60 protein-coding genes and 1 pseudogene (1 of these 61 running past the window's edge) are annotated in these 57,146 nt (G+C 48.0%); 46 read left to right on the forward strand and 15 right to left on the reverse strand.

Annotation, left to right across the window (positions count from 1 at the left end; genetic code table 11):
• Positions 1-459: 459 nt before the first annotated feature.
• Positions 460-984, forward strand: a complete 525-nt coding sequence (locus tag ABLU80_RS19575; RefSeq protein ID WP_253909534.1) for an antirestriction protein — start codon at positions 460-462, stop codon at positions 982-984.
• A 488-nt stretch (positions 985-1,472) separates the two neighbouring features.
• Here ABLU80_RS19575 and ABLU80_RS19580 read toward each other — a convergent pair whose 3' ends face one another.
• Positions 1,473-1,958: a transglycosylase SLT domain-containing protein gene (locus ABLU80_RS19580; RefSeq protein WP_171825512.1), complete on the reverse strand. Its 486-nt coding sequence runs from the start codon at positions 1,956-1,958 to the stop codon at positions 1,473-1,475.
• Positions 1,959-2,380: 422 nt separating this feature from the next.
• On the opposite strand from ABLU80_RS19580, the gene traM reads away from it, so the two are divergent.
• The 36 genes from traM (at position 2,381) to ABLU80_RS19760 (ending at position 38,105) form a co-directional block, all read left to right on the forward strand.
• On the forward strand, positions 2,381-2,767 hold the full coding sequence (gene traM / locus ABLU80_RS19585; protein WP_228303425.1) for a conjugal transfer relaxosome DNA-binding protein TraM: 387 nt from the start codon (positions 2,381-2,383) through the stop codon (positions 2,765-2,767).
• Between the two features lie 220 nt (positions 2,768-2,987).
• Positions 2,988-3,680 (forward strand): helix-turn-helix domain-containing protein, encoded by a 693-nt coding sequence (locus ABLU80_RS19590; RefSeq protein ID WP_348850348.1) that lies wholly within the window; start codon positions 2,988-2,990, stop codon positions 3,678-3,680.
• A gap of 132 nt (positions 3,681-3,812) precedes the next feature.
• Entirely contained in the window at positions 3,813-4,016 is a 204-nt protein-coding gene (locus ABLU80_RS19595) for a TraY domain-containing protein (RefSeq protein WP_171825533.1), read from the forward strand.
• A gap of 71 nt (positions 4,017-4,087) precedes the next feature.
• Entirely contained in the window at positions 4,088-4,456 is a 369-nt protein-coding gene (gene traA / locus ABLU80_RS19600; RefSeq protein ID WP_348850349.1) for a type IV conjugative transfer system pilin TraA, read from the forward strand.
• 13 nt (positions 4,457-4,469) lie between these two features.
• Positions 4,470-4,775, forward strand: a complete 306-nt coding sequence (gene traL / locus ABLU80_RS19605; RefSeq protein ID WP_024191986.1) for a type IV conjugative transfer system protein TraL — start codon at positions 4,470-4,472, stop codon at positions 4,773-4,775.
• Between the two features lie 18 nt (positions 4,776-4,793).
• The gene (gene traE, locus ABLU80_RS19610) at positions 4,794-5,360 is read left to right on the forward strand and encodes a type IV conjugative transfer system protein TraE (RefSeq protein WP_348850351.1); all 567 of its coding nucleotides are present in this window, start codon (positions 4,794-4,796) and stop codon (positions 5,358-5,360) included.
• The gene (gene traK, locus ABLU80_RS19615; protein WP_001568101.1) at positions 5,347-6,087 is read left to right on the forward strand and encodes a type-F conjugative transfer system secretin TraK; all 741 of its coding nucleotides are present in this window, start codon (positions 5,347-5,349) and stop codon (positions 6,085-6,087) included. The genes traE and traK overlap by 14 nt, the downstream gene beginning before the upstream one ends.
• Positions 6,087-7,499: an F-type conjugal transfer pilus assembly protein TraB gene (traB, locus tag ABLU80_RS19620; protein WP_348850352.1), complete on the forward strand. Its 1,413-nt coding sequence runs from the start codon at positions 6,087-6,089 to the stop codon at positions 7,497-7,499. Before traK ends, traB begins: the two co-directional genes overlap by 1 nt.
• A gap of 246 nt (positions 7,500-7,745) precedes the next feature.
• Positions 7,746-8,315 carry a type IV conjugative transfer system lipoprotein TraV gene (traV, locus tag ABLU80_RS19625; protein WP_348850354.1) on the forward strand — a complete coding sequence of 190 codons (570 nt, stop codon included), beginning with the start codon at positions 7,746-7,748 and terminating at the stop codon, positions 8,313-8,315.
• A 155-nt stretch (positions 8,316-8,470) separates the two neighbouring features.
• Positions 8,471-8,842, forward strand: coding sequence for a hypothetical protein (locus ABLU80_RS19630; RefSeq protein WP_348850355.1), 372 nt, complete (start codon positions 8,471-8,473; stop codon positions 8,840-8,842).
• 4 nt (positions 8,843-8,846) lie between these two features.
• On the forward strand, positions 8,847-9,239 hold the full coding sequence (locus tag ABLU80_RS19635) for a hypothetical protein (protein WP_348850356.1): 393 nt from the start codon (positions 8,847-8,849) through the stop codon (positions 9,237-9,239).
• A complete protein-coding gene (locus tag ABLU80_RS19640; protein WP_348850358.1) occupies positions 9,236-9,535 on the forward strand; it encodes a hypothetical protein in 300 nt (99 codons plus the stop codon). Before ABLU80_RS19635 ends, ABLU80_RS19640 begins: the two co-directional genes overlap by 4 nt.
• A gap of 193 nt (positions 9,536-9,728) precedes the next feature.
• Entirely contained in the window at positions 9,729-12,368 is a 2,640-nt protein-coding gene (gene traC, locus ABLU80_RS19645; RefSeq protein ID WP_348850359.1) for a type IV secretion system protein TraC, read from the forward strand.
• Complete coding sequence (gene trbI, locus ABLU80_RS19650; RefSeq protein ID WP_348850360.1) at positions 12,368-12,745, forward strand: type-F conjugative transfer system protein TrbI; 378 nt, start codon at positions 12,368-12,370, stop codon at positions 12,743-12,745. The genes traC and trbI overlap by 1 nt, the downstream gene beginning before the upstream one ends.
• Positions 12,742-13,371 (forward strand): type-F conjugative transfer system protein TraW, encoded by a 630-nt coding sequence (gene traW / locus ABLU80_RS19655; protein ID WP_348850361.1) that lies wholly within the window; start codon positions 12,742-12,744, stop codon positions 13,369-13,371. The genes trbI and traW overlap by 4 nt, the downstream gene beginning before the upstream one ends.
• 19 nt (positions 13,372-13,390) lie before the next feature.
• The gene (gene traU / locus ABLU80_RS19660) at positions 13,391-14,374 is read left to right on the forward strand and encodes a conjugal transfer pilus assembly protein TraU (protein ID WP_348850400.1); all 984 of its coding nucleotides are present in this window, start codon (positions 13,391-13,393) and stop codon (positions 14,372-14,374) included.
• A 12-nt stretch (positions 14,375-14,386) separates the two neighbouring features.
• Positions 14,387-15,013: a type-F conjugative transfer system pilin assembly protein TrbC gene (trbC, locus tag ABLU80_RS19665; protein ID WP_058675681.1), complete on the forward strand. Its 627-nt coding sequence runs from the start codon at positions 14,387-14,389 to the stop codon at positions 15,011-15,013.
• Complete coding sequence (gene traN / locus ABLU80_RS19670; protein ID WP_348850362.1) at positions 15,010-16,902, forward strand: type-F conjugative transfer system mating-pair stabilization protein TraN; 1,893 nt, start codon at positions 15,010-15,012, stop codon at positions 16,900-16,902. The genes trbC and traN overlap by 4 nt, the downstream gene beginning before the upstream one ends.
• A gap of 13 nt (positions 16,903-16,915) precedes the next feature.
• Entirely contained in the window at positions 16,916-17,176 is a 261-nt protein-coding gene (gene trbE / locus ABLU80_RS19675; protein WP_058675679.1) for a conjugal transfer protein TrbE, read from the forward strand.
• A complete protein-coding gene (locus ABLU80_RS19680; RefSeq protein WP_058675678.1) occupies positions 17,173-17,505 on the forward strand; it encodes a hypothetical protein in 333 nt (110 codons plus the stop codon). Before trbE ends, ABLU80_RS19680 begins: the two co-directional genes overlap by 4 nt.
• A gap of 15 nt (positions 17,506-17,520) precedes the next feature.
• A complete protein-coding gene (gene traF / locus ABLU80_RS19685; protein ID WP_279925703.1) occupies positions 17,521-18,270 on the forward strand; it encodes a type-F conjugative transfer system pilin assembly protein TraF in 750 nt (249 codons plus the stop codon).
• Between the two features lie 10 nt (positions 18,271-18,280).
• Positions 18,281-18,514: a type-F conjugative transfer system pilin chaperone TraQ gene (gene traQ / locus ABLU80_RS19690; protein ID WP_001568081.1), complete on the forward strand. Its 234-nt coding sequence runs from the start codon at positions 18,281-18,283 to the stop codon at positions 18,512-18,514.
• 19 nt (positions 18,515-18,533) lie between these two features.
• Positions 18,534-19,070 (forward strand): type-F conjugative transfer system pilin assembly thiol-disulfide isomerase TrbB, encoded by a 537-nt coding sequence (trbB, locus tag ABLU80_RS19695; protein WP_348850401.1) that lies wholly within the window; start codon positions 18,534-18,536, stop codon positions 19,068-19,070.
• On the forward strand, positions 19,057-20,427 hold the full coding sequence (traH, locus tag ABLU80_RS19700) for a conjugal transfer pilus assembly protein TraH (protein WP_046883978.1): 1,371 nt from the start codon (positions 19,057-19,059) through the stop codon (positions 20,425-20,427). The genes trbB and traH overlap by 14 nt, the downstream gene beginning before the upstream one ends.
• A complete protein-coding gene (gene traG / locus ABLU80_RS19705) occupies positions 20,427-23,249 on the forward strand; it encodes a conjugal transfer mating-pair stabilization protein TraG (protein WP_348850363.1) in 2,823 nt (940 codons plus the stop codon). Before traH ends, traG begins: the two co-directional genes overlap by 1 nt.
• A 15-nt stretch (positions 23,250-23,264) precedes the next feature.
• A complete protein-coding gene (locus ABLU80_RS19710) occupies positions 23,265-23,855 on the forward strand; it encodes a hypothetical protein (protein WP_348850364.1) in 591 nt (196 codons plus the stop codon).
• Positions 23,856-23,989: 134 nt separating this feature from the next.
• Positions 23,990-24,721: a conjugal transfer complement resistance protein TraT gene (traT, locus tag ABLU80_RS19715; protein WP_125992696.1), complete on the forward strand. Its 732-nt coding sequence runs from the start codon at positions 23,990-23,992 to the stop codon at positions 24,719-24,721.
• Between the two features lie 184 nt (positions 24,722-24,905).
• Positions 24,906-27,113: a type IV conjugative transfer system coupling protein TraD gene (gene traD / locus ABLU80_RS19720; RefSeq protein ID WP_348850365.1), complete on the forward strand. Its 2,208-nt coding sequence runs from the start codon at positions 24,906-24,908 to the stop codon at positions 27,111-27,113.
• A complete protein-coding gene (gene traI, locus ABLU80_RS19725) occupies positions 27,113-32,368 on the forward strand; it encodes a conjugative transfer relaxase/helicase TraI (protein ID WP_348850366.1) in 5,256 nt (1,751 codons plus the stop codon). Before traD ends, traI begins: the two co-directional genes overlap by 1 nt.
• 80 nt (positions 32,369-32,448) lie before the next feature.
• On the forward strand, positions 32,449-33,171 hold the full coding sequence (traX, locus tag ABLU80_RS19730) for a type-F conjugative transfer system pilin acetylase TraX (RefSeq protein ID WP_058675670.1): 723 nt from the start codon (positions 32,449-32,451) through the stop codon (positions 33,169-33,171).
• A gap of 98 nt (positions 33,172-33,269) precedes the next feature.
• A complete protein-coding gene (locus tag ABLU80_RS19735; protein WP_063421387.1) occupies positions 33,270-33,854 on the forward strand; it encodes a fertility inhibition protein FinO in 585 nt (194 codons plus the stop codon).
• Positions 33,855-33,972: 118 nt separating this feature from the next.
• The gene (locus ABLU80_RS19740) at positions 33,973-34,761 is read left to right on the forward strand and encodes a DsbA family protein (RefSeq protein ID WP_058675668.1); all 789 of its coding nucleotides are present in this window, start codon (positions 33,973-33,975) and stop codon (positions 34,759-34,761) included.
• 3 nt (positions 34,762-34,764) lie between these two features.
• Positions 34,765-35,301, forward strand: coding sequence for a phospholipase D family protein (locus ABLU80_RS19745; protein WP_348850368.1), 537 nt, complete (start codon positions 34,765-34,767; stop codon positions 35,299-35,301).
• A 205-nt stretch (positions 35,302-35,506) separates the two neighbouring features.
• Positions 35,507-36,355 (forward strand): plasmid replication initiator RepA, encoded by an 849-nt coding sequence (gene repA, locus ABLU80_RS19750; RefSeq protein WP_348850369.1) that lies wholly within the window; start codon positions 35,507-35,509, stop codon positions 36,353-36,355.
• Positions 36,356-36,532: 177 nt separating this feature from the next.
• Positions 36,533-36,850 carry a helix-turn-helix transcriptional regulator gene (locus tag ABLU80_RS19755; RefSeq protein ID WP_348850402.1) on the forward strand — a complete coding sequence of 106 codons (318 nt, stop codon included), beginning with the start codon at positions 36,533-36,535 and terminating at the stop codon, positions 36,848-36,850.
• A complete protein-coding gene (locus tag ABLU80_RS19760; protein WP_348850370.1) occupies positions 36,843-38,105 on the forward strand; it encodes a type II toxin-antitoxin system HipA family toxin in 1,263 nt (420 codons plus the stop codon). The genes ABLU80_RS19755 and ABLU80_RS19760 overlap by 8 nt, the downstream gene beginning before the upstream one ends.
• 1,090 nt (positions 38,106-39,195) lie before the next feature.
• Here ABLU80_RS19760 and ABLU80_RS19765 read toward each other — a convergent pair.
• Positions 39,196-39,270, reverse strand: a pseudogene (locus ABLU80_RS19765) (twin-arginine translocase TatA/TatE family subunit); the annotation flags it as partial.
• Between the two features lie 320 nt (positions 39,271-39,590).
• Between ABLU80_RS19765 and ABLU80_RS19770 the strand changes: the two are divergent.
• On the forward strand, positions 39,591-41,009 hold the full coding sequence (locus ABLU80_RS19770; RefSeq protein ID WP_004186909.1) for an efflux transporter outer membrane subunit: 1,419 nt from the start codon (positions 39,591-39,593) through the stop codon (positions 41,007-41,009).
• A 28-nt stretch (positions 41,010-41,037) separates the two neighbouring features.
• Entirely contained in the window at positions 41,038-41,928 is an 891-nt protein-coding gene (locus tag ABLU80_RS19775) for a GNAT family N-acetyltransferase (RefSeq protein ID WP_032431325.1), read from the forward strand.
• 263 nt (positions 41,929-42,191) lie between these two features.
• On the opposite strand, the gene ABLU80_RS19780 is transcribed toward ABLU80_RS19775, so the two are convergent.
• Positions 42,192-43,379, reverse strand: a complete 1,188-nt coding sequence (locus ABLU80_RS19780; protein WP_023320118.1) for an ATP-binding protein — start codon at positions 43,377-43,379, stop codon at positions 42,192-42,194.
• Positions 43,376-44,062, reverse strand: coding sequence for a response regulator (locus ABLU80_RS19785; protein ID WP_348850371.1), 687 nt, complete (start codon positions 44,060-44,062; stop codon positions 43,376-43,378). The genes ABLU80_RS19780 and ABLU80_RS19785 overlap by 4 nt, the downstream gene beginning before the upstream one ends.
• 104 nt (positions 44,063-44,166) lie before the next feature.
• Here ABLU80_RS19785 and ABLU80_RS19790 point away from each other — a divergent pair, with 104 nt between their 5' ends.
• The 3 genes from ABLU80_RS19790 (at position 44,167) to ABLU80_RS19800 (ending at position 46,827) form a co-directional block, all read left to right on the forward strand.
• Positions 44,167-44,943 (forward strand): MipA/OmpV family protein, encoded by a 777-nt coding sequence (locus tag ABLU80_RS19790; protein WP_004186919.1) that lies wholly within the window; start codon positions 44,167-44,169, stop codon positions 44,941-44,943.
• A 181-nt stretch (positions 44,944-45,124) separates the two neighbouring features.
• Positions 45,125-46,027: an ATP-grasp fold amidoligase family protein gene (locus tag ABLU80_RS19795; protein WP_023320120.1), complete on the forward strand. Its 903-nt coding sequence runs from the start codon at positions 45,125-45,127 to the stop codon at positions 46,025-46,027.
• A 128-nt stretch (positions 46,028-46,155) separates the two neighbouring features.
• The gene (locus ABLU80_RS19800; protein ID WP_023320121.1) at positions 46,156-46,827 is read left to right on the forward strand and encodes an SOS response-associated peptidase; all 672 of its coding nucleotides are present in this window, start codon (positions 46,156-46,158) and stop codon (positions 46,825-46,827) included.
• Between the two features lie 494 nt (positions 46,828-47,321).
• Here ABLU80_RS19800 and ABLU80_RS19805 read toward each other — a convergent pair whose 3' ends face one another.
• The 6 genes from ABLU80_RS19805 to ABLU80_RS19830 form a co-directional block, all read right to left on the reverse strand.
• Positions 47,322-47,576, reverse strand: a complete 255-nt coding sequence (locus tag ABLU80_RS19805; RefSeq protein ID WP_348850372.1) for a hypothetical protein — start codon at positions 47,574-47,576, stop codon at positions 47,322-47,324.
• Positions 47,577-47,639: 63 nt separating this feature from the next.
• A complete protein-coding gene (locus ABLU80_RS19810; RefSeq protein ID WP_062913614.1) occupies positions 47,640-47,870 on the reverse strand; it encodes a hypothetical protein in 231 nt (76 codons plus the stop codon).
• A gap of 13 nt (positions 47,871-47,883) precedes the next feature.
• Positions 47,884-48,087: an HHA domain-containing protein gene (locus tag ABLU80_RS19815; protein WP_012540085.1), complete on the reverse strand. Its 204-nt coding sequence runs from the start codon at positions 48,085-48,087 to the stop codon at positions 47,884-47,886.
• Positions 48,088-48,136: 49 nt separating this feature from the next.
• Entirely contained in the window at positions 48,137-48,631 is a 495-nt protein-coding gene (locus ABLU80_RS19820) for a DNA-binding protein (protein ID WP_087661550.1), read from the reverse strand.
• 30 nt (positions 48,632-48,661) lie between these two features.
• The gene (locus ABLU80_RS19825) at positions 48,662-49,228 is read right to left on the reverse strand and encodes a hypothetical protein (protein WP_087661549.1); all 567 of its coding nucleotides are present in this window, start codon (positions 49,226-49,228) and stop codon (positions 48,662-48,664) included.
• Positions 49,225-49,488 carry a hypothetical protein gene (locus ABLU80_RS19830; protein WP_087661548.1) on the reverse strand — a complete coding sequence of 88 codons (264 nt, stop codon included), beginning with the start codon at positions 49,486-49,488 and terminating at the stop codon, positions 49,225-49,227. Before ABLU80_RS19830 ends, ABLU80_RS19825 begins: the two co-directional genes overlap by 4 nt.
• A 329-nt stretch (positions 49,489-49,817) precedes the next feature.
• On the opposite strand from ABLU80_RS19830, the gene ABLU80_RS19835 reads away from it, so the two are divergent.
• The 3 genes from ABLU80_RS19835 to ABLU80_RS19845 are packed head-to-tail and all read left to right on the forward strand — an operon-like array spanning position 49,818 to position 52,371.
• A complete protein-coding gene (locus ABLU80_RS19835; protein WP_325907458.1) occupies positions 49,818-50,921 on the forward strand; it encodes a nucleotide-binding protein in 1,104 nt (367 codons plus the stop codon).
• Positions 50,922-50,950: 29 nt separating this feature from the next.
• A complete protein-coding gene (locus ABLU80_RS19840; RefSeq protein WP_087661546.1) occupies positions 50,951-52,081 on the forward strand; it encodes a DUF4238 domain-containing protein in 1,131 nt (376 codons plus the stop codon).
• Entirely contained in the window at positions 52,081-52,371 is a 291-nt protein-coding gene (locus ABLU80_RS19845) for a hypothetical protein (RefSeq protein ID WP_001535717.1), read from the forward strand. The genes ABLU80_RS19840 and ABLU80_RS19845 overlap by 1 nt, the downstream gene beginning before the upstream one ends.
• Here the strand turns inward: ABLU80_RS19845 and ABLU80_RS19850 are convergent.
• Positions 52,368-52,565 carry a hypothetical protein gene (locus ABLU80_RS19850; RefSeq protein ID WP_000215656.1) on the reverse strand — a complete coding sequence of 66 codons (198 nt, stop codon included), beginning with the start codon at positions 52,563-52,565 and terminating at the stop codon, positions 52,368-52,370. The two genes, ABLU80_RS19845 and ABLU80_RS19850, sit on opposite strands and share 4 nt — an antisense overlap.
• Before the next feature lie 401 nt (positions 52,566-52,966).
• Here ABLU80_RS19850 and ABLU80_RS19855 point away from each other — a divergent pair, with 401 nt between their 5' ends.
• A complete protein-coding gene (locus ABLU80_RS19855) occupies positions 52,967-53,437 on the forward strand; it encodes a GNAT family N-acetyltransferase (RefSeq protein ID WP_113373160.1) in 471 nt (156 codons plus the stop codon).
• 255 nt (positions 53,438-53,692) lie between these two features.
• Here the strand turns inward: ABLU80_RS19855 and ABLU80_RS19860 are convergent, their stop codons facing one another.
• The 4 genes from ABLU80_RS19860 to ABLU80_RS19875 all read right to left on the reverse strand — a co-directional run.
• On the reverse strand, positions 53,693-54,283 hold the full coding sequence (locus ABLU80_RS19860; protein ID WP_348850373.1) for a GrpB family protein: 591 nt from the start codon (positions 54,281-54,283) through the stop codon (positions 53,693-53,695).
• Positions 54,284-54,397: 114 nt separating this feature from the next.
• On the reverse strand, positions 54,398-55,000 hold the full coding sequence (locus tag ABLU80_RS19865) for a site-specific integrase (RefSeq protein ID WP_113373162.1): 603 nt from the start codon (positions 54,998-55,000) through the stop codon (positions 54,398-54,400).
• 73 nt (positions 55,001-55,073) lie between these two features.
• On the reverse strand, positions 55,074-55,628 hold the full coding sequence (locus ABLU80_RS19870; protein WP_162750132.1) for a GNAT family N-acetyltransferase: 555 nt from the start codon (positions 55,626-55,628) through the stop codon (positions 55,074-55,076).
• Between the two features lie 729 nt (positions 55,629-56,357).
• Positions 56,358-57,146, reverse strand: the 3' portion of a protein-coding gene (locus tag ABLU80_RS19875) for a hypothetical protein (RefSeq protein WP_348850374.1). It continues 459 nt past the right edge of the window; 789 of the gene's 1,248 nt are visible here — the last part of the coding sequence; its start codon lies off the right edge, out of view — the gene reads right to left on this strand; it ends in the stop codon at positions 56,358-56,360.

Below are 57,146 nucleotides of genomic sequence, written 5' to 3' on the forward strand. Positions count from 1 at the left end.
CGGCGGAGGGCTGGTCGTAGCACCGCCGTGTCGTCATCCAAGGGGTAAATAAACTTCGCCAAAACTTTTTGCAAAGAGCTGCAAAAACTTTTGGCTCCGCCCCTTTCCTTCCTCCGTACGTCGTTGCTCCTTTGCTTTTTGCCGCCAGGGAACTCACCGAATGATGGTCCACAACCAGATAAGAGGAATAACAGGATGAACACACAGAACGTCAACGTCAAAACCACCACCAGAGAATCTTCCGAACGATGGGTTAAAACCCTGCTGGAGAGGCTGGAGGCTATGCAGAAAAAAGCCAGAGGAGTGCTGTTTGATTTTCAGCGCAAGCCGGATAAAGCAGTATTATATACGGCAACCTGCCGGCTGAATGCAGAACTGATCCGTATGATCACGGGCGTTCCTGCTGTCGATATTATTCAGCAGTGTGTCGATGAGCTGAATGATTTTCTGTCGGTGATGATGCAATTATCCGGGCATGACGCGGTTAATAAGTCTGCCGTCGAACCGGAAAGACCGGACGTTCGCCAGCGAATTACACATGCCGGAAAGCGTCTTCGTTTTATTCCGTCATTTTTCTTTACGCCATGCGCCGATAATATGGCGGCTGACTGGTTACGCCAGCATTCTGATTATGATGGAGGTTACTGGGATTACTGGATTATTCCACAGGGGACAGGCGGGAATGTGGCACCGAACAGCATCAGATTCACGACAACTGATACCGGGTATATCGCACCAGAAGGTGAGCAATGTTACAACATGATTATTCCTGGTAATTATTTTGAGGCTGAAGTCAGTGCAGATGCGGCAGGTATTATTGCCACGCTGATGATACTGAACAGATTAGCCTGGCAGACGTCAGAAATGGGGAAGCAATATGAAAGTATCTGTCAGCGTCTTATTGCCAGACAGGATGCACTGAAAGATTATGTCAGCATTATTAAACATCCGGAGGCGCATCTTATCTGGCGGGCGATTGACTGAAAAAGGCTGCGCCACTCCGTTGGCGCATTTATTTTACATAACTGATATTTCTGCCTGAGACACTATTGTTTAGCGCAGCAAATAATCATGAGCGGGAGAGGTAAACTCGTTCAGGTTTTTTATCGTGAGTGGTTTACTCAGCACAATTTTGCCGGGAGGGTAACGATATAAACTGCCGAACTAAATATTCCCCCCCCCTGTCTTCCACATTTTTGATATCCATTTCAATTGCGGAGGATTTCCTCCCTGAATTGAAATCGCTTTTGCCAGAGGATCTGTTGTCTGGTTTTTCAGTGAATACGTTCATGATGCTCTGCCGATTTTCTACGGTCCTGATAATATTGACAGACACTTGAAGGAGACGACAGTGAAGCCATACACTCATTCAGATAGTTCAGGAACGCAGATGTCTCGTTTTTGTATCTACTGTGCCGCGGGTAAAAATTTGTATTGTGTTTTAAAATAAAAACTACAGCAGTGCTAATAAATTATTTCATAGCTGTTTGCTGCCCTTGCTTTTGCTGACTCCTGCTCGCTTTTATTGCTGAGTAGTAATGGTGGATCCTTTTTGCATACTCATAGCGCCTGGTTGCCTGACGAGGTGTCTTTCTGAACCCGGCATTGTAAGCCCCCACTGCTACCCATGAAACACCCCACTTATTGAACGCCTGCGCAAGATAATAAGCTCCGGTATAGATATTCATACATGCATCTGTAAGAAGGTGATCGGGTTTAATTCCATACCGCGACAGTTCGTTGAAATGTTGTGAATCAATTTGCATAAGACCAGACCCATAACCTGAGACAGGATTGCGGCCGATCGCGTCAATTTTAAAATGAGACTCCTGCCAGGAAATTGCGCGTAGTAAATCAGGATCAATTCTGTAATCCCTTCCAGCCATGTCAAAACAGTCTGAAGCAGAAGTAATACCTGAAAATAATAAAAGTGTGATCGCCAGCGCTATTCCCTTCATGGTTTCCCTCCGAGGCCAATTACCGGAAATACGTTAACCCATCCCAGGCCCATACTCAACTAATATGCACTCCTCACCACAAAAATCACCACACCCCACGCAAAATTAAAATTTTGCAGATTGCTCTTTAATTTCAGTTTGTTATGGTTAGTTATATTATGCAGTGTTATATATTGTTATATATATGCAAGTCGTCAAAGACTTTTCGACAAGTTTTGCATGAGTCATATAAAACCCGCCTACAACTCGTATTTTAAAAATCAGTGAGTTAACCAGACTTAAGTCGGGACTTAAGTTATATGGTGAGTCGCATGGAAAATTGCGTGTACTCCAGACTTAATTTTAGAGTTGTTTTAATTTGATGTTCACGATATTGTTGTGGCGAATATTGTTCTTGTCACTATATTATGAAAGGAGTTTATATGGCTAGGGTTCAGGCATATCCCAGTGATGAGGTAGTCGATCAAATCAATGCCATTGTTGAAAAGCGAAGAGCTGAGGGGGCGAAGGAAAAAGATATTAGTTTTTCCAGTGTGGCCACAATGCTCCTTGAACTTGGTCTCAGGGTTTATGAAGCCCAGATGGAACGGAAGGAGTCCGGATTTAACCAGACGGAGTTCAATAAAGTATTGCTTGAGAATGTCATGAAGACTCAGTTTACTATTTCGAAAGTACTGGCGATTGATTCTCTCAGCCCACATGTAAATGGCGATGAGCGTTTTGATTTCAAGTCAATGGTTATGAATATTCGAGACGATGCCAGAGAAGTCGTGGAAAGATTTTTCCCTTCACAGGATGAAGAGGAATGAGATTTTTCCAGTCTAGGCGGAAATTAATAAAGTTTAGTGTTTGTACCTGTATTAAGTTAATAAAAAAGAATAATGATCTGGGTGCAGGAAGTGACACGGAGAGTCCGGAGTTATAGAATGGAATTAGTGTAGTAATTAAAATTTGTTGAAGCGTTAGCGCCCGGGGCTGGTACCCCCAGACGCCAACTATCCATAGTGTCCTTTAGCTGAGGAGGCACCTATGTGTGCGAAGGATCGTAGTAAAAATACGGTTGCCAGTCAAACTGATTCCATTCATTCTTTAGGTGAAATGCTTAATATTTCATCGTCTTTGGCTTTTATTCGTAATTCCCGAGGTGAGTTAATTCACACCAGTCCACTTTTTAACAAAGTTTTCTTAACATGTACGGATGTTGACTCATGGTTTTCCTCCCTACCACTTGAAACTGGCATGGAGTTGGTACAGTCAGAGATTAATGTTTTATCAGAACGTTCTGCTTGCATTGTTAGAGATGTTCGCATCAATAGCTTCGTATGGGATGTTTTTATAGAAAGCTTATTAGTTAATAATGAGTTCTACAGCAAATGGGTCTTTGTCAGAGAAACCCATGATGTTGGGTTTATTTCTAATCCATATGCGAACATGGGCCATAAAATTGAAAAATATATATACACTTTGTCTTCCAAGAAGGATGATAAATGGAAAATACTAAATTTGTATGCCATAGGTTTAACACACTCAAAAATTTCTGCTATCACAGGCGTTTCCGAGAAAACATCAAGAAACGTTGTGAGTGATTTTAATAAAAAGTTTGCTTTTGATAGCAGGGATAACCTTATACTTTCGTTGTTTTATTCTGTGAGTTATCACCGGTTGGCAATAAATGTCATGGAAATATTAAAGATCTGTGTTAGTGATTTGTTAAAGCGATAGGGACATTTCCGGTAAGGGGATGTAAAAATAATTTACTCACATCCCCTGCATTATTTGTTTACTTTATGAACTTGCAATGTAAGGATTAATTATGCCATGTTAACGTGTTTATAGGAGGCAGGGGTGTCAAGATTGGTTAGAAATAATTCAAAACCAGCGCCAGGGCTTAATGTTCTTCTTCGCCTGGATGAAGATACAAATCGTCTTTTGATTAAAGCAAAAGACAGGAGCCTGAGAAGTAAGACGTCGGAAGCGTACATGCGCCTTAAAGACCATTTGGAAAGATTTCCAGACTTTTATAATTCTGAAAACGTGGAGGGCAAACAAGCACAATAAAGAAAATTAATAGACCGTTCTAAACAAGTTACGTCATATATCTAAAACCATTCAATTCATTGGGTGTAAACATGAATACTGTAGTAATTATGCAGGGTAGCCCTGTAACGGTAGAAAAGAATAAGACTGTGCTTCATCGAATCTTTACTAAAAAGAATGTGTTGAAAGTGGCAAAAGCCGTTCTCCCCGTTGCTGTTCTTGCGGCAACTTTCCCTGAAGTGGCGATGGCCACCACCACCGGTACCGATCTGATGAAGTCAGGCGACGGTACGGTTAAAGCCACCTTTGGTAAAGGGTCAAGTGTCGTCAAGTGGGTGATCCTGGCGGAAGTTATCGTTGGCGGCATCATGTACATGATGACCAAAAACGTTAAGTTCCTGGCCGGCTTCGCCATTCTGTCGGTTTTTGTCACCGTCGGAATGTCTGTCGCTGGTTACTAAGAGGGCGTGAATGATGACCGGGGACGAACTCAAAAAGTACCGTTTCCCGGAAACATTGACGAACCAGTCCCGTTGGTTCGGTCTGTATCTCGATGAACTAATCCCGGCCGTAATCTGTCTCGGCTGGGGTTTCTGGACCAGTAAGTTTTTGTTCGGTCTGGTAGCGGCAATTCTGGTTTTCCTGGGCATCAAAAAACTGAAAAAAGGGCGGGGCAGTGCCTGGTTACGCGATTTGATTTACTGGTATCTGCCTACGTCCCTTCTTAAAGGGATTTTCCATGATGTCCCGGACTCCTGTTTCCGGCAGTGGATTAAATAATAGTACGGAGTAACTAACATGGAACACGGCGCACGTCTCAGTACCACCCGTGTCATTGGTCTGGGGTTTATCTGTCTCGGTACCGTCACAGTACTGAGCCTGGCCACCAATGTTATTCAGGGCATCAATAACTACCGCCTGCAAAATGAGCAAAAGGTTGCGGTGACGCCCATGTTATATAACGCCCCTTTCGCGGTATCACAGAACCAGTCTGATGCATCCTATCTGGAACAGATGGGCCTTAGTTTTGTTTCATTGCGCCTGAATGTCACCCCCGAAACCGTGGATGCTCAACACGAACAACTGCTGAAGTATGTGTATCCGGCATCGCAGAACAACCTGAAAATCCAGCTTGCTGAGGATGCAAAACGGATTAAGGACAATAACGTTAATTCCACTTTTTACTGGACGTTTGTCCGTGCCTACCCGGTAGAAAACCGTGTTGAAATTCGAGGGGAACTGAAGACCTGGATCGGGGATTCCAGGCCTTATTCAGAAATTAAACATTATGTTATTCAGTTTAACCGTTTAGATGGGATCAGCTGGCTGACACGTTTTGGAGAGGTGACTGATGAAAATCGTTAAACCCCTGTGTGTATCCGCCTGCCTGAGCCTTTGTCTGATGACACCGGCAATGTCTGCCACGGTAAGCGGAACGCTTGCACCCACAGTGGTACCACTGACAAATGGTGGTCAGGCAAACATCGCTGTCAGCAACACGGATCCTAATCTGTTTATGGTTCCGGGCGATCGCATCACCGCCATTAACAGTCTGGATGGAGGTCTGACGAACCAGGAGCAAACAGACAGTGGCGGAGCCATCCTGGCAACCGTCAGTAAAAAACCATTCACTTTCATTGTTGAGACAGAACGCGGACTGAATTTCTCAATTCGTGCCGTTCCGCGCGCGGGGGCAGGCCGGACCATTCAGCTGGTCTCCGAGCTGGCCGGTACTCCCGGCCCGGCGAAGTCCTGGGAAGAGTCTTCACCGTATGAAAGCCTCCTGGTATCACTAAATCGTGCCGTTCGTCAGGGTGGAATGCCTGAAGGGTACCAGCCCGTTCCTGTCACGTCGGAAACCTTAACCGTTCCGGCAGGGCTGAGTGCAAAGGCAGAAAAAGTATGGACAGGGCATCACCTGAAAGTGGTTCGTTATGCCGTGGATAACGTGTCGCTTTCTCCACGTATGGTCAAAGAAAGTGATTTCTGGCAGCCAGGTACGCGCGCCATCATGATCAGCGGGACAGCGGGTCCCCTGTTGAGTGGCGGACGCCTGCAGGTCTGGGTCACCACAGCAGAGGGAGATCGCTGATGGCCAACATTAATAAGCTGGTCAAGAACAAACAGTTTATGTGGCTGGGTGTCATCGCCGTATCTGCTGTCGCCGTTATCGGTGGCGGTATGTATCTCTCTGATCTCGAGGTTGGTTCCGATGATGCTGCCCAGACGCAGAACGAACCTGCGCCGGACATGACGGGGGTAGTGGACAGTCGTTTCGATACCAAAGTTCAGCAACATGCGACAACTGAAATGCAGGCAACAGCAGCTGATCTGACAAAGCGTTTTGATGCACTTCAGAACGAAGTGAACCTGTTGAATAAAGGTCGCGGTGAAGATCAGAAGCGTATTGAGCAACTCACTACGGAAAACCAGGCAATGCAGGACCAGTTAAACAAGCTGGGTGTGAAGCCGACCACGACCAGTGGTGAGCCTGTTCCGAAACCACCGATCCCTGCACCGGGACCGGAGGGTGAGCCGCAACCGGCGAATTTCCCGCCGCAACCTGCAGGTGCTGTCCCACCACCCACGTCATTCTATCCGGGTAACGGGACTACGCCGGCGCCACAGGTCAGTTATCAACCTGTACCGGCCCCTAACCAGATCCAACGACGTACATTCAGTTATGACAAAGGTAAGAAGGCAAAAACACTGCCGTACATTCCTTCAGGTAGTTTTGCGAAAAGCATTCTGATTGAAGGGGCGGATGCGAATGCCTCTGTCACCGGTAATGAATCTACGGTTCCGATGCAGGTTCGTCTGGTCGGCCGTGTGGAAATGCCTAACAGCAAAACTTATGACCTGACTGGCTGTTTTGTTGGCCTCGAAGCTTATGGTGACGTTTCAAGTGAGCGCGCGATTGTCCGTACCCGAAATATCAGCTGCATCAAAGGTGATAAGACTATCGATCAGCCAATTTCAGGCCACGTGTCCTTTATGGGGAAAAACGGTGTGAAAGGCGAAGTCGTGATGCGTAACGGAAAAATCCTCGGCTGGGCGTGGGGAGCTGGTTTTGTTGATGGTATTGGTCAGGGGCTGGAACGTGCTGCACAACCATCTGTTGGAATTGGTGCGACGGCATCAGTGGGTGCCGGTGATGTGCTCAAAATGGGCGTTGGCGGAGGGGCATCCAAAGCTGCGCAGACGCTAAGTGAGTATTACATCAAACGTGCAGAACAGTATCACCCTGTCATTCCAATTGGTGCCGGTAACGAGGTGACCGTTGTGTTCCAGGATGGCTTCCAGTTGAAAACGATTGAAGAACTGGATGCAGAGAAAAACGGTAAGCAGCAGGAACAAAATCAGGAACAGCAGCCGCAACAACCTCAGCAGGCAGGTGCATCCCTGAACGGCTTCAGTACTGACCAGATGCTGAAACAACTCGGGAAATTAGATCCCCACCAGTTTTCACCTGGTGCCATGTCAGAGGGGAACAACAATGGCTAGGCAGAAAATGGAGAAAAGTAATCCGCTCCCGGATACGTCTGGTCATACCGTTCCTGTTGGAGGAACGGGGCCGGCAAAACAACCATTATGTCGAAAATGGTATTTGCCTTGTCAGATACAAACCAACTGGAGAAAGTTTATGGTGCCATGAGTCCGGAAGAGAGAGACAGATTTACTCAGAAAATTAAAGCTAACACCCTATTCAGGATGAACCTGAAAAAGAGCTAATAACTGGCGGAGAATATTATGAAGGGATTAATTCTGTTAATTCCTCTGGGCAGCGCATTGCTTTTAACCGGGTGCGCAGGTACGGAGACTGATTTTCAATGTAACGCAACAACATCGGATACCTGTATGACGATGGAGCAGGCCAATGAAAAAGCTAAGGCGAAAGAGGAACGCAGTGAGGCAAAGCCGGTTGCGGCCGGGTTGCCTCGACTGGCTGACGGTAATTTCAGAACAACGTCAGTAAATTCATACCCGTTGCCGCCACAACCTGATTTAGTACAGGCGAAAGCCCCCGCGGCTGTAACAGTAAATAAAAGTACCCCGTCATTATTAAATGACAGGGGGACGGTAAATAAGCCCGGGTATATACAACCCGTTACACCCCAGGTTATGCGTCCGGTGACAGTATCAACATTTACATCGCCTCCAACTGTACCGGGCCAGTATCCGAGGCCATTAAGAAAAGGTGAGCAGACAACATCATTATGGATCGCTCCCTATGTGGATTCCGATGATGTTTATCATCAACCAACGACAGTGTTATTTGTGGTGACCCCATCAGCCTGGGGACAACCCCGTCTTAATTAATTACCAGCGCCATGACTGGCGCTGCTGGAATGTAACTGCTGGATTAAAACGAGTGCCCTCTGCGTTGAAAGGGATGGGCGGTAGCGTGTTTGTGATGTCAGGGATTTCAGTTAATGGTGTTAAATGTTGACTTTATAAAGTATCTGTATTTACTGATGAAAGAAGATTCATCATATATCATTCCGAGCATTGCTCTTTTTGGGGTGCTTCCAGCACTGTTGTTGCCGGGTGTATCGCAGATTAAAAACAGAATGAAGCGCTTCCTGTCGTTAATGATTATTATGATAATTTCAGTTGGGACGCTTGCATTACTCGAACCAGAAAGCAAGTACAAAGCAATATTAATCAATAAGCAAAATACTGAATATACATTACAACACTGCAAAGTATCGGCATTTAACGCGCAGCCAGAAACACCATTTGCCAGTGCAAAAGATGCCTGGCGTTGCCCTGATGGCATTACCCGCTATCTGGGGGTTAAGTACCGGGATAAGGGCATTCAAAGCTTTTCTGATAAAAAGGAGTAAGGGGATGCATGCTTACATAAACGGTATGGATGTGTGGTGGGCTATCGTCATTGGTCTGGTGCTATTATTTGCAGGGATTATTGGGCTGTTCCTGGCGTGTATTCTTCCCGAGCATTATCAATTCAGGGGAAACCTTTTTCTGGCTGGAGCGTTCACTGCGTTGGCTGGCTTTGCAATCTCTTTTGTTATGGTGAGGTTAACTTATAGTACCAGCGAGATAGATGCTGGCCGGCACTGGAAAACAGAGTGCACACTTATTGAGGAAAATGTAGGAGGAAGTTTTTTGAATGACCCCATGAATATATTAATCTGTAAAGGGGTTGTTGTTAATGTTCCGATGCATAAATATGATAATTACATTTTCCAGTGGGAGCGGAAAGAGGAGGTGAATAAATGATTGTAAGATTTTTACTTACTGGGATGCTAATGTTGTCGTTTTGTTTTGGATTGTCAGTCCTGATTTACCAAGGAAATGAAAATAACTACGCTACTCAGGAACAACTACAGAATATTGTTCGTGAAACACCTTGTGCAAAGAGAGGATTGCGTGAGGCACTTATATTTCAGGAGGGTGGGGCATCTGAACCTTTAACTCTCGGAGCTGCAAAGAAAATCGCATCAGCTTGTAAAGAAGATTCAGAAAATATTAATCAATTAAAAGCGTATCAATTAAAAGCGTTGAATGATATGTAGTGACGAAAGGATAAAAATACATTTTTTAAAAAATACGGATTTATAACCTCCTGCTACTTTATTATTCGTTTGTATTTCTATGTTCCGTTTTCTTTATTTTGTTATCGGGAGTAAAAGCGTTGTGCATATTGGAAAAACCTTCCTTCTGATAAATATGAAAATCAATCAATATCCCTCAAAAAGGAGTTAACCTGTGAGTCTGAACCCTATTGAGTCGGTAGCCAAAGCAGTTAATACATTACTCACAGCGCTGAAGCTACCTGATGAATCTGCAAAAGCAAATGATGTTCTGGCCAGTATGGATTTCCCTCAATTCAGTCGCGTTCTGCCATATAAGGATTACGACAGTGAAACAGGACTGTTTATTAACCAGAAGACAGTCGGTTTTATTCTGGAAGCCAGGCCTCTACCGGGCGCCAATGAGCATATTGTAGGTTCGCTTGAGAACCTGCTGAGAACGAAATTACCGCGTAATGTTCCGGTCACCATTAATCTGGTTTCCAGCAAGCTGGTTGGCGATGATATCGAATATGGCCTCCGTGAGTTCAGCTGGAGTGGTCCTCAGGCAGAAAAGTTTAACGCCATTACGCGAGCCTATTATGTGCGTGCAGCAGAGAAGCATTTTGCGCTGCCACCTGGAATGGATTTACCGCTGACGCTCAGAAACTACCGTGTATTTATCTCCTGCAGCGTGCCGCGTAAGAAAAATTCGAATGCGCAGATCATCGAGCTCCAGAACCAGGTCAAGATAATCCGGGCCTCACTGCTGGGCGCGCAAATACCGACAAAAGCACTGGATGAGAAGGGCCTTGTCGAAATGGTCAGTGAACTGATTAATCCAAATCCAGGTGAGATGTACCGGAGGCCCAAAAAGCTGGACCCTTACCAGGAGCTTAATTACCAGTGTGTGGATGACAGCTTTGATATGGAAGTGATGGCGAATCATCTCAACATTGGCTTGCTGGACAAAAATGGGGTGGAACGTCATACCCGGGTGCTTAACTATCATCTTGCACGCGACCCGGAAATTGCGTTTTTGTGGACCAGTGCAGACAACTACGCCAATCTGCTGAACCCGGAATTGTCTGTTTCCTGTCCCTTTGTCATTACGCTTACCCTGATGGTGGAAGACCAGGTTAAATCACAGAACGAAGCGAACCTGAAGTTTCTCGACCTGGAGAAAAAGAGCAAAACATCATACGCGAAGTATTTCCCCTCGGTTGAGAAAGAAGTTAAGGAGTGGGGGGATATTCGCCAGCGACTGTCTTCCAATTCCTCTTCACTGGTGTCCTATTTTTTCAACGTTACGGCCTATACCGAAGACGATCCAGAAGCGGCACTGGCCACTGAACAGGAAATACTGAACAGTTTCCGTAAGGGGGGCTTTGAACTCATCGCCGCTCGTTATCAGCAGATGCGTAATTTCCTGTCGATTCTGCCTTTTAAGGCGGGAGAGGGGATATTCAAGGAACTGCAGGCGGCGGGGGTAGTTCGCCGTGCTGAAAGCTTTAATGTGGCGAACCTGATGCCGGTGGTGGCCGACAGCCCACTGGCACCTTCCGGCCTGCTGGCGCCGACATACCGTAACCAACTGGCCTTTATCGATCTCTTCTATACCGGCATGAATAACACCAACTTTAACATGGCGGTATGCGGGACTTCCGGTGCGGGGAAAACGGGCCTGATACAGCCGCTTATCCGTAGCGTCATTGATGCCGGTGGTTATTCCTGGGTATTCGATATGGGGGATGGTTACAAATCACTGTGCGAAAACATGGGGGGTGTGTATCTCGATGGCGATACGCTGAAATTTAACCCGTTTGCGAACGTGCTCGATGACAATAACTTCGATGCATCTGCAGAGCGTATCCGTGACCAGCTTTCCGTCATGGCCAGTCCCAACGGGAATCTTGATGAAGTCCATGAAGGCCTGCTGCTTCAGGCGGTCAAAGCGGCCTGGCTGACCAAGCATAACAAAGCCCGAATTGACGATGTGGTGGATTTCCTGCAGGAAGCCAAAGACAGCGAAACCTATGCAGACTCACCGACGATCCGCAGCCGTCTGGACGAAATGATTATTCTGCTCGACCAGTACACGGTGAACGGGATTTACGGCAGCTACTTCAACTCTGATGAACCGTCACTCAATGATGACGCCCGTATGGTTGTGCTGGAGCTGGGGGGGCTGGAGTCACGGCCATCTCTGCTGGTTGCTGTGATGTTCTCGCTGATTATTTATATCGAGAACCGCATGTACCAGACACCCCGTAACCTGAAAAAACTGAACGTCATTGATGAAGGCTGGCGCCTGCTGGACTTCAAAAATGAGAAGGTCGGTACCTTTATCGAGAAGGGCTACCGTACCGCACGCCGTCACCTGGGTTCGTATATCACTATCACACAGAACATCGTCGATTTTGACTCAGATACGGCTTCCAGTGCCGCACGTGCTGCCTGGGGGAACTCCTCATACAAAATCATCCTTAAACAGTCAGCAAAAGAGTTTGCCAAGTACAACCAGCTTTACCCCGACCAGTTCACGCAGCTGCAGCGCGACATGATTAACCGTTTTGGTTCGGCTAAAGACCAGTGGTTCTCCTCCTTCATGCTGTCGGTGGAGGCGCATTCATCGTGGCACCGGTTGTTTGTCGATCCACTCAGCCGCGCCATGTATTCATCCAGTGGTGCTGACTTTGAGTACATCACACAACGAAAACGCGCCGGGGTGAGTATTCACGATGCCGTGTACGAACTGGCCTGCCGTAACTTCCCGGATGAAATGGCAGACCTGGAGGCCCGGGTGGCCATGAATAATACAAGGAGTGCTGCCTGATGGAAAAAAATACCAGAAAACCTTTGTTTACCCGACGTGCCCTTATCACTGGTGGGCTGGCGATTGCCATTCTTGCCGCCAATGCCGTGGTGACCCGGGTCATGATAACGCACAGCACACCTCGTGTTGTCGCGTTTGATATGAAGAAAACGCTCGATAACTTCATGGACAGTGTCAGCCGTAAGCAACTGACGGAAAGCCAGTCTAAGGCACTATCGGACCGTTTTAACGGTGCGCTGGAAAAAAGTCTGGATGACTGGCAACAGAAAAACCATGTGCTGATTCTTGTTTCTCCTGCTGTGGTTAATGGGGCGCCGGACGTCACGCTCAGTATTCAGCGTGATATTGCGAAGCGGATGCAGGGAGGCAGGGAATGAAAATGATCCGCGGGGCGCTCTTTGCTGTATGTCTGGTCTCCCCGCTTACCCGGGCAGCTGATCTGGGTACATGGGGCGACCTGTGGCCCATACAGGAGCAGGATATGTTATCGCTGATAACCCAGCGCCTTGAAGCGCTGGAGAAGTCCGGGCGGTGGGGGCAGGAGATGGAGGCCTTTAAGGAGCGGGTGAAGACCAACAGCCAGCGCCCGGCCCCCGTCGAGGGGATAAAGAAAGCGGATAAATATGAGCAGCGCTGGTTTGATCCCAGCATCAAATTAACTGAAGACCTGAAGGATCAGAACGGCGTGCTGTTCGCCCGGAAGGGCCAGGTGCTTAATCCGCTTAAAACCGTTCCTTTTATGCAGACGCTTTACTTCATTGACGGTGATGATCCGGACCAGGTGGCCTGGATGAAACGCCAGGTACCTGAGACGTTAATCAGCAAGATTATCCTCGTTAAAGGCAGCATCCCCGAAACATCGGCGGCGCTCGACAGCCGGATTTATTTCGACCAGAACGGCGTGTTGAGCCAGCGCTTTGGGCTGACGTCAGTACCCGCGCGGATCACCCCGGCCCCCTCGGGAGAGCGGCTGAACATCGAATACTTTCCACCCACGCGATAAGGATGTTTCTGTGAAACGTATTTTGCTTTTCATAGCGGCCAGCCTGCTCTGGAGCCACAGTATGAATGCCGCTGCAGACCCGTCGTGTGAAGGACGATTTGTAAACCCCATTACCGATGTCTGCTGGCGTTGCATTTTCCCCTTATCGCTGGGGAGTGTGCAGGTGGGGAAAGGAGATCAGCCTGACACGCCTAATCCCGGCAGCCCGATACAGTATTGCCCGGTCCCACCCCCAATCTTTGTACGCATTGGTCTGGCTATCGGGTACTGGGAACCGATGGCCATGACCGACGTCAGCCGATCACCTGGCTGCATGGTTAATCTGGGGGGCTTCAGTATCAATCTCGGTAAAACAGGGATGGGGACGGCCAAAAAGGACGACAAACAGGTCAACGGGGCGTTCTATCACGTGCACTGGTACAAATACCCTCTGACGTACTGGCTGAACATCATTACGTCAGCAGGTTGCCTGGAAGGCGGAGATATGGACATCGCCTATCTCTCGGAGATTGACCCGACCTGGGTGGACAGCAGTCTGACCACGATCCTGAATCCGGAAGCCGTACTGTTTGCCAACCCGATCGCTCAGGGGGCCTGTGCTGCCGATGCCATTGCAAGTGCTTTCCACTTACCACTTGACCCGTTGTTCTGGTGTGCCGGCTCGCAGGGCTCTATGTATCCCTTCAGTGGATGGGCCAGTAACGAATCCAGCCCGCTGCAATCCTCGGTTCTGCTCAGTGAGCGTATGGCCTACAAGCTTCACCGACAGGGCCAGATTATGGAAACGGTCGGCGCCGATACCGCAGTCTGTTACGAATATCCGTCGCCGATTATCCCTAAAGAGCGCTGGCGCTATCAGATGGTGAATATGTATCCGGACAGCGGGCAGTGCCATCCCCTCGGGCGCAGTGTGATGCGCTGGGAGGCCGGTCGCAACCCGCCTAATACCCGGAAGAATTTTGGTTACCTCATGTGGCGCAAACGTAACTGTGTTTTCCTCTGAAAGGAGTCTTCTGTGACACGACTAAATATTTTTATCCTCACGCTTTTACTCACCGGTACCGCTGTGGCAGCTGGCAGTCCGGGGAGTCCGACAACGGCTGACCGGGAGTGGCTGAAGCACCAGGAAGACTTCAGTGAGCAGTTACGCCAGCACCCGGACAAGCAGCTGCAGCAGGAACTGGAAGCACAGATTAACCGTAACCCCCTGGCGAAAGCCGATCGTCAGTACATCGATAATCTGGCCAGCCAGCAAAGGGCGTCAGCACAGGGAAAGCCTTCTGAAGGTGCGCTGTATTTCGTGTCGTTTTCTATACCGGAGGAAGGTCTGAAACGCATGCTGCATGAAACCCGCCAGTATGGTATTCCGGCCACGTTGCGCGGAATGGTCAATAACGACATGAAGGCAACCACCGATGCGGTGATGCGGCTGGTTAAGGATGGTGTGACAGACGGCGTCCAGATCGACCCGACGCTTTACTCACAATACAACATTCGCAGCGTGCCCGCCCTCGTGGTGCGCTGCCAGGCAGGGTTTGATGTGGTTCGGGGCAATATCCGGCTGAAACAGGCGCTGGAAAAGGTGGCGGAGAAAGGGGACTGTGCGGATATCGCCCGTCATATGCTGGGAGGTAACCAATGAGAACACTTCCGGCCATTCTCTTTGTTCATGCCCTGGTTCTGGGGACATTTATCTGGTTTGCAGGACCAGCCTGCGCGGACAGTAACACGGATTACAGGGCAGGTTCTGACTTTGCAAAACAGGTACAGGGGGGCGGTCTTGATGCCCTGAAAAACTTCAATGGCGAGCAGAATCTGCCGGGGTATACGAAAAATCCCGAGCAAAAGAAATACTACGGTGGCGTGACAGCCGGCGGCGACAGCTCACTGAAAAATGACTCTGCTTCCCAGTGGGCCGGGAGTGAAGTCGGACAAAGTATTACCGAGTCATTTACCAACCGGCCTCCGGACAGCATCTCTCCGGACGCCCCGTTTATCCAGAACGCCAAAGATATTGAATCAAGATCCGACACTATCATCGGCAATACCGGACAGGAGTGTAAGGCGGAAATCGTTAACCGGAGTGAATTTAAAAACTACACCTGTGAACGTGACCTGCAGGTTGAGCAGTACTGTACACGAACCGCCACGATAACCGGACACTATGAGGAAACCACGGTTATCAAAACGTATACCGTGCCTAATAACCAGTTCAGCTACAGCTATGACGGTAACAAAAGTGTGATGCTGACATTCCGCGCTCCGGCCACGGGAACGGTGCTGAGTGCATCAGCAGCGCTGCATTTTAATGACCGGAATATGTTCTACCGGATGACCTGGTGGGGCGTGAATCAAAATTCCTCTGCAGGTAAAGATAACAGCTGGTCACTTCCCGGGGCGCCCGGAACGTTTCTGACCGAAGGGGGGCCCTCCCCACAGGGGATCATCCTTAACCAGAACTGCCTCAGCGGTAAGCAGAGTCGTTGCCGGGAATATGCCCGCAAGACACAAAACTGGTTACAGGGCGGTTCAGAGGCCTGGATGAGTGTCACGCTGACCATGCGTGTGACGGAAAAAAAATGGGTTCCGGACGTGAAATGGGTCGAGTTCTGTCCGTTCAGTAAAGATGAAGGCAAGCAGACCACGACGGAATGCATTGAGCCGGGAGGAAACCGGACGGTTAACCAGGACGGGAATGTTTACCAGGTCTACCAGGCCTGCTGGAAATACCGTGATACGTATATTACCCAACCTTCTGATTACGGTTCATGCCAGACACTGATGGACAACCATAATTGTACGCTGGCATCCCGGCAATGCGCCTTCACTTCTGATGACGGAACCTGTCTTCATGAATATGCCACGTACTCCTGCGAAACCAGAACCACCGGTAAACAGATGATTTGTGGCGGGGACGTGTTCTGTCTCGATGGTGAATGCGATAAAGCGGTCAGCGGCAAAAACAATGATTTTGGTCAGGCAGTGGCGGAGCTCGCCGCCCTGGCTGCGGCGGGGAAGGACGTTGCCGCACTGAACGGGGTGGATGTCAGGGCGTTCACCGGGAAAGCGAAGTACTGTAAAAAATTTGCTGCAGGCTTCAGTAACTGCTGCAAAGACAGCGGCTGGGGCCAGGATGTGGGGCTGGCGCGCTGCAGCAGTGACGAAAAAGCCCTCGCTAAAGCCAAAAAAGATAAGCTGACCGTCAGTGTGGGAGAATTCTGCTCTAAAAAGGTGCTGGGTGTTTGCCTGGAGAAAAAAAGAAGCTACTGCCAGTTCGACTCAAAACTGGCGCAGATTGTTCAACAACAGGGCCGGAATGGTCAGCTACATATCAGTTTTGGTGGCGCCAGCAGTCCGAATTGCCGCGGTATCACGGTTGATGAACTCCAGCGTATTAATTTCGATTCACTCGATTTCACTAATTTCATGGAAGACCTGATGAAGAACCAAAAAATTCCGGATAACGATGCGCTCACCAATAAAACCAAAGAGCGTATAAAAGAAATTATGAGTCAGCAATACTCGAAATAATCAGGGGGTAAAAATGAAAGTGATATTCTCTTCAGGCTGTGTTACGGATTTCCTGATTAGATTATGCCTCACTGTTATTATCTCATCACCGGTAATTATCTGGTCATGGGATACGGTAAAACAAACCACGGGCAGTGATATTATCGCTGCCGTGTTTTTCATCACTATCCTCGGTGGGCTCTGGCTTCTTCTGTACGGCGTTTTATCTTTACTGATAGACCTGCTGAAACCCGCTGGCGAAAACAGAACAAAAAGAAAAGAGAGGGGGGAATGAAAGAGGAAAACCCTAAATGGCCGGTAATCGCGATCGTGGCTGTGTTTATCTTATTTATGACGGGTATGATGTGTTACGGACTCATCAGGGATAAGCGAGAGGTACTTTTCCATATTACGAATCAGTTTTATGGTGTTAATTGTGAAAAAAGTTCAGGTATCGCCTGGGTAATAAAAAATGACTATCGTCAGGATTTAACGTTTCATGATTATGCGGTGTTCTGCAATGACACTGGTTTTTCAGGGAAGCAAATTAAAACAGGCCACGAAATTCAGATAAATAAAGACGTTATCTATAACGCTCTGTCCGGTAATAAACATCAGAAATAAAGATGAAGGTGTCCCATGAAAATGAAACGGCTCGTACTGCTGCCCGTTGTGCTGGGTTGCGCCGTTATGTCTGCCTGGGGGAAGGATGCGGGATGGCAGTGGTATAACGAACCACTGAAAACAACCGACCCGGATCCGCAGCCGACCCCGCAGCCACCCCAGCAAATGGATATTCTGCAGAAGCAGGCAGCTCTGCAGCAGGCAACGAAAAAAGCATTAGCCGAAGCCATTATGTATCCATCGGTACCCGCTTTTGTGAAATATTTCCGCCTCCAGAATTACTGGACGCAGCAGGCAGGATTATTTTCGATGAGCGCCAAGAAAGCGTTTCTTGAACATCCGGAGCTCGATTACAACCTGCAGTTCAGCCACTACAACGGCACGGTTAAAAACCAGCTCGCGGCCGATTACGCGGAACAGCGTAAAGCCATCTCGGCCATTGCTCAGCATTTCGGTGTGATGTTCTTTTACCGCGGCCGGGAGCCAATTGACGGGCAACTGGTTCAGGTGCTGAGTAACTTCCGTGAGACCTACGGGTTGAGTGTTATCTCCGTCTCTGTTGATGGCGTGGTTAACCCGTTACTACCGGACTCACGCGTGGACCAGGGACAGGCAGAGCGGCTCGGCGTGAAGTATTTTCCGGCCATGATGCTGGTTGACCCGAAAAGCGGACAGGTTAAACCGCTCAGTTACGGCTTCATCAGCCAGGACGATCTGGCGAAGCAGTTTCTCTATGTTTCCAACGACTTTAAACCCAATTTTTAAGGAGCGCGTGATGCGTAAATTTCGCATGCCAGATCTGGATATCACGGGAACATGGGTGGTGGCCGTCGGCGTATTTTTCCATCTCATTGCCCGTCTGGTGCGTAAACAACCGGAGATGGCTGTTGAGATGGGAGAAGGCCTGGGTATAGCCATGATGATTTTCGGTGGTTACCGCATCATTAATGCCCTGATTGCGCAGGCTGAGAAAGAGGAAAAGGACCGTGAAAATCATCCTGAACATTAATCACCGCGCGCGGCCGGTAATGCTTTGCTTCGTCCTGCTGCTGTCAACATTTGCTCAGGCCGGCACGCTTGATGAGGTGAAATCGTTGTACAACCCGAAAGGTCTGACCGGAGAGTCGGCAGATCAGGCGCCAGTGGTAACCACCACACCATCCCGGACCGAAGCGGCTCCTGTCTGGTACCGCCTCAGTAACGGTCGTCAGGTGAATCTGGCGGAGTGGAAGGTGGTGTTGTTTATGCAGGGGCACTGTCCGTACTGTCATCAATTTGATCCGGTACTCAAAACGCTGTCAACGCAGCATGGGTTTTCGGTCTTTCCTTACACGCTGGATGGTCAGGGCGATCAGGCATTCCCGGAGGCGCTACCCGCTCCACCTGAAGTGATGAAGACCTTTTTCCCTAACATTCCGGTCGCCACGCCAACCACGTTTCTTGTCAACGTGAACACGCTCGATGCTTTCCCGATATTGCAGGGCGCAACGGATGCTCAGGGCTTTATGGCCCGGCTCGATACCTTATTTCAGATGATGGAGACACCGAAAAATGGACAAGGTTAAGTCGGTAACATTGCTCAGCGGCCTGTTGCTTGGGTTGTCCTTCCCGGCAGCCGCAGACGTCAACGGCGACATGAACAACTTTTTCAATAAGCTCGGGTTTGCCTCAAATACGTCTCAGCCGCAGGTCTGGCAGGGGCAGGCCGCGGGCTACGCTTCGGGCGGTTCTCTGTATGCCAGAACACAGGTTAAAACCATCCAGCTGGTCAGTATGACTCTGCCGGATATTAATGCCGGTTGCGGCGGTATCGATGCGTATCTCGGTTCATTCAGCTTTATCAACAGTGAACAGCTGCAGCGCTTCGCCAAACAAATAATGAGTAACTCCGCAGGATACTTTTTCGATCTGGCACTGCAAACCACGGTTCCCGAAATTAAAACGGCAAAAGACTTCCTGCAGAAGATGGCCAGCGACATCAACAGCACCAACCTCAGTTCCTGTCAGGCTGCGCAGGGTATCGTCGGTGGTCTGTTTCCCCGAACTCAGGTTGCGCAGCAGAAGGTCTGCCAGGACATTGCCGGTGAAAGTAACATCTTCGCTGACTGGGCTGCATCCCGACAGGGATGCACAGTGGGCGGAAAGATGGACAGCGTTCAGGATAAAGCGAGCGATAAAGACAAGGAACGCGTGATGAAAAACATCAACATCATGTGGAACGGTCTGTCAAAAAACCGGCTCTTTGACGGTAATAAGGAGCTTAAAGAGTTCATCATGACCTTAACCGGGACACTGATATTCGGTGAGAACGGCGAAATCACACCGCTGCCGGCGCGTACTACCGACCAGGATTTGATCAAGGCCATGATGGAAGGGGGCAGCGCTAAAATCTATCACTGCAATGATTCGGATAAATGCCTCAAGGTCGTGGCAGATGCCACCGTCACCATCGCCCCGGATAAGGCGCTGAAGAACCAGATTTCGAAACTGCTCAACAGTATCCAGAACAAGGCCGTTGCTGATGAAAAACTGACTGAGCAGGAGAAAGGGTTTATTTCAAGCACTACTATCCCGGTATTCAAATACCTGGTAGATCCCCAGATGCTTGGGGTGTCTAACTCGCTGCTTTATCAACTGACCGACTATATCGGTTACGACATTCTGCTGCAGTACATTCAGGAACTTATTCAGCAGGCCCGCGCCATGATGGCGACCGGGAATTACCCGCAGGCGACAATGGACATGATCCTGCAGAACCTTGACCAGGCCACGCAGCAAATCGCCACGTTCCAGGCGCGCGTACAGGTCCAACAAGATGCATTACTGGTTGTCGATCGCCAGATGAGTTACATGCGTCAGCAGGTATCAGCAAGGATGATGACTCGCTACCAGAACAATTACCACTTTGGCGGAGGTATGTGATGCAGGAAGTGTATGTTATCGCCGGGGGCGACTGGTACCGGCATGTACTGAACGCCGTTGCGGCGTTTATGCAGACCGAAAACTGGAAAATTATCGAGAGAATGTGTATCGGTTTTTCCGTTTTGATCGTGGCAGGGAGCTGGATTAAAAAACACAGCGTGATGGATATGCTGGGGTGGGTATTCTCGCTGACACTGGTATCGATGCTCGTTTTAATAAAAACCCCTGTACAGGTCATCGATTACTCTGAACCCTCATCGGTCTATCAGGTGGATAATCTGCCGATTGGCCTTGCGATTCCGGCATCCCTTACGACGCGCATCGGGAACGCGTTTGTACAGAGCTATGAAATGGTGATGACATTGCCGGACAGTTCGGTCTACAGCAAAACGGGCATGCTCTTTGGCAGCAACCTGGTGGCGAAAAGTACCGATTTTATGTCGCAGAATCCGGAGATTGTCACGCTGTTCTCCGATTACGTTCAGAACTGCGTGATTGGCGATATGCTGCTGAATCACAAATATTCGTTTGAAGACCTGATGCATTCAACAGATCCCTATACGCTGATTTTTTCTAACCCCAGCCCGTTAAGAGGCATATTTGACAAAAACAACCAGTTTAAAACCTGTCTTGAAGCGTCAGTCGATCTGAAGTCAGCGCTGGCGCTGGATACCCAGACGGGTGGAAAAACCTGGAACTATTATGTCCGCCAGATTTTTGGTGGCCGTCCGAACCCTGATGTGCTGATGTCCAGTTTACTGGGCGACAGTTACCAGACGTTCTATCACAACAGCCAGTCTGCCAGCCAGATTATCCGTCAGAATGTCACCATTAATGCCCTGAGAAGTGGGATACAGAGTTATGCAGCCCGCAGTGCAGATTCGGCGAGCCTGATCAATATTGCCACCACATCATCACTGGAAAAACAGCGTCTGGCACAGGCTTCAATGGGGCAGCAGGCACTGAGAACGTTGCCGATGATGCAGACCGTTATTCTCGGGATGATGATTGGCATGTTCCCGATTATTGTGATGGCGGCCATGTTCAACATGCTGACCATGCAGGTGCTGAAGGGGTATGTTGTAGCCCTGATGTGGCTGCAGTGTTGGCCAATTTTATACGCAATCCTGAACAGTGCCATGGCGTTCTATGCTGCCAAAAATGCCACGCCGGTGGTGTTATCTGAAATGTCACAGGTACAGTTGCGTGACTCTGATATTGCCACGACCGCAGGTTACATTTCGCTGATGATTCCTGGCCTGGCCTGGATGATGATAAAAAGCGTGGGGGCAGGTTTCTCAAACATCTACAGCCATTTTGCATCCTCTGGCCTCAGTGCCACCTCACAGGCGGCTTCCGGTGTTGTGGACGGGAATTACTCTTACGCCAATATGCAGACAGATAATGTCAGCGGGAACAGCTGGAATACTAACAGCACCACTGCATTTGGCCAGATGACCCGGCAGCTCTCTAACGGTGGTATGGGAACCCAGACACGGGATGGTTCAATGGTCTGGGATACCAGTGGCGCCATGTCGAAACTGCCGGTAGATATCAACGTCGGCCGTCAGATTGCCAGCGCACAGCAGCAGATGGCCAGAGAATCAGAAGTACAGGCTGAAAGCGCCCTGCACGGTTATAACCAGAGCGTGACGAGCGCCTGGAATACCCTGAAGCAGTTCGGTACCAATATGGGGACCAGCTCCTCGATGACGACGGGGGCAGACAGTACTGAATCCTCTCAGGATACGATGGCCAGAAGCAAAATGATGAATGCTGTTGATTCTTACGCGAAAGCCAATCATATAAGCCGTGATGAGGCATTCAGTCAGTTAATGGATAAATTAGTAAAAGGTGCGGTTTCTGGCGAAATTTATGGAAGCGCAAGAGCAGGCGCTGGGTTTGAATTATTCGGTACAGGTGGTCATGTGGAAGGAGGTGGAAAAGTATCGGTTAGCGGTACTGCCAGTTCTGGCTCTCAGGATAATACTAGTGAATCTGGTCGCCATTCTAATACGAATAATCACGATAGCAGCAGCCAAGCGGTTAAAGACTTCAGAGAGGCGTCGGATTACTTAACCAGTCATAAGACAACTACTTCCGGAAATGTTACTGATAATAATGCATCTTCCCGTGTTGACCAGTTTGCAGCGTCGTTGTCCAGCGCGAAAAACAGCTATGACCAGTATACGACAAGCAAAACCCGCAGCCATGAATACAGTGATATGGCATCACGCACTGAAAGCATGAGTGGACAGATGAGCGAAAATCTGACGCAGCAATTTGCGAACTTTGTCCAGAAACAGGCGCCACAGAATGCGGAAGCCATTCTGACTGATACCAGTTCTCCAGAAATTGCCGCACAACGAGAGGCCCTGGCCAGAGATTTTGTAAAATCTCAGGTAGAGCCAAAAATTGATGGGGCATATCAGGAGGCCAGAGGTTCTCTCGGGAATGATATGGGCGGTGTTTCTGCTGGAGGCGGTCGTGACGGTGTTGTTTCCGATTACGGTCAGCATGCAAGCAGTATTGACAATATGACTGCACAAGCTGGCATAAAACATGATGTAGGCAATGGCGTCGAAGCGCTAGTATCTGAAAATCGTCAAATTAATCAGGATGCTCGGCAAAAAATAACTACGCAGGAGCAAGAGGTACAGAAACAACATACAGATCTGCAAAACAACCATAATTTAGAGGGAAATAAAATTGATAATGAATACAATAGGAGAACGTATGAACAGAAAGCTCTTCCTGGTGCAGATACAAGAGATGAGCTCTTAAGGAAAGCTCAGGACTACGAGAAGAATCATAAAAAATAGATTTAGGGAGGGGAAATGAAGAAAATGGTATTGCTGTTTATAGTACAGGCCATCTCGTGTCTTATCGGAAGGTGGGATATCCCTTCAACCCTCTTTGTTACGTTAACATTGGCTATATGGTTTTTGATTTTTTACTATGTTTTTTTGAAAATTGGGAAAGGTAAGTCCAAAAGTGAAGCTAATAATAGATTTTATCTGTATTTAGTGGTCGTTTGTGTGAGTGCTTTTGCCAGTCCTGTTATTTGCTTGCTTTTAAGTATGATGTATCCATTGTTTGCAATGAATAAATACTGTCGTTTTGTATCCTTTCACAAGAAAGGAGGGTTCAAGAGAATCGGCTATGGCATGGGGATGGATAGAAACAACCAAGTATCTCCAACTCCTTATTCAGGTTGTCTTGAACATAAGGCTAATTTATTTGAATCGCACGAGACTCTCGATGCATCGTCTTTGACGAGTACTGATGTTAATGTGTATAAAGGCTTTGAGACACCAGTAGATACTTCACAATCAACGTTTACCGATGTTAATCCAGTCAGTGGGCTTCCTATGATAGGGAATATTGATGTTGCCGGTAATCCATATGGTATTGACCGGCATGATTGATCTAAATTCTCAATAGAGGTAGCGATTATTCATGTAGGTAATATTGTGTGATTTATTTCAACGTGTAGTAATTGTGCACCCAGGATATAAATGTGGGTGCCATCCATCTTCTTTTTATTGTACAAGGAACATGTATGAAACTTGATAAAGTTATGGCTGTTGCAGTCATGAGTTCAGTTTTGGTGCTTTCTGGATGTGGTGCAATGGGTACCGCAATTAAAAAACGAAACCTCGATGTCAAAACTCAAATGAGTGAGACTATCTGGTTAGAACCCTCTAATAATCGCACGGTATATCTGCAAATAAAAAATACTTCAGATAAAGATATGAGCGGACTGCAGGCTAAGATTGCCAGCGCAGTGACAGCAAAAGGTTACCAGGTGGTGACTAATCCGGATACTGCTGGGTACTGGATACAGGCTAATGTACTGAAAGCAGATAAGATGGATTTGCGAGAGTCCCAGGGGTGGTTAAGTAAGGGATATGAAGGGGCTGCGACAGCTGCTGCTCTGGGCGCTGGTATAACGGCTTATAACTCAAATTCAGCAGGGGCTACATTAGGAGTAGGGCTGGCGGCTGGACTGGTTGGAATGGCGGCAGACGCGATGGTGGAAGATGTTAACTATACGATGGTTACCGATGTCCAGATCGCAGAAAGAACCTCGACAAAGGTTCAGACAGATAACGTTGCCGTATTGCGCCAGGGGACGTCCGGAGCGAAGGTACAGACTAGTTCAGAAACAGGTAATCAGCATAAATACCAGACCCGTATTGTCTCGAATGCCAATAAAGTTAATCTAAAATTCCCGGAAGCTCAGCCAGTTCTTGAAGACCAACTTGCGAAATCTATTTCTAATATTCTGTAATGTGTTCAATCCAATTTTCCAGGTGATTTCTCTGTTGGATTAAAGTTGCGTCTCTATCCGGTAATGCCGGTGCTTCAGTAAATTCAGATAACGGTGAGCAGGCACGCAAATATTTTGTGTGCCTGTGAGGCGTTGCCGGCTGCGGCCGGAATTCTTTTCAGTGGTTAATTGACGGATTATTGCCATGAGTTTTAACGCCAAAGATATGACACAGGGCGGTCAAATAGCGAGCATGCGTTTTCGTATGTTTGGTCAGATTGCCAATATTATTCTATATGTACTGTTCCTCTTTTTTTGGGTGCTTTGCGGGCTGATATTAATGTATCGCCTGAGTTGGCAAACCTTTGTTAATGGTGCCGTATACTGGTGGTGTACAACGCTTGGACCGATGAGAGATATTATCCGGTCTCAGCCCGTATATACCATTAATTATTATGGACAACAGTTGCAGTATACGTCGGAGCAAATACTCAAGGATAAATATACTATCTGGTGTGGGGAGCAGTTGTGGACCGGGTTTGTCTTTGCCGGAACAGTTTCCCTGATTATTTGTATTGTTGCTTTCTTTGTCGCCAGCTGGGTATTAGGTCATCAGGGGAAACAACAAAGTGAAGATGAAGTGACGGGGGGCCGTCAGCTATCAGAAAAACCAAAAGAAGTAGCCAGAAAGATGAAGCGGGATGGTATGGCCTCTGATATTAAAATCGGTGACCTGCCTATTTTACTAAACTCCGAAATTCAGAATTTCTGTCTTCATGGTACCGTTGGTTCCGGTAAATCAGAAGTCATCCGACGACTGTTAAATTATGTCCGTGCCCGTGGGGATATGGCCATCATCTACGACCGCTCCTGTGAGTTCGTCAAAAGTTATTACGACCCGTCTATCGATAAAATTCTCAACCCGCTGGATTCGCGCTGTGCAGCCTGGGATTTGTGGAAAGAGTGCCTGACGCTGCCGGATTTCGACAACGTCTCTAATACCCTGATTCCGATGGGAACCAAAGAGGACCCGTTCTGGCAGGGTTCCGGTCGCACCATCTTTGCCGAAGGTGCCTACCTGATGCGTGAGGACAAGGACCGCAGCTATGAGAAGCTGGTTGATACGATGCTCTCCATCAAGATCGACAAGCTGCGCGCCTATCTGCAGAATACGCCAGCGGCAAACCTGGTGGAAGAGAAGATTGAGAAAACCGCCATCAGTATCCGTGCGGTGCTGACCAACTACGTTAAAGCCATTCGCTACCTGCAGGGCATTGAGAAGAACGGCGAGCCGTTCACCATCCGGGACTGGATGCGCAGTGTCCGTGAGGACCAGCCCAACGGCTGGCTGTTTATCTCCTCCAACGCTGACACCCATGCTTCCCTGAAACCGGTTATCTCGATGTGGCTGTCGATTGCCATTCGCGGTCTGCTGGCGATGGGGGAAAACCGTAACCGTCGTGTCTGGATTTTTGCAGATGAATTACCGACATTGCATAAGTTACCGGACCTGGTGGAGATCCTCCCGGAAGCCCGAAAATTCGGTGGCTGCTATGTGTTCGGGATTCAGTCCTACGCCCAGCTGGAAGATATCTATGGCGTGAAACCCGCAGCAACCCTGTTCGACGTGATGAACACCCGCGCATTCTTCCGCTCGCCCAGTAAAGGTATTGCTGAATTTGCTGCCGGCGAGATAGGTGAGAAAGTGATCAAGAAGGCAAGTGAGAACTACTCCTACGGTGCTGACCCGGTACGTGATGGGGTATCAACCGGTAAGGAGCAGAAACGGGAAACGATTGTCAGCTATTCCGATATCCAGACCCTGCCGGATTTATCCTGTTACGTCACGCTGCCCGGGCCATATCCGGCAGTTAAACTGGCACTGAAATATAAACCCCGCCCCAAAATTGCCGAAGGCTTTATTCCACGCCAGCTCAATCAGGCTATTGATGACAAGCTGGCTGCGGTGCTTGCTGCGCGTGAAGCTGAAGGGCAGAGCGCCCGGATTTTGTTTATGCCAGATCCGGTTGAAACTGTGCCGGTTGAGAAGACCGACGAAAAGCCTGCGTCACCGGTAGCGGCCGTACCCACACCTCAGGAGGAAAAGGCAAAAGTTCCGCCGGTTGCTGCCAGTAACATGTTCCACAAACCTGCAAGTGCAGCGGCAGCCGCCGCCAGCGCATCGGCGTCCCCGGCTGGCGGCGTTGAACAGGAACTGCATGAAAAACCTGAAGAGCAGCTTCCATTACCCCCGGGCGTGAATGAAGACGGGGAAATTGAGGATATGAACGCCTGGGATGAGTGGCAGTCCAGCTCTGATGTTTTGAGGGATATGCATCGTCGTGAAGAGATCAACATCAACCATAGTCATCATGTTGATCGTGATGATATCGATCTGGGGAGTAACTTCTGATGATGTCAATTGGTTCAGTGAAATCCGCGGGTAAAGCCGGAGATTATTACACCAAAGAAGATAATTATTACGTCATCGGAAGCATGGATGAACGCTGGCAGGGTAAAGGTGCTGAGGCGCTGGGCCTTGAAGGAAAAACCGTGGATAAGGCCCTGTTTACCGAACTGCTGAAAGGGAAGCTGCCGGATGGCAGCGACCTGAGCCGGATCCAGGATGGTATGAATAAACACCGCCCTGGTTATGACCTGACCTTTTCCGCGCCAAAAAGTGTATCCGTCATGGCTATGTTGGGTGGTGACAAACGCCTTATCGAGGCGCATAACCAGGCGGTCACTGAAGCTATTCGTCAGGTTGAAACCCTCGCAGCCACCAGGGTGATGGTGGACGCAAAATCTGAAACTGTGCTGACCGGCAACCTGATTGTGGCGAAATTTAACCACGATACCAACCGCAACCAGGAGCCTCAGATTCATACTCATGCGGTGGTGATAAATGCTACACAGAATGGCGATAAATGGCAGTCACTGGGTACCGATACTGTAGGAAAAACCGGTTTTATCGAAAACGTGTACGCTAACCAGATTGCGTTCGGAAAGATTTACCGTGAAAGGCTGAAACCTCTGGTTGAGGGGCTGGGGTATGAAACAGAGGTGGTCGGCAAGCACGGTATGTGGGAGATGAAAGACGTTCCCGTTGAGCCTTTCTCGACGCGTACCCAGGAAATCAATGCCGCTGCCGGTCCCGATGCATCACTGAAATCTCGGGATGTGGCCACTCTCGATACCCGCAAAGCGAAGGAAACTCTCGACCCGGCACAGAAGGTGACGGAGTGGCTTTCCACTCTGAAAGAGACCGGGTTTAACCTTAAGGAATATCGTGAGGCTGCCGATCAGCGGGCGAAAACACAACGAGAAGTTCCTTCTCCGGAAGCGCCAGCTGGACCAAATGTTGACGATGTAGTTACGCAGGCTATTTCCGGGTTAAGCGATCGTAAAGTTCAGTTTACCTATACGGAGTTGCTGGCCAGAACGGTCAGCCAGATGGAGGCCCGCCCGGGAGTCATCGAGACGGCAAGAGCCGGTATTGAAGCCGCCATTGGGAGGGAACAACTTATCCCGCTTGACCGGGAAAAAGGGATTTTCACCTCCGGGATACATGTTCTCGATGAGTTATCCGTCAGAGCCCTGAGTCAGGAAGTATTACGCCAGAACCACGTCAGTATGGTCCCGGAAAAGGCGACCGCGCGTCAGACGTCGTTCAGTGATGCGGTTACCGTTCTGGCTCAGGGTCGCCCTGCAATCGGGATTGTATCGGGTCAAGGTGGGGCTGCAGGGCAACGCGAACGAGTGACTGAAATGGCCATGATGGCACGTGAGCAGGGACGGGATGTCCATATCATCGCGGCAGATAACCGTTCCCTGGAGTTTCTGCTGAAAGAAGAAAAACTGGCAGGCGAAATCATCACTGGTAAAAGCGCTCTGCAGGACGGAACTGCCTTTGTTCCAGGAGGGACGTTGATAATCGACCAGGCTGAAAAACTCAGCCTGAAAGAAACCATCAATCTGCTCGATGGCGCCATGCGTAATAATGTTCAGATCCTGATGTCAGACAGTGGAAAACGAAGCGGTACCGGCAGCGCGCTGACCGTCATGAAAGAGAGTGGTGTGACGGCGTATAAATGGCAGGGTGGTAAGCAGACTACAGCATCGGTTATCAGCGAGCCGGACAGGAATCAACGCTTTACCAGAATGGCCAGTGACTTTGTTGCCAGCGTCCGGGATGGTCAGGAAAGCGTGGTTCAGATACGCGGTCCCCGGGAGCAGGGGATCCTGACAGGGCTAATCCGTGAAAATCTCAGAAATGAAGGCCTGATAGGCAGTCATGAGGAAACCATTACGGCGCTGACGCCGGTCTGGCTGGACAGTAAAAACCGGGGTATCCGCGATAATTATCGTGAGGGAATGGTGATGGAGCGCTGGGATCCGGAAAAACGCGTCCATGACCGGTTTATTATCGATCGCGTGACCGCTGTCAGTAATACCCTGACCCTGAAAGATGAAAAAGGAGAATCACTGAATCTCAAAGTCTCCGCCGTTGATAATACCTGGACGCTGTTTCGTCCTCAGCAGTTGCCTGTGGCGGAAGGAGAACGGCTGGCCATTCTGGGGAAAATTCCGGAAACCCGGCTGAAGGGGGGCGATACGGTTCAGGTGCTGAAAGCGGAGAATGGTGTCCTGACCGTACAGCACCCCGGTCAGAAGACCACCCAGAAGCTGGCCGCCGGCAATACGCCCTTTACAGGGATCAAGGTCGGTCACGGCTGGGTGGAAAACCCGGGCAGGTCAGTCAGTGAAACCGCAACGGTGTTCGCCTCATTGTCACAGCGTGAACTGGACAATGCCACCCTCAATGCCCTGGCGCAGAGCGGCAGCCAGGTTCGACTGTACTCTGCGCAGAATGAGCAAAAAACGGTTGAGAAACTCGGGCGCCATACAGCGTTCAGTGTGGTAACCGAACAGCTGAAAACCCGTGCGGGCGAGCAGGATATCAGCGCAGCAATTGCTCACCAGAAAAGCCAACTGCATACACCGGCTGAACAGGCAATCCATCTGGCGGTTCCGTCGCTGGAAAGCGATAAGCTCACGTTTACCCGACCTCAGTTACTTGTCGCCGCTCATGAATTTTCTGACGGTACCGTTCCGTTCTCCGATATCGAGAAAACTATAGGAGAACAGATTAAATCAGGCGATCTGCTGCACGTTCCTGTCGCTGCCGGTCATGGCAACGATCTGCTGATTTCCCGGCAGACCTGGGATGCAGAGAAAAGTTTGCTCACGATGGTGCTTGAGGGTAAGAACGCCGTTACGCCGTTAATGGCCAAAGTACCAGGTACGCTGATGGAAGGGCTGACATCGGGACAACGAAATGCCACCCGTATGATCCTGGAAACCCGGGACAGGTTCACGCTGGTTCAGGGTTATGCCGGCGTGGGTAAAACCACGCAGTTCCGGGCGGTGATGTCGGCGGTGAATTTGTTGCCGGAAGACTCCCGTCCGAAGGTAATTGGCCTCGGTCCAACACACCGTGCGGTGGGAGAAATGCAGAGCGCCGGTGTGGAGGCACAGACCACAGCCTCTTTCCTGCATGATACACAGCTTCTGATGCGAAGCGGCCAGACTCCGGATTTCAGCAACACACTTTTCCTGGTGGATGAGAGTTCGATGCTGGGGCTATCCGATACGGCAAAGGCCATGAGTCTGATCGCGGCCGGTGGTGGTCGTGCGGTTTCCAGCGGTGATACTGATCAGCTGCAGTCTATTGCCCCCGGTCAGCCTTTCCGGCTTATGCAGAAGCGCAGTGCGGCCGATGTGGCCATCATGCAGGAAATCGTGCGACAGGTGCCTGAACTCCGCCCGGCGGTGTACAGCCTTATTGACCGGGATATACACAGTGCACTTTCCACCATTGAAAGAGTCGAACCCGCCCAGGTTCCCCGAAAGGAGAACGCATGGGTACCTGAAAGCTCAGTCATGGAATTCACGCCAGAACAGGAGAAAGCGATTCAGAAAGCCATCGGGGAAGGCGAAGTTCTTCCTGATATCTCGCCCGTCAGTCTTTATGACGCCATCGTAAGGGACTATTCCGGACGCACGGAAAGTGCTCAGGCACAAACGTTGATTATTACCCACCTGAATGATGACCGCCGGGTGCTGAACCGTATGATCCATGATGAAAAAATGCGGAACGGTGAGCTCGGGGAGGACAGTGTCACGCTGCCAGTTCTAGTGACCAGTAATATCCGGGATGGCGAACTACGTAAGGTTTCGACCTGGGAAGCACATAAAGGTGCCATCGCATTAGTGGATAACCAGTATCACCAGATAGTGGGCGTCAGTAAAGCAGACCAGCTGATTACGCTTCGTAGTGACGAAGGTACCGAACGCCTGATTTCACCGCGAGAGGCTTCTGCAGAAGGTGTCACGTTATACCGCCAGGAGAGTATTACCGTTTCTCCCGGCGACAGAATGCGCTTCAGTAAAAGTGATACCGAACGTGGCTACGTGGCGAATAGTGTGTGGCGGGTAGAAAGCATATCAGGTGACAGTGTCACGCTGAATGACGGAAAAAGTACCCGAACGGTAACGCCCGCTGCGGATAAAGCTGAAGCGCATGTTGATCTGGCTTATGCCATCACCACACACGGTGCGCAGGGGGCAAGCGAGCCCTTTTCAATTGAACTGGAAGGTGTGACTGGCGCCAGGGAACGGATGGTCAGCTTCGAATCAGCGTATGTAGCGCTCTCCCGTATGAAACAGCATACGCAGGTATATACCGATGACCGGAAAGGATGGACGGATGCGGTAAGCCGTTCTCAGGAGAAAGCCAGCGCGCATGATGTTCTGGAGCCTCTTAACGATCGCGCTGTTAAAAGCGCAGAGCAGCTGTTTGGTCGCGCCATTCCCCTGACGGAGAGTCCGGCCGGACGTGCAGCACTGCAACAATCAGGTATTGCCCGCGGGCAGTCCACAGGGAAATTTATCTCCCCGGGGAAAAAGTATCCGTTACCGCATGTCGCGTTACCTGCATTTGACCGTAATGGAAAATCCGCCGGGATATGGCTGAGCCCACTGACGGATAAGGATGGGCGACTGCAGGCTATCGGTGGTGAAGGGCGGGTTATGGGGAATGAAGAAGCCCGTTTTGTCGCCCTGCAGGGGAGCCGGAATGGGGAAAGCCTGCTCGCCGGGAATATGGGAGAGGGCGTCAGAATTGCCCGGGATAATCCGGACAGTGGCGTGGTGGTTCGCCTTGCCGGCGACGACCGTCCATGGAACCCTGGCGCCATCACCGGCGGCAGGGTCTGGGGCGATATAGACGCCGAGGTTACGGGGGGAAGCAGTGCAAATATTCCGCTACCACCTGACCTGATTGCTCAAAAAACGGCAGAAGAACTGCAACGCCAGCAGATTGAAAAGCAGGCACAGGAAACGGCTCGTGAACTGACCGGTGAAAAGCGTAAACAGGACGAAGTGGGTGAGCAGATCAAGGACATTATCACGGATGTGGTTCGCGGTCTGGATCGACAGAAGGGGCAGCATGAACGATTCCAGCTTCCGGATGAACCGGAAAACCGTCTCAGAAATGAGGCTGTTCAGAAAGTGGTAGCCGATAATCAGCAGCAGGACAGATTGCAGCAAATTGAACGGGATATGGTCCGGGATCTGACCCGGGAAAAAACACTCGGAGGCGACTGACGCGCCTGCGGCTTATCTGCTCCGGCATGCTCCCCGATTAAAATCGGGAAACCTGCCGGAGCTCTAAAAAGGAATATGATATGAGAGCACAGGGTACCTTTCTCAGCATGACGGACAGCTGGCTGCAACGCCTTTTGACCTGGACTCCCGGACAGACGGATATGATTAAAACCGTCGCTCTGGTACTGATGGTGATTGACCATACCGGTCTTCTACTGGCAGGAAACAATGAAGTCATGAGACTGCTGGGCCGCGGTTGCTTTCCGCTGTTCGGGCTTGTCTGGGGAATGAACCTGGCCCGGCACGCTGTCATTCGCCAGTCACAACTGAACCAACTCTGGTGCTGGGCGCTGATAGCTCAGGGGGCATTTATTCTGGTGGGGTATCCCTGGTATATGGGGAATATCCTCTTTACGTTCGCCGTTACCGGACAGGCGATGCGCTGGTTTAGCCTGAGAAGCCGCAACGATATGCTGCTGGCGCTCGCGATAGTGGTGGCCTGGTTGCCGCTCTCCACTGACAGCTATGGTCTGGCCGGAGTATTCATGCTGATCAACAGTTACCGGCTTTGTCGTGCCACAGAGCCGGTGGAAAGAACAGGCTATGCTTTACTCTGGGCGGTCATGGTTTTGCTTATGAATATCCATGATGCCGGGCAGGCCGTGGCGGGGTTGGCAATTGCACTTCTGGTCGTGGGAGTCTGCTCGGATATCGGGAAGCAGGTTAAGCGATTCTGGCCAGCGCATTTTTTTGTCCTGTTTTACACTATTCACCTTGCGGTGCTCGGTATTCTGGTCGGGTGACGGACAGAAAGTAGTCGGGCGACAGGCAGAAGGATGATCAGGCAGGCAACCTGGCGTATCTTACCCGCACAGTATTAACTGCAGGAAAACCTTAACCTATGACGGAAGATAAACGTCCCACTCTCAGCCTGAAACGAAAGCCGGGGGAGAAAACACCGGAATCCGGTGCTGATACAGCCCGTGTTGTCCGCCGTAAACAGGTGGTGAATGTGACCACCCCGCCAGCATGGAAAGTGAAGAAAGAGAAACTGGCCAGAAAAACGGAACCGGTGGCACCTGCTGCCCCCGTGTCGAAGACACCGGACAAACCGGAAAGGATTGTCCGTCCAGTTCGTTATCTTTGCCTGCCGGAGCTGCAGGATGCGATTGATACCCTGAAGGTGTGGTGGCCTGGGCTGTTCAAGGGGGAAGCGCCTCACCTGCTGGCCATCGGCATCCGGGAGGCCTTTTTTGAGGATATTGCCGAACGGGGAATACCGTTGTCCCATAAACAGGTCATTAAATGCCTGAAAAGTATTACACGGTCTGAACTTTACCTGTCATCGATGATCGCTGGTGCTGAACGAGTTGACTTACACGGTAACCCGGTGAGTGTCGTGACCCCGGATGAAGAAAAGTATGCTCAGCTGCGTCTGGAAAAACAGCGACAGCAACAGGCCAGAATTCAGAATGAAATCATTTAAATTGTATTAATTCTTTTTATTTAATCTATATTCCCTTTTTAACTCTGCCCGCGTAATTGAATACGCTGGCAGAGTGATAATATCTGCACGTTACACTTTGTCATTGAAAAGGATATTTATGAAGCTTAAAACTGTTTTAGCAGCTCCGCTTATTACCGCCATGTTATTTAATTCCTTACCTTCATTTGCGAGCGACACGAGTTCTGCATTTACTCCCGAGCAGGAAAAGCGGATTGGCGAAATAGCCGCAGATTATATGCGTGCACATCCGGATATTCTTATCCAGATGAGTGAGTCGTTACAGCAGGAACAACAGGAAAAACAGACCCGGGAATTAAAATCGGCCGCTATCGCACAACAGGCCCGGATAATGGCGGATAAGCGTATCCCCTCCTGGGGAGCAGAAGGCGGATCTGTCATGGTGGTCGAGTTCTTTGATTATCAGTGTATCTGGTGCAGTCGGCTGGCACCTGAGCTGGAGAAGGTCATGAAGGCCAACACGAACGTGCGCTACTACTTCATGGAGTGGCCGGTGTTTGGCAGCCGCTGGCCAGAATCTTTACTGGCAGCGAAAACCGGATTGCAGGTCTGGAAAGAAAAAGGCGAGAAGGCTTACCTCAAATATCACAATGGCATTTATAGCTCCGGACTTAATGAAGGAAAACTAACCCAGGATGCTATCGGGAAATATTCAGGAAATATGAAGTTCAGTAAAAACACGATCGATGAAATTAATTCCACGCTGACCGATATCAATGATATTGCCACCACCATTGGTTTGATCGGGACACCGGGGATTGTCATCATGCCCTTTAAGGGGGCAACAGAAGATAATACGACGGTTTTCGCTGGAATGACTGAGGCTGAAAATATCCAGCAGGCGATTAATAAAGCGCAGGGGAAATAAAGAATGAAACGTTCAACACTGTCTGGTCTCCTGGCGGTCTGTTTAATGGTTTCAGGTGGTGCAGTCGCTCAGCCAACGGTACAGGCAGGATTTTCACCCGAGGGTTCTGCGCTGCAGCTGGTGCTGAACTCTATCGATACCGCACAGGAAAGTATACGTCTGATGGGGTACAGCTTTACATCGCCGGAGGTCACGCGGGCGTTGATTCAGGCAAAACAGCGTGGGGTAGATGTGAAGGCTGTTCTTGACTGGAAAGCGAACAGTACAAAAGGCAGTGCCGGTGTGGCGGCAATGAATCTTCTGGTGAATGCCGGCATCCCGGTACGTACCGTCAGCCAGTTCAAAATCATGCATGACAAAGTCATCATCACTGACGGCCGTAACGTCGAAACAGGCTCGTTCAACTTCAGTCGGGCGGCGGCGCGTAGTAACTCCGAAAATGTTCTGGTTATCCGGGATTATCCATCGCTGGCCGATACCTATCTACAGCACTGGCAGTCCAGATGGGACACTGGAACCTTCTGGGTTCCCGGATACTGACTGACTTTTCATCGTCGAATAATTTCAAATGATTAAACATGCAAATAAAAAACCCCGCTTACCTCTTTTCTGCCAGGAAAAATAAGCGGGGTTGGATGCTGTTGTTTATGAACACAACATATGGAGATTATCCCTATGGAAAAGGTATTACAAGAGTATTGGTTGATTATTGAGCACATAGTGTCTGGCAAGGGAGGGATGGCTAATGGATAAGGTTCTCCGCTCAACCTATGTACAGGTTCATAACCCTTTCCCGGTGTTTACCGTACCATGTAAGAAGGGAACACAGACACCCAAACGAACACTACCATTTAATAAAAAATTGATGTCTAAAGTTTCGGGGTTTACGGAAACCTATATCTTTTCCGTGCTGGTAGCCGCAACCAGAGCCAACGGAGTCAGAAAAAGAAAACCACCAGTACTGAGACGCCGTGCCATCGACGCATTACTTCAGGGACTCTGTTTCCATTATGATCCACTGGCAAACAGGGTCAATGTGACTATGACGACGCTTGCCTCTGAATGTGGGTTGCTCACTGAATCTCGCAAAGGGACATTGTCGATATGCCGTGCTACACGTGCTTTGCGTTATCTTGCGGAAGAACTTGATTTGATAACTTACCGGACGGAGTATGATCCTGAGATAGGTTGTTATCTGCCGACGGATATTACTTTTACTCCACGTTTGTTTGAAGTACTGGAGGTTTCGCCAGAGACACTTGAGTCTGTTCGCAAAAGTCGCGCTGAGTACCTGAACCTGCAGCGTATAACGCAGGGAAAGCCTCGCATAACTCCTGGTGAACTTATTACTATTGCCTGGCAAGCATTTCGCAAACGATTCAAAGAATACAGGCTAATGCGTAAGGCATATGGTGAGAAAAGGCATAAAAGCCGTAAAGAAGCTCAACTGACTTTCCGCGAGATTTCTGAACGTGTCAGAAAGGAGCTTACACGGGAGATAGCAAAGGGTTTGTTTGTATCAGACCTCGCCAGGTTGCGCAGTGAAATAAAACGCAGAGTTAAGGAGAGGATGCAGCTAGCACGTTGTCATTGAGTTCGATCACGGGACAATTAGCGCGATAGGCATTACTGTCTGCCGAAGCTTATTACCTGAGCATCTCTTCTACTTCAATCCTCTCCACTTCCACTTGTTTTGCCGTCGTGAATAGTTGTGTTATAATTCCACTAAAATGTGTGTTATGTTGATTTATGAGAGATAAAACACAACATGTTGGATTTATCACTAACCAAGCCAGATGAAATAGTCTTACTTCTGTGCGACCGGTTACGCAAAGAAAGAATCAACCAACAGATGACTCAGTCCGAGTTGGCAAAGCGGGCGGGTATTGGGGTGAATACACTCTCCAACCTGGAATCAGGGAAAAATACCGGTTTTGAAAATATTATTCGTGTAGCAATGGTCCTTGGCCGGACGGATGAGCTGGAATCACTGTTCAAACCAAAGCTTGAAAGTCTGGACGATCTCCGCCGATATGAGTCCACGTTAACCCGTAAGCGCATCAGAAATAAGAGCTTAAAAAATGATTAGTGTTGATGTTTTATATGATGGTTGGGGAGAGCACTGGCGTTGGGGAACGTTAGCCACAACGACGGCACTAACGGGACGGCCGGTAATCGTCTTCGAATATAGTCCGGAAGCACAAAAAAAAAGGCTGGAACTGGCAAGCTATACGCTACCGCTGGCTGGCCCGAAACTCCGGAGTGATTTCCCTGTGCACCAGTTAGGGCTCCCTGGACCGGTTTATGACTCCCTGCCAGATGGATGGGGAATGCTGCTCATGGACAGGTTGTTTCGTAAACGCGGACTTAACACGGCAAGAATCGGCCCCCTTGAGCGACTCACCTATATCGGCAGTAATGCTATGGGGGCGATGTCTTATAAGCCGGTATCACCGGATGTTACATCAGTTCAGGAAGATATCCCGGTCAGCCAGTTAGCTGCAGAGGTTCAGGAAGTACTTAAAGGTGAGGGAGGGGAGTTCCTCAATCGTCTTTTGCTTATGGGGGGCTCACCACAGGGTGCCCGCCCAAAAGCTCTGTTGTATCGTAACTCTGTGACTGGTGAGTTTACGACAATGCCTTCGCAGAAACTTGAACCATGGCTGATTAAGTTCCCCGCCAGGCAGGAACACCCCGAAGTTTGCGCTGTGGAAATGGTCTACTCCCAGTGCCTGCGAGAATGCGGGATTGAAACACCAGAAACCGAATATTTTGAATTACCTGACGGACAAGCGGCTTTTGCAAGCCGGCGATTTGACAGAGAAAGAGAAATGAAAGTACCGATGCAAAGCCTCGCAGCTTTCACGGGAGCAGATTACCAGGTTCCTGGCTCCATGGATTATGCAAACTTCATCAGGGCAACCCAGCTCTGCACGAATGATATCAGAGAAAAAAAACGGGCATTTGAGCGCGTGGTATTTAATGTCATCTTTAATAACCGGGATGATCATCCCAAAAACTTTGCCTATCTGATGTCTCAGGAAGGGAAATGGTCGCTTGCACCAGCTTTTGACATCACTTTCTGTGATGGCCCTGGTGGATATCACCAGATGGATGTCATGGGGGAAGCGCTCACCATAGAACGTAAGCATCTGCTTGCCCTTGGTACCCGGGAGGCGGAGCTTGAAAAGAATCAGATAGACGAATTAATTGAGTTGATTTCGACTGTGGCTACCACATTTTCCGCGAAATGCCGTGATTTACTTCCCGGAAAAGTGACTGATGATACAATTAGTTATATTCAAAGCCGCATCAATGAGAATCTTGCCGGTATTCAATCCTGAAGACTGGCATAAAGCCCAACAAATTATCATGGTCTCAAAACGGAGGCCGTCTTAATCCTGACAAAAAGCTGAATTTTTATCCCCACTTAACTGCAAGAGACCTGACAAGTTAGCTGCTAACCGCAGCCAATCCAGGCTGCAAGTATTCTTTTAAACTACCTGTAACTGTATTCTTTTAAAAAGATTACCTGTTCATACGCAGTTCCGAGGATAAGTATAGTTACAACATTCGTATATATGAATTACATTCACCACCTGAACCCTCTCAGCAGTTACTGAAACATACAGCCCCTCCCAAACCACCATTACGTCCCGTGCACAGCGGCAACAACTGAGCCTAGCCCACCACTGAAAAGCGCCGCCGCCCCCGGCCAAAGGCCGGGGAACACCATCGCTTTTAATGATGGGTGTTGTAACTACTCTTCTTCATCGCTGTGGGTGGAGCTGCGGTCAGTTGTCTGGTACACGCTCGTAAGCGGCCCTACGGCCCGCTAACGCGGAGATACGCCCCGACTGCGGCTGTCGCCTTGCCGGGACCACTCCGACCGCGTACAGCAGCTACTAAAGCGTTATTTGTGGGTATAGCTTATCAGGGCGGGGGGGGATTGGCAGAACCTATCAAACCGTTGCCGGCTACGCCGGGCTTCGGCGCCACTCACTTTCCGTTCACCATTGAACATCGGCTGGCGCCTTTCTGACATCAATGCGGAGCAGAAGCTCAAACTTGCTGCACTGCTTGCCACCATCGAAAGGCTAGGGTTTTAGAATGACTGACAATCTCAAACTGTTTCAACGCCTGACAAACAGCAGAATGATGGGGAGGGGAAGATATTTCTAAGCTTACATACGAACGGGGGGTAAAAAGGCCAAGGAATGAAAAGCAAAAGAGAGGCGATAGCCTATCACCTCGGGCAATGCAATCGAATGTCTTGAGTGTGTAAAATAACTCCAGGTATTCGACAGGCATTTAAAGCAAATCCACGGCATGACCCCTGCAGAGTACCGAGACAGATTTAACCACCCCTCTGAAACACCACTGGCCGGGGTGGCATATAGCCAGCAATGTCTGCGAGAAGACATCTGGCGGCGTCAACCGCTTTGGCCCCAGAACAACCAGGCCAATAATGAATATCAATAGCAGTTCACTAAAGCCAATATCGAACACGAACTATACCTGCTCACTGTGATGATGTTTTGCGTCAACATTCGTCGTGGCAGGCTGCGTTTCGTTTTGAGGAGTGCTTTGGGTATGCCATTACGCGGGATCTCAGTAAATTCAATATCCGCATCTAACCGCATAAAGAACAAGGAACATTTCAGGGATTAACAAGAAATGGTCAATCCTCGCTTATTTCCCGAAAAAACAGGGGTGTATTGCATCCCCCTTGTATTGCCCTTGATTGTTCATTGACAGAGTTCTGGATAATTATCCTGGCGGGCACACCTGGAGGTCTGCAGAAAACCTAACAGGCAACAGGAGTAAAAATGGTGTTTCCGGTATCAATAGAACTTCGTGTGTCAGCCATTACGGTGATGGCCTCTTTACTACTTTCAGGCTGCACAATGGCACCGGCATATCAGAGACCGGAAGCCCCCGTGCCATTAGCCTGGTCACATAAAGACACTTCTGTTGAAGGTATGTATACAACGGCAGCAAACGGGCCTTTTTTCACAGACAGCAAGCTGCAGCAACTGATAAAACTGACCATCGACAATAACAAGGACCTCGAACTTTCTGCACTGAACCTGAAAAAATCAGGTGTTCAGTATGGGGTAGAAAGACTATCCTGGTTGCCAGCAGTCAGCCTGACCGCAGAAAAAACCGCAGCTCATGAGCCTGCAGGGAGCTTTGATACCGTTGATACCGGTTCGGTAACGTATCATCAATACAACGTTAAACTGGTCTCAGCTTCCTGGGAAGTGGACTTCTGGGGGCGTTTGCGAAGCCTCAGGGAAGCATCCCTCAATGAATATCTTGCTGCGGGAGCTTCATCAAGAGCCCTGAAGATCAGCCTCATTGAGCAGGTGGTCAGTGCCTATCTGATCTATTTCACCGACCAGGAAAACATTAGTATTGCCCGTCAGAAACTGGACAATCTCCAGCAGCTCCGGCACATGCAACAGCAAGCCTATAATGCCGGAGACATGACTAAAAATGCGCTTATGGACGCTGATAGTGCGGTAAACGACGCACAGTCAGAATTGAACCAGACAGAGTTGCAGGTACAACAGGATTTAAACTCGCTTCAGTTGCTTGTCGGCACCCCGCTACCTGACTCTCTGCTGAATGTGTCACCTGAGCATGACTGGGCTTTTCCGTTAATTAAAGCAGGAACGCCATCAGAGGTTCTGCTCAAACGTCCCGATATTATTGCTGCTGAGTACCAGTTGAAAGCTGCCAATGCCAGTATAGGCGCGGCAAGAGCGGCATTTTTCCCGTCTATTTCTATCACCGCTGAAGGCGGATCATCCACGGCTGATATGGGTAAATTGCTTGCGGGTGGCGCTGCTAACTGGAGCTTTATTCCTACACTCAATCTTCCCATTTTCGATGGGGGTAAGAACCAGGCCAACCTCAGTCTGGCCGAGCTGAATAAGAAAATTGAGATCGTCAATTATCAGAAAGCAATACAACAGGCGTTCAGGGATGCATCTGATGCTCTTGCCGGACAGGCATTCCTGAAAAAGCAAACCATCCAGACATCCGGTATCTTTGATACTGTCAAAGAACAATACCGAATGGCTGAAGCAACGCGGAACGCCGGACAGATAAGCAACGCAACTCTACTGGAAAAAAACAATGAGCTGCTTGCTGTTCGTAAGCAAAAAGCTAATGCCCGTCTCAAATACCTTATTCAGGGGGTGAAAGTATTTACCATCCTGGGTGGGGATGATTCGATTTAACAATTAATATTTATATCAGGTTATTACCATGAGTCTGAAACATTTAATATCAGGATGGAAGCCCTGTAGTTATGACGTTTACGCTGAAACATACCAGAGATTTGGTGGCAGCGTTAATATGCATCCTGATATTGTTGAGTTCTTTATGAGGAAAGGTCAGCGAGGATTTTCATTCTGGCAATATTGTAAAAATGGTGATGTTGTCGCTGCCTATTTCATTGTTGATAATAAAGAAGTGGGTTTGAATGTATGGCGGGAGTTTCCAGTATCCTTCGATGAAGTCATGCTACCGGTATCTGCAGATCAAAAAATCTGGCTCCCTGATAAGACAAACCGTTTGTCATCACGCCACCGTGATACCATCCTTAATTCTGCATTTTTCTACAGAACGAAGCGCAGTATATGCCGGGTTAAAACTTCATTTTCAGGTAAAACCATCAAGAAGCGAAACGGTGAATTAAGGAAGTTTATGGGCATGGGGGGGGAATGTTACCGCCTGTCAGACATGTCACCCAAAGATATAGCCAGTCTGTATGTCCGTCTGTTCAAGTTGCGGTTTGGTGATTCTGTCCGCTGCTATGAGGAAGAGAAGATTGAAGAACTGATATCCGCTGTACCGCATCTGATTTTCGGTAACGTATTGTTTTATGCCGATACGCCTTGCGCTATTGATCTGGTACTCAGTGCGAACAGTGACAACATGGTGTATTTTGACGTGCCAAATGGCGGTGTTGACCCTAAATATTCAGCATTCAGCCCGGGCAGCATGCTGATGTGGGCCAATATTTCAGATGCGCGCGACTTGTGCACTACGCAGGATAAAGAAATGGTATTTTCAATAGGGCTTTATGAGAAAGACTGGGAATATAAATTACGGTGGGCCGATACAGCGAAGACAGGGAAAGTTATCTGCTTTTAAGTATTAATAACTCATCTACCAGTTCACTTTCTTTTGACTCGGTTCGAGTTTGCCTCCCATAAAACAATAATAATTAACTGAATAAAAAAGCCGAAAATTGCGCCTGCTATTATGCAGGCGTTTTGTCCATCAATTTTATGAACTACAGAACTGACGCACTCAAGAAATGACTGCATGGTATACTCCCGTTTACCATGCATTTAATCAGTGGATTATCAAGATTCTATTGGTCTGGCGTCAAGGGATCATCAATAGTCAAAAATTTAAGATTTTCGCAACGATACCCTGAAGGCAAGTCCACCCTTTTTATTTTTCTCTACCTCCAGTTGCCCTCCATGTGCTTCACATATCGCCCGGGCAATAGAAAGTCCCAAGCCAGAGCCCCCGGAATGCCTGGAGCGTGAAACCTCTTCACGAACAAATGGTGTGAATATATCTTCAAGCAATTCATTCGGAACGGCAGGCCCTTTGTCCCTGAAAATAACCGAAACGGTATCTGGAGTGGCGTCGTAACTGATATCAAGCACGCCACCATCAGCTGCATAGCGTAATGCATTATCCATCAGTATCAGGAAAACCTGTCCTAAACGATAGGGGTCTGCTACTCCGCTCAGCATCATATTCTGGTTGTGTCTGATGGATACGCCCGCTTTCTCTGCAGAAGGTGTAATCCATGCAATTTTTTCCCTGACAATCTCATTAAGACCGGCGGATATCATGCTCAGATTTAACTGACCGGCATCAGCAAGCTTCAGCAAATGCAGGTCTTCAACCAGCCGATTCAGTTCGTTAAGTTGCTGCATGACCATTTTCAGCTGGGTTTCGCTGGGCTCAAATACACCATCAATCATGCCCTGGAGTCTTCCTGTGGCTGCGGTCAACGGAGAACGAAGTTCATGGGCCATGGCAACATGTGATTTTTTTAGATCCTTTTCATAACGCTCAAGCTGCATCGACATCCCATTAAAATTTTCGCTGAGACTACGTAATTCCAGAGGAAGATTATCCGGGATTTTTACTTTTACGCCGAAGCTACCCTGAGCAACAGATTTAGCTGCATTAGCAAGGGCACTTATCTGCTTTGATAGAGGGCGTGCTGCTCTCAGCGTCAGTGTGAAAATGATGGGCATTACGATTAGGACGAGTACAGCCAGAATTAGCCAGTCAGTAATCCTTATTTCTGGCTTCCAGTAGTCCACGCCATACCATCGATCAATGATCGCGTGATAGCGGTTAATATTTAGCCAGGGGTTTTTAATTAACTCAGCGAGCTCGGCCCTGACCTCAACAGGTATCCTGTACTCGTGCCACTTGTTATCAATGTAAAAGCGCAGCCACATGCAGAAAGAAATCAGGATTATGCTGCCTACTGCCAGCGAAATAACCTTACGGCATATCCAGTTCCACAGAGAGCTGTTTTCACTTTTCTGAAATCGCAATTTTCTGTTCATGAGTTAGCAAACCTGTAACCAATGCCCCTGACATTAATCAGAAGATCAGGTTGACCCACAGCTTCCAGCTTTTTACGCAAATTATAGATATGCGTATCAACCACCCTCTCAAGAGCATCGCTTTCCGGAAGGCAGGCTTCCAGTAGCACCTGACGCGTAAAGGCTTTAGATGGCGACTTCAAGAATGTCATCAGAAGTGACAGTTCTGTTGGGGTCAGCTCTAGTGCCTGAGGGGGTATGCCTTCTTTTTCCACGACGACTATCATGGAGTCCATATCGGCTTTTATATTTCTGAACTGGAGGATATCCCCGCTACGTTGCCCGGCATAACGACGCAGGACAGCATGAACGCGTGCAACGACTTCTGCGGGATTGTAAGGTTTAACCACATAGTCATCTGCACCGTAACGAAGCGCACTGATTTTATCTGCCCCGTCGCTGATGGCGGTGATCATTATCACCGGGATATCACTACGCCGTCGTACCGCTAGCAGGACATCAGTACCACTCATGGATGGCAACATAACATCAAGAAGAATGATATTGGGCTTCCAGCTGAAGACCAGATCCAGACCGTGTTGCCCGTCACTGGCTAACGAGGTATTGAACTGATCTCTTTTAAGATATGCCTCAAGTACATTCGCAGCATCCAGATCGTCTTCAATGATTAAGACACGTTTCACATAAGCACCTTGATTAAACCTTGATAAACCCTTGCAGCGTTCTTGATTATTTGTCGGTATACTTCCGAACCTGTTAAGACAGCATAATTCATTCAGGGAGTTTTATGAAGGAATTAAATACGATCCTGTCGGCAATATTTTTACTGCCGTTTGCAACCTACGCCTCGTCTGATGTACATAAATCTGAGGTAACCGTTGGCATAGGAGCTCAATATGCTCCTCAATATATGGGGGCCGATAAATTTGACTCAACAGTCGCGCCTTACTTTGAATGGACTGACGGAACCTTGTTTTTGAATTCAGAAAAAGGGGCGGGGCTTACATATTCCTTTGATAATGGTTTTTACTTGGGACAGGCTCTGGGATATACATGGGGGAGAAGGGATGATGACGGTTCCTGGCTACAGGATGGTTCCAGACATCTCAAAGGAATGGGTAAAATAAAAACAGCGCTGAACTCGACGACAACGCTGGGTTGGTGGATGGTATCCTGGATTGGATTTGAAGGTAATATTATTGCCCCCCTGACTGAAAGCCAGGGGGTTCTGTATAACATCGGCCTCAATGTTGTTTTGTTTAATAATGACAGCGACACACTTACCGTCAGTACCATTCGTAATTATGGCGATGCACGGTACAATAATACCTGGTTTGGAGTGAGCGAAAAGCAAAGTACAAATACAGGATTTAAACAGTTTAACTCCGACTCGGGGTTAACCAGTGTCGATTACGGTATCAACTGGCAACACACATTTGATGACAACTGGTCTGGTTATGCAGACCTGCGCTATACAACACTGGCAAACCGCGTAAGTCATAGTCCCATTGTTGAAAAAGATGACTACCTGGCTTTCACTATTGGTGCGTTCTATACATTCTGATCGTCAAACCAGAAAGCCAAAAATAAAACCTGCCATTTAATGGCGGTTTTTTTGTTTGTAACTTAACGATGAGTCATGCCACATAAAATGAAGGTCATACCGACATAACCTTCATATAAACTTGATTGTTCATTGATACTGAACCTGTATGTTCACTGCTTTAACACAATAGGGCATGATAATGTTAAAACAAAGATATAAGTTAATTGAGTACAGGTTCAGAGCCTTACGGACTCTTTTCGTTTCCGATGAGAGTTATCGACGCACGAAGTTCAGGAAATTATTTAATCGGGAGCTGGATTTATCTCTACCTTTAACACTGAACGAGAAGATAAACTATCGCATGGTTTTTAATCGCGATCTTTTCTTGAGTGTTATTGCTGATAAAATTGCTGTTCGAGACTATGTTGAAATGATGGTAGGTAATGAACATCTGGTTCCGTTGCTTGCCGTTTTTGAGAGAATAAAAATCCGCGACTTTGAAGCTCTTCCAGTTTCTTTTGTCATTAAGTGCAATCATGATAGTGGAAGTTCCATCATCTGTCATGATAAGAGTGAACTCAATAAAAGGAGGGTAGTGAGTCACTTCAATCGACGGTTGCGTATGAACCCTTATTATACAAACCGCGAGTGGCAATATAAAAATATACAACCTAAAATATTAGTTGAGCGAAAACTTAATGTTTTTGATGGCAAAGACCAGGATGTAACACCAGAAATGTTCCGGGTACATTGTTTTCACAAAAAAGCCATGTACATCGAAGCAGATTTTACCTGCGTGAACGGCAGAGAATATGTTAATATTTATGACACTAATTGGATGCTACAGCCGTTTACGCTTGGATATGGTAACACCCCTTACAACATTGATCGTCCTTCCTCTCTAGACGACATTCTTGATATTGCAGCGAAACTGGCTACTGATCTTGATTACTGCAGGGTTGATCTTATGGTTGAAAACGAAAGGGTCTACTTCAGTGAAATTACGCTGACTCCTGAAAGTGGTCAACTGAAGTTCAGTCATGCAGAATGGGATTTACGTCTTGGCCGCTTATGGAATATGCCTATAATGAGGATCGATTAGCTACCAATTACGCATTACTCTTTCATAACGTCCGCTTCTGGCACGCAGCGGACCCCAACTTCAGCTGGCGCCTCCATGCCGCTGACGCGGCATTATCTATACTTTAAGTCTGGCCAATGGAGGTAACCATGTGCGGACGTTTTTCGCAGTCAATGACGCGGGAAGAGTATCTTTCTCTCCTCGCCAATGAAGCCGATCGAAATATTGCCTACGACCCGGAACCCATCGGTCGCTATAACGTCGCCCCGGGTACCAGGGTGTTACTTCTGAGCGAACGCGACGAACAGCTGCAGCTCGATCCGGTTCACTGGGGTTACGCGCCAGGGTGGTGGGATAAACCGCCATTGATTAATGCCCGGGTTGAGACAGCAGCCAGCAGCAGGATGTTTAAACCTCTTTGGCAGCACGGTCGGGCGATCTGCTTTGCTGATGGCTGGTTTGAATGGAAGCGTGAAGGAGACAAGAAGCAGCCCTATTTCATCCACCGTAAAGACGGCCAGCCAATCCTCATGGCCGCGATCGGAAGCACTCCGTTTGAGCGTGGTGATGAGGCGGAAGGATTTCTGATTGTCACGGCCGCGGCTGATAAAGGTCTCGTTGATATCCATGACCGGCGCCCACTTGTCCTGGTACCGGACGCCGCCCGGGAGTGGATGAAACAGGACGTTTCGGGTAAGGAGGCTGAAGACATTGCTGCAGATGGAGCTGTGTCAGCTGATCATTTCATATGGCATCCTGTAACGCGCGCTGTTGGCAATGTGAAGAATCAGGGACCAGAGCTCATCGAGGCCGTTGGCTGATAAGATGTCGGAGGCTGATCAGTGTTTTAATGCTAATGTACGCATACATTAGCATTAAAATAGCCGGGCATTGTAACTACTCCGGCCGCTTTATATGCACTAATGAAGAAAGTTTGACCGATAGATTTTGCCATTCAAAATAAAAATGACCTGCTCTTCGTTGCTTTCAGCCACGGATCGGTGCAGATCTTTGGGGTATTTTGCTAGTCGTCGAAATCGTGACAAGGTGGCTTTGAAAACTGAGTCGGTTCACATCATCGTTCATTGAGAAAAACTCCGTTCCGTATGCCGTCATGAGTCTCATCCGTTGGAAGCAGTGAGCGCTGTGGTGAGACTGTACGCGGACATGTCTATTTGGTCAGAGACAGACATCTCAATTTAGCTACTAAACTGCAACTTCGCTTAATGCGTTTTATGTTAAATATCATACACTTAATGCGCAGTTATAGCAGTTCTTCTGCAATGACCTGCTCACTATCACTGCCGGCACGGCTTCAGTCGGGATAGATGGATTCTTTTCTGACATTAATGCCATGAAGGCAAACATGGTTTTTGTCAGGCAAATGGATACCCATCAGGCGAAGAATAAAGCCGCGCCACCCCCGGATAACCTGACGGTTATAGTCATACAGGTGAGCATTCTCTTTTTTCAGCCGGGACCATTCATGCATGAGTGTTAGCGCATCGAGCCCGGTGATATGCTTCACTTCACCGCCGATACGTACCGTGTTAATTCCTGTTCCCGTCATGATGCTCCCCTCCGGAGATATCATTTTCAGATTCACGTTGTATTAATGGTACCGGGTAAGCCGTCAGGCATGGCCCGGTTTAAAAAGATACGCTGACAGTTCGGCAGCGGTGATATCAAACTCGAGTTGCTGGATTAATTCTGCCAGTTTTTTCTCTGCTGTATCACGATCAATCTGATTCTGTACTATCTGGATAGCAACCTGTTTTAGTTCCGGAGGGAGGTGTTCCAGACTGATATGATTATCACCCGAAATGTCATCATCCGGATTTTCGAAGAGCCAGCCGTAACTCATAAATTCACCTGTTCTATTTCACAAATTTCCAGACACCTGACGGTACCCGGTCATACAACTTTCCCATCGTCATCTCCGCCAGCCGGTGATCAACCGCGGCATTGAAATGCTCAAGCTCATCATCTGACAGGGAATATTTATTTTTTTCTATTACCCTTTCCAGGGTTTCCTTCGATGTACAGCGCCGTAGTCGTAAAATCCATTCCTGTTTCGTCATTGGTTTTTCATATCCTGAGGCGTCCTTTTATAAATAACGCCAGTTTCATTCAGGCGTTATGGCCCGTGCCGTTCTGCTTAAGATAATCACTGATGCTCAGGCCGGACAAGCGAATGTTATCCGAAATCTCCCTGAACTGCTCCTCCCAGCCGTCCTGCAGCTCCCTGATTGCCGCGATCTGGAAAGCAACACTGAAAGGCGTTCTGCCCAGTTTCTCGGACAGCCAGAAAAGATGCCTGCTAATCTCTTCGTCCGGTACCGAATCGAGCGCATCACTCAGTAAGGTTTTTTCGTCTTCCTGCCAGGGATGACCGGCTCGCGGAAAACGCGGATCAGGCTGGCGGTCTTTTTTCTCCCTTTTTTCCCGTCTGGCAACGGTCGGCGCGTCGCCTTTTTTCATGCCGACGCGCGCTTTCATGGCGCCGATGGCGGCGACGGCCAGCACCAGCGTTTCACGCTCCTTGCGCGTGAGCAGGCTGTCCTCGCAAATCAGGGTGTTCAGGTTATCGATCAGCGTATTCAGCCCGGGTTCAGTGACTTTCATTTTATGCTCCTGTTCCTTGTGTGGTGGCGATCAGTCCCGGCTCTCATTCACCTGGACGGTGACCGGCAGGCCTGCATCAAAACAGGTCTGATACCAGCTGGCCACCTGCAGGGGATCGCCCTCTTTTATCCGGCGTATGCCGCCGGCATCCGTCAGCTGCAGGCAGGTGGTACCATCCAGACGGATCACGTAGGCCGCTTCCCTGATGGTGTAATAGCCGTCACCCAGCTGCAGCTCCACCGCATCACCGGCAGCCGTCTGGCGTAACGGCAGACGCCGGACGTCAGTCAGACGTTGTCGTGCCGTTTCAGCCTCGCATTCTGCCTGGAAGAGCGGTTCTGCAATGCCGCGACCGGCCTCCGTCAGCTCGACGGCCAGCTGCAGGTTCGGGGCGCGCAGGGTGCGCAGCCAGCCCGCGGCTTCCATGCGCCGGCAGGAGGCGCGCAGGTTCGGCCCGTACACCGGGGCATCCCCGCCCAGCTCCAGCACCCGCTCGATATCCTTTGTCGCCACCGGTCCCGGACGTTTCGCATCGAGGGCGGCCAGCACAATCAGCACCCGCCGCTGCAGCGGCGATGGTCGGCGCGCCTGAGTCATTGCTTGTCCGCCTCCGGCCAGATGAGTTGTCTGAGTCGCAGGTGATCGGCGTCTATGAGCTCTTTTCTCTTTAAGGCATTAACTGAGGCATAGCCATTGATGGCCAGTTCATGCCAGAAGCTCAGAACGGTGGCGGCCTCGGTCGATGCAGTCATATATGCCAGGCCCTCGCTGTCCAGTTTACATTCCCGGATGCGTTGTTCCGCGAACCGGGTCAGCTGCTCATAGCTGAGTGAAAACGTCACTTCTTTCTCATCCATCCTGCACGCTCCGTCTGATAATGTCCGCTCAGGCAAAAAATCATACCTGTAATGATTTTATACCTAACTGGTAAACATCATATCAGATATTATTTTATAGTTAACGATAAATATCATATTCAGCATGATTTTATTCGTGTGATTCAATTATCATATCGCTTGCCGGTTTTCCGCCGCGCAGATCCGATTTCTGGCTAACACGGAGATGATAGGTTACGTGGTTCTGTTGTTAGGGTATGGAGAAGATTTATCGAATCGAGCAAGGGAAATTACTCACACCATTTGCTATGCTAACGGCCACACTAATCAGCCTTTTTTCGGGGTAATACATGCCGTTAGCACAACTGATGCGTGACACTCTTTCCCTTGTTAAGCGAAATGGCGACAGGACTGATGGGATAAAAGGAAGTGTTCAAAAGAATAAGATTTTCATTAACCGGAGCGATATTGCTATTGAAAAGGGGGATCTGCTTATACGCAGTATGCCGCATGGTGGTACTGAAGAATATATAGTAATCGAACCTAATTTCAGAATGGGTGTAGGGGGTATTCCTGCGACCTATCAGGCTGAGGTGAGACTGAAGGAAAATACAACTACCGAGGAAATGATGTCATCCCCTTCCACAACAGTACCGGAAGCAGTTATTGCCACTGTAAATACATTCATTGCTCTGTGTGTCACCATTGTAAATGAAGGTTCATCAAGTCCTGATAAATATGTTTCGCAGTTTTATCGCTTGCGTCAGGAATTACTTGAACTCGATAATATTATCACCATTCCTTCATGGATCAGATTCTCCATGTCACCCGCTGACATTAAGAATAATGTTGGCTTAAACGTCACAGGTGGCGATGGAGCTTGGGGTCGAAGACGACAGTATTTGCAGAGCGAATCGATGAAAATACTTTCAAGCTATAAAACCGCTCCAATTATTGAGCATTCTATTAGTGAGAATAAAATAAAAAATACTGAGCAAGTCAGCGGGTTGACAACGGTGGCAAGCGATGCAGGGTTAAACATGAAGAAGAAAGTATTCATTGTCCATGGGCACGATGATAAACTAAAAAACGAGGTTTACATTTTTCTGGCAAATGAAGGTTTCCAGCCTGTCATACTTCATCATGAAGCCAATGAAGGACAGACCATAATCGAGAAGCTTGAGAAGCATATCGACACGGTATCCTATGCAGTGGTGCTTTATACTGCCTGTGATGAAGGGAAAGCCAAGAATGAAACTGAACTAAAAAAAAGAGCCCGGCAGAATGTTGTTTTAGAACACGGCTGGCTCATGTCCAAGCTATCGCGTAAATTCGTCGCTGCGATAGTTGAAGATGGCGTTGAATTTCCTGGAGACCTGTCCGGAGTGGTCAGAATATCTGCATCAGACTGGAAATATGATCTGTCTAAAGAATTAAAAGTGCTCAATAATTAAATTGTATTCAGTGATGTAAGGATACTATTATGGGATACACCAGAAATCAGCACATGCTCTCACAGTGGTTTCTCAGGAACTTCCGCAGTGATGATACGGCACAGAGTCCGAAGGAGAAGCAACGGGTCTGGGCCCACGTTGTGGTTCCTACGGCAGAAGGCAAAAATGACATAAAGGACATCCCGCTACCGATATCCAGCGTGGCCGTCTGTAAGGACTGCTTTCGTCTTACCGACGGTGACACAGGCGAGGTTTTTGATATCGAGCATGAGCTCAGTGATTATGAACAGGATATGGCTTTGCTTGTCCGGGATCTGGTTCAGAACCATAATTTCCCGCGTCTGGCTAACTGTGACACTGATGATTTTCCGGTAGAGAAGCTTGCAAGTTTTGCTATATTTCAGATGTTACTTAACCTCAATAACCCGCAAAGCAGATTTCCGGGTAAAAATGAGTTATTTCAGTCATTCATTAACCCAGTAAAAAACAACCTTCAGCATATCATTTCCGAAACAATTTCTTTGTCTGACGTTATGCCGGAGCTGGCGGCTTTAAGTATCTATCAGAAACTGATTCGTATAGCTCGTTCTTCTTCTGGGGATGACGAAAAAGCTAAGGCCATGTTTGTATTATTTTCCCTTCTCGCACTTCAGGGAAAAATAACAATGATTGACACGATGGCCTGGCTACGCGGAGAGGTTTTTTCCGGAATACATCGTGTGGATATATTTCATACCGGGCACCACTTTGACAGTACAGAACCACGTCCGGTGTTTACAGTATCACCTAATGTATTTTGCAAAATGACAGAAGAACGCGTCCTGTACCTTCCCCTTGCTCATAATTTGGCTCTTAAGTTTTATCAGTACCCGGAACACGGGTTTTTCACCCCACTGGAAATTAATGTATTCAGCCCGGCCCCTCAGAAACTACTTACAAAAGACATGTCACGAATCAAAGTTTATAAATGCTCCTATGATTATATTGATCAGGTTATGTCAACAATTGATATGTATAACGTCGGATTTTCAAATATTATTTATTCTAGCTGGCAGCTCAGTGATGTTGAAAATTATCTGAGGCTACAGAACGAACATCATGATACTTATTATCTTCCGGAACATCCCGTTTGCTGGACTGTATCCAGGGAGAAAGGGTGATGGCCCTGACCCCGGAACAGATAAGTTGCCGACAGCAGCTTGTGGCAATGGGTGACTTCAATGCCCATACCCTGCTGCCCGGAGAGGAGTGGACCAGGCCAGAAAACGCTGATGTCCGGCACGTTCTGTCGCTGATCCCCCTGACGGACATCCAGCTGGCGAACCGGCTGGATGTGGACGAACGCACCATCCGCAAGTGGAAATCCGGCGAGACCAGTATGGTGTTCACCACCTGGTGCTGCCTGTGCTGGCTGGCCGGGCTGGGAATGCTGCTGGAAGAACCGGCTTAGCCGGTTCTGATGCGTTTCCAGATTCTTTTGAGTATGAAGCGTCGCTGATATCGCCATTGTGAGCGGTAGATATGGGGGAGTCGATCATAGTTCTTCCAAAACAAGGTCCAGCCTTTATAGGCACCAACAAGTAGGGCAATGAGAGAGCCAGTTTTTAAGAGGCCAAAGAAAACGGCCATGAGAAATACAGTCATACGATGTTCCTTATGTAAAACTGTATTTAGGAAATCCGAAGCGGCCTTTAAGGCCGGTTGATGAAAATGAACTGAAAAAAGTTTCTCTGGCCTATTTGTTGCCATTTCAGGCTAGCTCTTTCGTAAATTTTGCTCCCTGGGCAATAATCCACTCATCACAACAAATCACTATTTTTTGTGCTTATCCTGCAATAATCTCTCTTTTCCTCTCCTGAGATCCGAAAAATACCAGAGTCGGATCTTTGCCAGTGAATATCTCAAGAGAGCAGAGTGGATAACGCCAAGATTGGACTTTAGAATGGTTTTAGTGAAGATTGACAGGCTGCTATGAGCGAGGAGCGGACGTCCTTCCGCACAAAAAGATGGTATTATTCTACAAACAACTCTTCTAATGAGGTTTTATGAAAATCAGAAGGTTCAGTAATGGGGATGAAACCGCGTTATTCAGAGTTTTTTTATCATCTGTACATACTATCGCATCACACTATTACACACATGAACAAATAGATGCCTGGGCTTCACCAGATATCGACCCGGAACAATGGGCTAATTACATGAAGGAGCTGCGCCCATTTGTTGTTGAAGTGGATGGTGAAATAGCTGGATATGCAGATATTCAACCAAATGGGTACATTGACCATTTCTTTGTCTCGGGATCCTATCCGAGACAGGGAGTTGGTACACTACTGATGAATACCATCCATGAAGAAGCCAGACAACTTGGAATTGCTGAACTTACTTCAAATGTAAGTAAGGCTGCGGAAGAGTTCTTTCTACGATACGGCTTTCATGTAGTTGAACGAGGTTTTCCTGTCCGTCGCGGCGTGACACTACAAAATGCACTAATGCGGAAATATTTGGCGAAACAATAGAAAATTGTCTGAAGGGAAGTATTGAACTTTTCGCTTGGTTGAATTGCTATGTGTTTCTATGTAGGAACGTGTGGATTTTATTCTTTCCAGAATAGTACGTTGATGAACAGCAACTACATAATGAGTGACCTGCTCCACGGTGATGTGTGCATACTTAAATCTCCTGCAATATGGGAGATTTAAGTATGATTGTACTTCATAAGTGAGAGTCGGACTTAATGTTTTAATGAATAGACAATAAGATCAAACAACATATTAACAGTACCCTAAATGTTTGAAAATTTTTTGATAGATGCTATGCACCATTTTACTTTTATTTTCGTGATATTTTTTAATATCTAAACTGCACCCTTTAATTGCTTCAAATTTGACATCAGCATATAGTTTGCAATCTCGCTCTGATTGCCTAAGCCAATCTCGGAAAAGAAGGTGCCGGGTTGTTTCAGGAGTATCCAGAGTAAAAACATGTAGGTTAACTCTAGGATTATCATAGTGAAAAAGACGATGCCCATGGAAACGAGGCTCACGAACAATTAGTTTGTACCCAAGGTTTTCAAGTGCTAATACATACGTTTTTTCATCTTCAGCATCATTAACTGTCAGATCAATATCAATAACGGGTTTAGCGGCCAGACCAGGTACTGCGGTAGAACCCACATGATCGATTTTTAGTAGATTCGAACCTAATTCATTCTTAATTTTAGATTCCAATATTGAATATATTTTCGGCCACGAGGGATCATAAGTGACGACCGCTACATTCTCAATCGGCGGTGTTCCATTAACAAAATAGCTATCCTGAGGATCGATGACATAATGCTCCATTATTTCTTTTGGGCTAACCATAAGCTGATACCTATAAACCATATAAATTATGACCGATAGCGTACAGGAAATAGGTTTGGATGTCTCTCAAACGTCAGCTCCTGGCACAGGGCTGCTGTTGCAGCCCCGACAATCTTAAACTTCAATCGACTCAGAGATCTCTAATGCATCATCGACTTCAATGCCCAAATATCGGACTGTGCTTTCCAGTTTCTTATGACCTAGCAGGAGTTGTATCACACGAAGATTCTTGGTTTTCTTGTAGATCAGGTAAGGTTTTGTTCTTCTCATGGAATGTGTGCTGTACAGCGAATCTTCGAGACCAAGCTTTGCTACCCACCCATGAAAAATTCGGTTGTATTGCCGGGTTGATATATGCTGGCAAGAACCAATCCGGGATTTGAATAAGTAGTCTTTACTGTGCAGATTGCCAAGCTTTATCAATGCGGCAAGAGCTTCTCTTGTCCCTTTAGTTAACTCAAATTGCACTGGGCTACCGGTCTTCTGTTGCAACACCGTCGCTCTGCTTGAAACAGAACTGCCATATGCAACATCTGATACTTTGAGTTTAACTAGATCACAGCCACGTAGCTTACTGTCCAAAGCCATGTTGAACAGGGCCAGATCGCGCGTTTTCCCTTCCAGTTCAAGTCTGATTCGGATCCCCCAGATATGAGATATCTGAAGCGGTCTTTTTTGGCCGATGATACGGTCTTTGTTCCACGGTGACGTGTTCATACTCAAATCTCCTGCAGTGTGGGAGATTTGAGTATGGTTGTCCCTCAAGAGCGAAAAGCAGAAATTACCGTATTCACATAAATATTCTATTACCTTTAGCATCAAGTTTTATACTAAGGACAATCATTTTAGATAAGTCCGCTTTGACTTTATGAGGAAAATCTTTACGCCCTATCTCTGAAAAACCCCATTTATAATAGGCATTCCTCGCTGCTGTTGCAGATTCCATCACATCAAGCCACATATGCGTTAGTTTGAGTTCAATCGCATGTTCTTGTGCTGTATTCAGTAATTGCATTCCAATTCCCATTTTTTGACTTCCAGGAAGTAGATAAATTCTCGGAATTTCTGCACCGCTAGTATCATGCGTAATTGGGTTCTTCGAGTTGACTATCATTGTTAGAAAACCAACTATTTCACCTGCGATTTCGGCAACCCACACCCTTGTGTCAGGTCGCTGTAATAGTGCTAAAAATGCTGATTTACTGAATGTATTAAGTTGACGAGCTAGAGCAACGCAGTCATTCCAGAGGTAATGGTATGTCGCTGCATAAGCTGCTGGTCCAACTACACCTAACGTCTCAGCATCGCACCCAGATGCTCTCCTAATTGTCACTAATTTACTCATTCTATACTTCTCAACTTCAATTTGTTTTCCGGGTAACCTACAACATGCAATTACCATTTATTGTATTAAAATATAGTACTAAATAAGTTTCGATATACAAACAGCACCAAACTAACTAAATCTGTATGTTATATCGAGCGCTGCAAAACTCGTTTTAAACAGGCCTGATTTTTCCAGATGCAGTGACCTACTCGAGATTGATAAGTAAACTAGAAATTATAAATGTCCGCTCTTGGCACTCAGCAGACTTTGAGCCAACCGCTAGCTAATGTGGGCTCAAATGTGGGTGTAGTGCCGAGTACCTCCCGGTAAGTCTTTGGTCAGCCACCATGACTCGCGCATTCGGTTTAACAGATAAAACAATGCTGTTTCCGCCCCGCCGCACAGGGGGATTCACCACACCGACAATCTTTGATTGCCATCGTTTTTGTCGTCAATAGCAGGCACTCTGTCAAAGGCATCATTTCTATGCCTTTTGCACAATGTCACGTTTTTCGTTTAAATGGCCAGCGCCTGTAGACTACCAGTCCCGTAACAATAATCACCAGCAGCACCAGATCCATCAGCATGCTCGTCAGTCGCCAGGCAACCAGTAACAATCGGAAACAGCCTCCAGAAATACATCGGTTAAACTCGTGTGTTCTGAATGCATGCTGTTATCTCCGTAACGTCATTTAAACCGGTTTCACTTCACCCATTTCACCATTAGCTAACCGCTGATATCATTCGCTATTTCACCACGATATTATTTTTTTTTGATAAAACTTTACTCAACAGATCCCCGCCAGATTTTGATTCTGGATTTATCAATGATGCAACGTATTCATAGTCATTGGCCAGTGTGCTTTCAGAACGTGTAAAAACATTATTATTTTCAATCAACCTACCGACCTCTTCACATGAGTCTTCTATTGACTTCTCATCAATGTTTACCTTGTCCCAGACCAGCAATCCAGATTGTAATTTTAAAATAGAATTTATCTGCTTAAGAAGAACGATGTTATTTTTATTCCGGGTGCTTGGCATGGAAGCACCATCATTTTTGTTGTAGAAGTTCGAATGCCAGTAGTCCGCATCTCCCGTATTGTAGCGATAAACCCCATTATCTTTTAATAGATTAGATACAGTATTTTTAAATATTCTCATGGCTTCATCAATATCGACTGGTAATTCGGTGTAAGGAACTGAAAGATACATCCTGCCATTGCTCTTTTCTCCATCAACTACCACGTTACCAATGCTATCATCAATAATAGTAACATTATTCGAATTGAACTTCCTTACGGCTCCACCACAATTAAAAAGGCAATAAATGTCCCGATATATTTTACCTAAGCCATGTCTTTCATAAACATTCGCCGGATATTTTGCAAGGAGGTTGAATGAAACTCCAGTCCACTTTGTCAACTCTGGGGAAAACTCAGCATTAATCGCATACAATGGGATCTCCTCCTGTTCAGCCAGTTTCTGCATTACCATCAGTTTTTGGAAATCTATAACGATAGTTGAAGCGTAAAA

Origin of the sequence: Klebsiella sp. CN_Kp104 (genome assembly GCF_040064515.1) — a bacterium.
GTDB lineage: Bacteria > Pseudomonadota > Gammaproteobacteria > Enterobacterales > Enterobacteriaceae > Klebsiella > Klebsiella aerogenes.

Excerpts from the sequence above, each read along its gene's own strand:
- ABLU80_RS19855 (WP_113373160.1), top strand. The coding sequence starts at position 52,967 with ATGAAAATCAGAAGGTTCAGTAATGGGGATGAAACCGCGTTATTCAGA.
- repA (WP_348850369.1), top strand. The coding sequence starts at position 35,507 with ATGGATAAGGTTCTCCGCTCAACCTATGTACAGGTTCATAACCCTTTC.
- ABLU80_RS19710 (WP_348850364.1), top strand. The coding sequence starts at position 23,265 with ATGAAGAAAATGGTATTGCTGTTTATAGTACAGGCCATCTCGTGTCTT.
- ABLU80_RS19580 (WP_171825512.1), bottom strand. The coding sequence starts at position 1,958 with ATGAAGGGAATAGCGCTGGCGATCACACTTTTATTATTTTCAGGTATT.
- traW (WP_348850361.1), top strand. The coding sequence starts at position 12,742 with ATGAAAATGATCCGCGGGGCGCTCTTTGCTGTATGTCTGGTCTCCCCG.
- traN (WP_348850362.1), top strand. The coding sequence starts at position 15,010 with ATGAGAACACTTCCGGCCATTCTCTTTGTTCATGCCCTGGTTCTGGGG.
- ABLU80_RS19870 (WP_162750132.1), bottom strand. The coding sequence starts at position 55,628 with ATGAGTAAATTAGTGACAATTAGGAGAGCATCTGGGTGCGATGCTGAG.
- ABLU80_RS19815 (WP_012540085.1), bottom strand. The coding sequence starts at position 48,087 with ATGACGAAACAGGAATGGATTTTACGACTACGGCGCTGTACATCGAAG.
- ABLU80_RS19860 (WP_348850373.1), bottom strand. The coding sequence starts at position 54,283 with ATGGTTAGCCCAAAAGAAATAATGGAGCATTATGTCATCGATCCTCAG.
- trbI (WP_348850360.1), top strand. The coding sequence starts at position 12,368 with ATGGAAAAAAATACCAGAAAACCTTTGTTTACCCGACGTGCCCTTATC.
- ABLU80_RS19590 (WP_348850348.1), top strand. The coding sequence starts at position 2,988 with ATGTGTGCGAAGGATCGTAGTAAAAATACGGTTGCCAGTCAAACTGAT.
- ABLU80_RS19820 (WP_087661550.1), bottom strand. The coding sequence starts at position 48,631 with ATGAAAGTCACTGAACCCGGGCTGAATACGCTGATCGATAACCTGAAC.
- ABLU80_RS19850 (WP_000215656.1), bottom strand. The coding sequence starts at position 52,565 with ATGACTGTATTTCTCATGGCCGTTTTCTTTGGCCTCTTAAAAACTGGC.
- trbE (WP_058675679.1), top strand. The coding sequence starts at position 16,916 with ATGAAAGTGATATTCTCTTCAGGCTGTGTTACGGATTTCCTGATTAGA.
- ABLU80_RS19575 (WP_253909534.1), top strand. The coding sequence starts at position 460 with ATGCAATTATCCGGGCATGACGCGGTTAATAAGTCTGCCGTCGAACCG.
- ABLU80_RS19795 (WP_023320120.1), top strand. The coding sequence starts at position 45,125 with ATGTTAAAACAAAGATATAAGTTAATTGAGTACAGGTTCAGAGCCTTA.
- traL (WP_024191986.1), top strand. The coding sequence starts at position 4,470 with ATGACCGGGGACGAACTCAAAAAGTACCGTTTCCCGGAAACATTGACG.
- traA (WP_348850349.1), top strand. The coding sequence starts at position 4,088 with ATGAATACTGTAGTAATTATGCAGGGTAGCCCTGTAACGGTAGAAAAG.
- ABLU80_RS19630 (WP_348850355.1), top strand. The coding sequence starts at position 8,471 with ATGAAAGAAGATTCATCATATATCATTCCGAGCATTGCTCTTTTTGGG.
- traG (WP_348850363.1), top strand. The coding sequence starts at position 20,427 with ATGCAGGAAGTGTATGTTATCGCCGGGGGCGACTGGTACCGGCATGTA.
- ABLU80_RS19775 (WP_032431325.1), top strand. The coding sequence starts at position 41,038 with ATGAGTCTGAAACATTTAATATCAGGATGGAAGCCCTGTAGTTATGAC.
- ABLU80_RS19780 (WP_023320118.1), bottom strand. The coding sequence starts at position 43,379 with ATGAACAGAAAATTGCGATTTCAGAAAAGTGAAAACAGCTCTCTGTGG.
- ABLU80_RS19745 (WP_348850368.1), top strand. The coding sequence starts at position 34,765 with ATGAAACGTTCAACACTGTCTGGTCTCCTGGCGGTCTGTTTAATGGTT.
- traB (WP_348850352.1), top strand. The coding sequence starts at position 6,087 with ATGGCCAACATTAATAAGCTGGTCAAGAACAAACAGTTTATGTGGCTG.
- ABLU80_RS19740 (WP_058675668.1), top strand. The coding sequence starts at position 33,973 with ATGAAGCTTAAAACTGTTTTAGCAGCTCCGCTTATTACCGCCATGTTA.
- traX (WP_058675670.1), top strand. The coding sequence starts at position 32,449 with ATGAGAGCACAGGGTACCTTTCTCAGCATGACGGACAGCTGGCTGCAA.
- ABLU80_RS19790 (WP_004186919.1), top strand. The coding sequence starts at position 44,167 with ATGAAGGAATTAAATACGATCCTGTCGGCAATATTTTTACTGCCGTTT.
- ABLU80_RS19735 (WP_063421387.1), top strand. The coding sequence starts at position 33,270 with ATGACGGAAGATAAACGTCCCACTCTCAGCCTGAAACGAAAGCCGGGG.
- ABLU80_RS19865 (WP_113373162.1), bottom strand. The coding sequence starts at position 55,000 with ATGAACACGTCACCGTGGAACAAAGACCGTATCATCGGCCAAAAAAGA.
- ABLU80_RS19635 (WP_348850356.1), top strand. The coding sequence starts at position 8,847 with ATGCATGCTTACATAAACGGTATGGATGTGTGGTGGGCTATCGTCATT.
- traF (WP_279925703.1), top strand. The coding sequence starts at position 17,521 with ATGAAAATGAAACGGCTCGTACTGCTGCCCGTTGTGCTGGGTTGCGCC.
- traT (WP_125992696.1), top strand. The coding sequence starts at position 23,990 with ATGAAACTTGATAAAGTTATGGCTGTTGCAGTCATGAGTTCAGTTTTG.
- ABLU80_RS19835 (WP_325907458.1), top strand. The coding sequence starts at position 49,818 with ATGCCGTTAGCACAACTGATGCGTGACACTCTTTCCCTTGTTAAGCGA.
- traK (WP_001568101.1), top strand. The coding sequence starts at position 5,347 with ATGAAAATCGTTAAACCCCTGTGTGTATCCGCCTGCCTGAGCCTTTGT.
- ABLU80_RS19640 (WP_348850358.1), top strand. The coding sequence starts at position 9,236 with ATGATTGTAAGATTTTTACTTACTGGGATGCTAATGTTGTCGTTTTGT.
- ABLU80_RS19810 (WP_062913614.1), bottom strand. The coding sequence starts at position 47,870 with ATGAGTTACGGCTGGCTCTTCGAAAATCCGGATGATGACATTTCGGGT.
- trbB (WP_348850401.1), top strand. The coding sequence starts at position 18,534 with ATGCTTTGCTTCGTCCTGCTGCTGTCAACATTTGCTCAGGCCGGCACG.
- ABLU80_RS19680 (WP_058675678.1), top strand. The coding sequence starts at position 17,173 with ATGAAAGAGGAAAACCCTAAATGGCCGGTAATCGCGATCGTGGCTGTG.
- ABLU80_RS19800 (WP_023320121.1), top strand. The coding sequence starts at position 46,156 with ATGTGCGGACGTTTTTCGCAGTCAATGACGCGGGAAGAGTATCTTTCT.
- ABLU80_RS19805 (WP_348850372.1), bottom strand. The coding sequence starts at position 47,576 with ATGACGGGAACAGGAATTAACACGGTACGTATCGGCGGTGAAGTGAAG.
- ABLU80_RS19845 (WP_001535717.1), top strand. The coding sequence starts at position 52,081 with ATGGCCCTGACCCCGGAACAGATAAGTTGCCGACAGCAGCTTGTGGCA.
- traM (WP_228303425.1), top strand. The coding sequence starts at position 2,381 with ATGGCTAGGGTTCAGGCATATCCCAGTGATGAGGTAGTCGATCAAATC.
- ABLU80_RS19770 (WP_004186909.1), top strand. The coding sequence starts at position 39,591 with ATGGTGTTTCCGGTATCAATAGAACTTCGTGTGTCAGCCATTACGGTG.
- traQ (WP_001568081.1), top strand. The coding sequence starts at position 18,281 with ATGCGTAAATTTCGCATGCCAGATCTGGATATCACGGGAACATGGGTG.
- traI (WP_348850366.1), top strand. The coding sequence starts at position 27,113 with ATGATGTCAATTGGTTCAGTGAAATCCGCGGGTAAAGCCGGAGATTAT.
- traV (WP_348850354.1), top strand. The coding sequence starts at position 7,746 with ATGAAGGGATTAATTCTGTTAATTCCTCTGGGCAGCGCATTGCTTTTA.
- traH (WP_046883978.1), top strand. The coding sequence starts at position 19,057 with ATGGACAAGGTTAAGTCGGTAACATTGCTCAGCGGCCTGTTGCTTGGG.
- ABLU80_RS19760 (WP_348850370.1), top strand. The coding sequence starts at position 36,843 with ATGATTAGTGTTGATGTTTTATATGATGGTTGGGGAGAGCACTGGCGT.
- ABLU80_RS19825 (WP_087661549.1), bottom strand. The coding sequence starts at position 49,228 with ATGACTCAGGCGCGCCGACCATCGCCGCTGCAGCGGCGGGTGCTGATT.
- ABLU80_RS19840 (WP_087661546.1), top strand. The coding sequence starts at position 50,951 with ATGGGATACACCAGAAATCAGCACATGCTCTCACAGTGGTTTCTCAGG.
- traE (WP_348850351.1), top strand. The coding sequence starts at position 4,794 with ATGGAACACGGCGCACGTCTCAGTACCACCCGTGTCATTGGTCTGGGG.
- traD (WP_348850365.1), top strand. The coding sequence starts at position 24,906 with ATGAGTTTTAACGCCAAAGATATGACACAGGGCGGTCAAATAGCGAGC.
- ABLU80_RS19830 (WP_087661548.1), bottom strand. The coding sequence starts at position 49,488 with ATGGATGAGAAAGAAGTGACGTTTTCACTCAGCTATGAGCAGCTGACC.